The sequence below is a fragment of the Rhodococcus rhodochrous genome (genome assembly GCF_014854695.1).
Classification (GTDB): domain Bacteria; phylum Actinomycetota; class Actinomycetes; order Mycobacteriales; family Mycobacteriaceae; genus Rhodococcus.
In genome coordinates, this window is the sequence record NZ_CP027557.1 from 1 (window position 1) to 57,671 (window position 57,671).

52 protein-coding genes and 3 tRNA genes (1 of these 55 running past the window's edge) are annotated in these 57,671 nt (G+C 68.0%); 35 read left to right on the top strand and 20 right to left on the bottom strand.

Annotation, left to right across the window (positions count from 1 at the left end):
- Positions 1-46 precede the first annotated feature (46 nt).
- The 17 genes from dnaA (at position 47) to C6Y44_RS00085 (ending at position 20,400) form a co-directional block, all read left to right on the top strand.
- Positions 47-1,822, top strand: a complete 1,776-nt coding sequence (gene dnaA / locus C6Y44_RS00005; protein ID WP_159417111.1) for a chromosomal replication initiator protein DnaA — start codon at positions 47-49, stop codon at positions 1,820-1,822.
- Positions 1,823-2,323: 501 nt separating this feature from the next.
- On the top strand, positions 2,324-3,508 hold the full coding sequence (gene dnaN / locus C6Y44_RS00010; RefSeq protein ID WP_159417110.1) for a DNA polymerase III subunit beta: 1,185 nt from the start codon (positions 2,324-2,326) through the stop codon (positions 3,506-3,508).
- 22 nt (positions 3,509-3,530) lie between these two features.
- Positions 3,531-4,763, top strand: coding sequence for a DNA replication/repair protein RecF (gene recF / locus C6Y44_RS00015; protein WP_159417109.1), 1,233 nt, complete (start codon positions 3,531-3,533; stop codon positions 4,761-4,763).
- Positions 4,760-5,332 carry a DUF721 family protein gene (locus C6Y44_RS00020; protein WP_120280944.1) on the top strand — a complete coding sequence of 191 codons (573 nt, stop codon included), beginning with the start codon at positions 4,760-4,762 and terminating at the stop codon, positions 5,330-5,332. The genes recF and C6Y44_RS00020 overlap by 4 nt, the downstream gene beginning before the upstream one ends.
- Positions 5,333-5,547: 215 nt before the next feature.
- Positions 5,548-7,584: a DNA topoisomerase (ATP-hydrolyzing) subunit B gene (gyrB, locus tag C6Y44_RS00025; RefSeq protein ID WP_159417108.1), complete on the top strand. Its 2,037-nt coding sequence runs from the start codon at positions 5,548-5,550 to the stop codon at positions 7,582-7,584.
- Positions 7,585-7,945: 361 nt separating this feature from the next.
- Positions 7,946-11,470, top strand: a complete 3,525-nt coding sequence (locus C6Y44_RS00030; RefSeq protein ID WP_159417107.1) for a sensor histidine kinase — start codon at positions 7,946-7,948, stop codon at positions 11,468-11,470.
- Positions 11,467-11,883: a roadblock/LC7 domain-containing protein gene (locus tag C6Y44_RS00035; protein ID WP_006550917.1), complete on the top strand. Its 417-nt coding sequence runs from the start codon at positions 11,467-11,469 to the stop codon at positions 11,881-11,883. Before C6Y44_RS00030 ends, C6Y44_RS00035 begins: the two co-directional genes overlap by 4 nt.
- A gap of 13 nt (positions 11,884-11,896) precedes the next feature.
- On the top strand, positions 11,897-12,271 hold the full coding sequence (locus C6Y44_RS00040; RefSeq protein WP_006550918.1) for a DUF742 domain-containing protein: 375 nt from the start codon (positions 11,897-11,899) through the stop codon (positions 12,269-12,271).
- A 13-nt stretch (positions 12,272-12,284) separates the two neighbouring features.
- A complete protein-coding gene (locus C6Y44_RS00045; protein ID WP_016691076.1) occupies positions 12,285-12,839 on the top strand; it encodes a GTP-binding protein in 555 nt (184 codons plus the stop codon).
- Positions 12,839-13,651: an MHYT domain-containing protein gene (locus C6Y44_RS00050; RefSeq protein WP_192378600.1), complete on the top strand. Its 813-nt coding sequence runs from the start codon at positions 12,839-12,841 to the stop codon at positions 13,649-13,651. Before C6Y44_RS00045 ends, C6Y44_RS00050 begins: the two co-directional genes overlap by 1 nt.
- A 173-nt stretch (positions 13,652-13,824) precedes the next feature.
- Positions 13,825-14,619, top strand: a complete 795-nt coding sequence (locus C6Y44_RS00055; protein WP_225623679.1) for an MHYT domain-containing protein — start codon at positions 13,825-13,827, stop codon at positions 14,617-14,619.
- A 168-nt stretch (positions 14,620-14,787) separates the two neighbouring features.
- Entirely contained in the window at positions 14,788-15,594 is an 807-nt protein-coding gene (locus tag C6Y44_RS00060) for an MHYT domain-containing protein (protein WP_225623680.1), read from the top strand.
- A 148-nt stretch (positions 15,595-15,742) separates the two neighbouring features.
- Complete coding sequence (gene gyrA, locus C6Y44_RS00065; protein ID WP_120280950.1) at positions 15,743-18,247, top strand: DNA gyrase subunit A; 2,505 nt, start codon at positions 15,743-15,745, stop codon at positions 18,245-18,247.
- On the top strand, positions 18,248-19,510 hold the full coding sequence (locus C6Y44_RS00070) for a DUF3566 domain-containing protein (protein ID WP_159417105.1): 1,263 nt from the start codon (positions 18,248-18,250) through the stop codon (positions 19,508-19,510).
- 75 nt (positions 19,511-19,585) lie between these two features.
- Positions 19,586-19,659, top strand: a tRNA-Ile gene (locus C6Y44_RS00075).
- A 137-nt stretch (positions 19,660-19,796) separates the two neighbouring features.
- Positions 19,797-19,869: transfer RNA gene (locus C6Y44_RS00080), tRNA-Ala, on the top strand.
- A gap of 99 nt (positions 19,870-19,968) precedes the next feature.
- Complete coding sequence (locus C6Y44_RS00085; RefSeq protein ID WP_159417104.1) at positions 19,969-20,400, top strand: SAM-dependent methyltransferase; 432 nt, start codon at positions 19,969-19,971, stop codon at positions 20,398-20,400.
- Positions 20,401-20,442: 42 nt separating this feature from the next.
- On the opposite strand, the gene C6Y44_RS00090 is transcribed toward C6Y44_RS00085, so the two are convergent.
- Genes C6Y44_RS00090 through C6Y44_RS00100 form a run of 3 tightly spaced genes read right to left on the bottom strand, consistent with a single transcriptional unit; the run spans position 20,443 to position 22,851 of the window.
- On the bottom strand, positions 20,443-21,015 hold the full coding sequence (locus C6Y44_RS00090; RefSeq protein ID WP_159417103.1) for a TetR/AcrR family transcriptional regulator: 573 nt from the start codon (positions 21,013-21,015) through the stop codon (positions 20,443-20,445).
- A 31-nt stretch (positions 21,016-21,046) separates the two neighbouring features.
- A complete protein-coding gene (locus C6Y44_RS00095) occupies positions 21,047-21,724 on the bottom strand; it encodes an ABC transporter ATP-binding protein (protein ID WP_120280954.1) in 678 nt (225 codons plus the stop codon).
- On the bottom strand, positions 21,721-22,851 hold the full coding sequence (locus tag C6Y44_RS00100) for an ABC transporter permease (protein ID WP_174246959.1): 1,131 nt from the start codon (positions 22,849-22,851) through the stop codon (positions 21,721-21,723). The genes C6Y44_RS00095 and C6Y44_RS00100 overlap by 4 nt, the downstream gene beginning before the upstream one ends.
- Positions 22,852-22,996: 145 nt before the next feature.
- Between C6Y44_RS00100 and C6Y44_RS00105 the strand changes: the two genes are divergently transcribed.
- The 4 genes from C6Y44_RS00105 to C6Y44_RS00120 all read left to right on the top strand — a co-directional run bounded on the left by C6Y44_RS00105 (position 22,997) and on the right by C6Y44_RS00120 (position 26,284).
- The gene (locus tag C6Y44_RS00105; protein WP_120280955.1) at positions 22,997-23,500 is read left to right on the top strand and encodes a hypothetical protein; all 504 of its coding nucleotides are present in this window, start codon (positions 22,997-22,999) and stop codon (positions 23,498-23,500) included.
- Positions 23,501-23,574: 74 nt separating this feature from the next.
- The gene (locus C6Y44_RS00110) at positions 23,575-24,081 is read left to right on the top strand and encodes a copper chaperone PCu(A)C (RefSeq protein WP_159417102.1); all 507 of its coding nucleotides are present in this window, start codon (positions 23,575-23,577) and stop codon (positions 24,079-24,081) included.
- Positions 24,074-25,249, top strand: coding sequence for a Dyp-type peroxidase (locus C6Y44_RS00115; RefSeq protein WP_159417101.1), 1,176 nt, complete (start codon positions 24,074-24,076; stop codon positions 25,247-25,249). Before C6Y44_RS00110 ends, C6Y44_RS00115 begins: the two co-directional genes overlap by 8 nt.
- Positions 25,250-25,294: 45 nt before the next feature.
- Positions 25,295-26,284, top strand: coding sequence for a R2-like ligand-binding oxidase (locus C6Y44_RS00120; protein WP_059381966.1), 990 nt, complete (start codon positions 25,295-25,297; stop codon positions 26,282-26,284).
- On the opposite strand, the gene C6Y44_RS00125 is transcribed toward C6Y44_RS00120, so the two are convergent.
- Positions 26,285-27,388: a hypothetical protein gene (locus C6Y44_RS00125; RefSeq protein ID WP_059381967.1), complete on the bottom strand. Its 1,104-nt coding sequence runs from the start codon at positions 27,386-27,388 to the stop codon at positions 26,285-26,287.
- Between the two features lie 218 nt (positions 27,389-27,606).
- On the opposite strand from C6Y44_RS00125, the gene C6Y44_RS00130 reads away from it, so the two are divergent.
- On the top strand, positions 27,607-28,896 hold the full coding sequence (locus C6Y44_RS00130; protein WP_059381968.1) for a lipase family protein: 1,290 nt from the start codon (positions 27,607-27,609) through the stop codon (positions 28,894-28,896).
- A 72-nt stretch (positions 28,897-28,968) separates the two neighbouring features.
- Here C6Y44_RS00130 and C6Y44_RS00135 read toward each other — a convergent pair whose 3' ends face one another.
- Together C6Y44_RS00135 and C6Y44_RS00140 are read right to left on the bottom strand one after the other, a co-directional pair.
- Positions 28,969-30,948 carry an acyl-CoA dehydrogenase family protein gene (locus C6Y44_RS00135; protein ID WP_159417100.1) on the bottom strand — a complete coding sequence of 660 codons (1,980 nt, stop codon included), beginning with the start codon at positions 30,946-30,948 and terminating at the stop codon, positions 28,969-28,971.
- Positions 30,949-31,303: 355 nt separating this feature from the next.
- Entirely contained in the window at positions 31,304-31,768 is a 465-nt protein-coding gene (locus tag C6Y44_RS00140) for a hypothetical protein (protein ID WP_159417099.1), read from the bottom strand.
- A 101-nt stretch (positions 31,769-31,869) separates the two neighbouring features.
- Here C6Y44_RS00140 and C6Y44_RS00145 point away from each other — a divergent pair, with 101 nt between their 5' ends.
- Positions 31,870-32,397, top strand: a complete 528-nt coding sequence (locus tag C6Y44_RS00145) for a peptidylprolyl isomerase (RefSeq protein ID WP_016691095.1) — start codon at positions 31,870-31,872, stop codon at positions 32,395-32,397.
- A gap of 10 nt (positions 32,398-32,407) precedes the next feature.
- Entirely contained in the window at positions 32,408-33,334 is a 927-nt protein-coding gene (locus tag C6Y44_RS00150; protein WP_120280963.1) for a rhomboid family intramembrane serine protease, read from the top strand.
- Here the strand turns inward: C6Y44_RS00150 and C6Y44_RS00155 are convergent.
- The gene (locus tag C6Y44_RS00155) at positions 33,319-33,777 is read right to left on the bottom strand and encodes a PH domain-containing protein (RefSeq protein WP_120280964.1); all 459 of its coding nucleotides are present in this window, start codon (positions 33,775-33,777) and stop codon (positions 33,319-33,321) included. The two genes, C6Y44_RS00150 and C6Y44_RS00155, sit on opposite strands and share 16 nt — an antisense overlap.
- A gap of 107 nt (positions 33,778-33,884) precedes the next feature.
- Positions 33,885-34,148, bottom strand: coding sequence for a cell division protein CrgA (gene crgA, locus C6Y44_RS00160; protein ID WP_006550938.1), 264 nt, complete (start codon positions 34,146-34,148; stop codon positions 33,885-33,887).
- A gap of 103 nt (positions 34,149-34,251) precedes the next feature.
- On the opposite strand from crgA, the gene C6Y44_RS00165 reads away from it, so the two are divergent.
- Together C6Y44_RS00165 and C6Y44_RS00170 are read left to right on the top strand one after the other, a co-directional pair.
- Positions 34,252-34,977 (top strand): DUF881 domain-containing protein, encoded by a 726-nt coding sequence (locus C6Y44_RS00165; protein ID WP_159417098.1) that lies wholly within the window; start codon positions 34,252-34,254, stop codon positions 34,975-34,977.
- Positions 34,978-35,091: 114 nt separating this feature from the next.
- Positions 35,092-35,754, top strand: a complete 663-nt coding sequence (locus C6Y44_RS00170; RefSeq protein WP_159417097.1) for an aminodeoxychorismate/anthranilate synthase component II — start codon at positions 35,092-35,094, stop codon at positions 35,752-35,754.
- A gap of 68 nt (positions 35,755-35,822) precedes the next feature.
- Here C6Y44_RS00170 and pknB read toward each other — a convergent pair whose 3' ends face one another.
- The 7 genes from pknB to C6Y44_RS00205 all read right to left on the bottom strand — a co-directional run bounded on the left by pknB (position 35,823) and on the right by C6Y44_RS00205 (position 45,744).
- Positions 35,823-37,727: a Stk1 family PASTA domain-containing Ser/Thr kinase gene (pknB, locus tag C6Y44_RS00175; protein ID WP_159417096.1), complete on the bottom strand. Its 1,905-nt coding sequence runs from the start codon at positions 37,725-37,727 to the stop codon at positions 35,823-35,825.
- Positions 37,724-39,292 (bottom strand): serine/threonine-protein kinase, encoded by a 1,569-nt coding sequence (locus C6Y44_RS00180; protein WP_159417095.1) that lies wholly within the window; start codon positions 39,290-39,292, stop codon positions 37,724-37,726. The genes pknB and C6Y44_RS00180 overlap by 4 nt, the downstream gene beginning before the upstream one ends.
- A gap of 1 nt (position 39,293) precedes the next feature.
- The gene (locus tag C6Y44_RS00185; RefSeq protein WP_106200896.1) at positions 39,294-40,778 is read right to left on the bottom strand and encodes a peptidoglycan D,D-transpeptidase FtsI family protein; all 1,485 of its coding nucleotides are present in this window, start codon (positions 40,776-40,778) and stop codon (positions 39,294-39,296) included.
- Positions 40,775-42,223: an FtsW/RodA/SpoVE family cell cycle protein gene (locus C6Y44_RS00190; RefSeq protein ID WP_159417094.1), complete on the bottom strand. Its 1,449-nt coding sequence runs from the start codon at positions 42,221-42,223 to the stop codon at positions 40,775-40,777. The genes C6Y44_RS00185 and C6Y44_RS00190 overlap by 4 nt, the downstream gene beginning before the upstream one ends.
- A complete protein-coding gene (locus C6Y44_RS00195) occupies positions 42,223-43,815 on the bottom strand; it encodes a PP2C family protein-serine/threonine phosphatase (protein WP_159417093.1) in 1,593 nt (530 codons plus the stop codon). The genes C6Y44_RS00190 and C6Y44_RS00195 overlap by 1 nt, the downstream gene beginning before the upstream one ends.
- Positions 43,812-44,273 carry an FHA domain-containing protein FhaB/FipA gene (locus C6Y44_RS00200; protein ID WP_006550946.1) on the bottom strand — a complete coding sequence of 154 codons (462 nt, stop codon included), beginning with the start codon at positions 44,271-44,273 and terminating at the stop codon, positions 43,812-43,814. The genes C6Y44_RS00195 and C6Y44_RS00200 overlap by 4 nt, the downstream gene beginning before the upstream one ends.
- A gap of 154 nt (positions 44,274-44,427) precedes the next feature.
- Positions 44,428-45,744, bottom strand: a complete 1,317-nt coding sequence (locus C6Y44_RS00205; protein ID WP_159417092.1) for a DUF3662 and FHA domain-containing protein — start codon at positions 45,742-45,744, stop codon at positions 44,428-44,430.
- 202 nt (positions 45,745-45,946) lie between these two features.
- Between C6Y44_RS00205 and C6Y44_RS00210 the strand changes: the two genes are divergently transcribed.
- A tRNA-Leu gene (locus C6Y44_RS00210) sits at positions 45,947-46,029 on the top strand.
- A 106-nt stretch (positions 46,030-46,135) separates the two neighbouring features.
- Here the strand turns inward: C6Y44_RS00210 and C6Y44_RS00215 are convergent.
- Positions 46,136-47,023, bottom strand: coding sequence for a pentapeptide repeat-containing protein (locus C6Y44_RS00215; RefSeq protein WP_174246958.1), 888 nt, complete (start codon positions 47,021-47,023; stop codon positions 46,136-46,138).
- 228 nt (positions 47,024-47,251) lie between these two features.
- A complete protein-coding gene (locus C6Y44_RS00220; protein ID WP_159417091.1) occupies positions 47,252-47,635 on the bottom strand; it encodes a MerR family transcriptional regulator in 384 nt (127 codons plus the stop codon).
- Positions 47,636-47,692: 57 nt separating this feature from the next.
- On the opposite strand from C6Y44_RS00220, the gene C6Y44_RS00225 reads away from it, so the two are divergent.
- From C6Y44_RS00225 to C6Y44_RS00260, 8 genes are all read left to right on the top strand, one after another.
- Entirely contained in the window at positions 47,693-48,955 is a 1,263-nt protein-coding gene (locus tag C6Y44_RS00225; RefSeq protein WP_192378601.1) for an MFS transporter, read from the top strand.
- An 81-nt stretch (positions 48,956-49,036) separates the two neighbouring features.
- A complete protein-coding gene (locus C6Y44_RS00230) occupies positions 49,037-49,678 on the top strand; it encodes a dihydrofolate reductase family protein (RefSeq protein WP_159417089.1) in 642 nt (213 codons plus the stop codon).
- A 47-nt stretch (positions 49,679-49,725) separates the two neighbouring features.
- Positions 49,726-49,932, top strand: coding sequence for a hypothetical protein (locus tag C6Y44_RS00235; RefSeq protein ID WP_006553307.1), 207 nt, complete (start codon positions 49,726-49,728; stop codon positions 49,930-49,932).
- A 236-nt stretch (positions 49,933-50,168) separates the two neighbouring features.
- On the top strand, positions 50,169-50,516 hold the full coding sequence (locus C6Y44_RS00240) for a metal-sensitive transcriptional regulator (protein ID WP_033098102.1): 348 nt from the start codon (positions 50,169-50,171) through the stop codon (positions 50,514-50,516).
- 39 nt (positions 50,517-50,555) lie between these two features.
- On the top strand, positions 50,556-50,762 hold the full coding sequence (locus tag C6Y44_RS00245) for a heavy-metal-associated domain-containing protein (protein WP_159417088.1): 207 nt from the start codon (positions 50,556-50,558) through the stop codon (positions 50,760-50,762).
- A complete protein-coding gene (locus C6Y44_RS00250; RefSeq protein ID WP_159417087.1) occupies positions 50,759-51,736 on the top strand; it encodes a hypothetical protein in 978 nt (325 codons plus the stop codon). Before C6Y44_RS00245 ends, C6Y44_RS00250 begins: the two co-directional genes overlap by 4 nt.
- A 26-nt stretch (positions 51,737-51,762) precedes the next feature.
- A complete protein-coding gene (locus C6Y44_RS00255; protein WP_192378602.1) occupies positions 51,763-54,045 on the top strand; it encodes a heavy metal translocating P-type ATPase in 2,283 nt (760 codons plus the stop codon).
- 46 nt (positions 54,046-54,091) lie between these two features.
- Complete coding sequence (locus C6Y44_RS00260; protein ID WP_159417085.1) at positions 54,092-55,090, top strand: MDR family oxidoreductase; 999 nt, start codon at positions 54,092-54,094, stop codon at positions 55,088-55,090.
- Positions 55,091-55,106: 16 nt separating this feature from the next.
- Here the strand turns inward: C6Y44_RS00260 and C6Y44_RS00265 are convergent, their stop codons facing one another.
- From C6Y44_RS00265 to C6Y44_RS00275, 3 genes are all read right to left on the bottom strand, one after another.
- Positions 55,107-56,366, bottom strand: coding sequence for a glycosyltransferase 87 family protein (locus C6Y44_RS00265; RefSeq protein WP_159417084.1), 1,260 nt, complete (start codon positions 56,364-56,366; stop codon positions 55,107-55,109).
- A gap of 67 nt (positions 56,367-56,433) precedes the next feature.
- Positions 56,434-57,150 (bottom strand): SOS response-associated peptidase, encoded by a 717-nt coding sequence (locus C6Y44_RS00270; protein ID WP_159417083.1) that lies wholly within the window; start codon positions 57,148-57,150, stop codon positions 56,434-56,436.
- Positions 57,151-57,231: 81 nt separating this feature from the next.
- A protein-coding gene (locus tag C6Y44_RS00275) for an ABC transporter ATP-binding protein (protein ID WP_085468680.1) crosses the window boundary here: on the bottom strand, positions 57,232-57,671 show its 3' portion. 283 nt of this gene lie beyond the right edge of the window; only the last 440 of its 723 coding nucleotides appear in the window; its start codon lies beyond the right edge, outside the window; the stop codon is at positions 57,232-57,234.

The following is a 57,671-nucleotide window of genomic DNA, read 5'->3' on the forward strand; positions in this document are numbered from 1 at the left end:
GTGGATAATCGTGTGGAAAACCGGTGATCAAAGGGAGGGAAGCTGCGTGAGCGACGAGCCGAACGCGCTGGCCGATGTGTGGACGGACGTCGTATCCGAGCTGACCATCGACGACGGAATGCTGACGAAGAGCCAGAAAGCATGGCTCGCGCTGGTCAAACCGATCACGCTCGCACAGGGATTCGCCCTGCTCTCGGTGCCGTCCACCCTCGCCCAGCAATCGATCGAACGCGATCTGCGCGAACCCATCCTTCGCACCCTCAACCGGCACCTCGGTCACCGGGTCGAGGGTCTCGGTGTGCGCGTCGAACCGCGGGAACGCGTGGACGACCCCGCCGAGGATCCCTACGCCGAACCCCGTGACACGCTGCCTCTCGAGGGTCTGCCGGAAGATGCACAGCCTGTGAACCCGCGCACGGCAGAGCCTCGCAGCCGTGACCCGCGCACGGTAGAGCCTCGCAGCCGTGACCCGCGCACGGTAGAGCCTCGCAGCCGCGATCTGCGTCGCGACCCTCCGATGCCCCGGGATGCCGCCGGCCCGCGGGACGGGGCTGAGGCCAGGGACGGCGTCGGGCCGATGGACGGGGGATTCACCCGGGACGGCATGCTTCCCGGTGAGGGTGCGGCCTATCGGCGACGCCTGATCTCCTCGCGCGAGCACGACATGCTCGAGGCCGACCACGGCGAACTCGAGGAGGTCGACGACGACCGGGAGGCCATGACCGCCGTCCGCGAGTCGTGGCCGTCCTATTTCACCCAGCCCCCGCCGCCCGAGACGCCGCCCATCGGCAGCAGCAGCCTCAACGCGAAGTACACCTTCGACACCTTCGTGATCGGGGCGTCGAACCGGTTCGCGCACGCCGCGGCGGTGGCGATCGCCGAGGCACCGGCACGGGCCTACAACCCGCTGTTCATCTGGGGTGCCTCGGGCCTGGGGAAGACCCATCTGCTGCACGCCGCCGGCCACTATGCACAGCGACTCTTCCCGGGCATGCGGGTGAAGTACGTCTCCACCGAGGAGTTCACGAACGACTTCATCAACAGCCTCCGCGACGACCGCAAGGTCGCGTTCAAGCGGCGTTACCGCGAGACCGACATCCTCCTCGTCGACGACATCCAGTTCATCGAGGGCAAGGAAGGTATCCAGGAGGAGTTCTTCCACACGTTCAACACTCTCCACAACGCCAACAAACAGATCGTCGTCTCGTCCGACCGGCCGCCCAAGCAGCTCGCGACGCTCGAGGAACGACTGCGGACCCGGTTCGAGTGGGGACTGATCACCGACGTCCAGCCTCCCGAACTCGAGACGCGCATCGCGATCCTGTCGAAGAAGGCACGCATGGACGGCCTGAACGTGCCGCACGACGTGCTCGAGCTGATCGCGAGCCGGATCGAACGCAACATCCGCGAACTCGAGGGTGCCCTGATCCGTGTGACGGCCTTCGCGTCGCTCAACAGGCAGCCGCTCGATCTCACCCTCGCCGAGGTCGTGCTGCGTGATCTGATGCCGGACTCCTCGGCTCTCGAGATCAATGCCGCCACGATCATGGCCGTGACCGCGGAGTACTTCGGAACGTCGATCGACGACCTGTGCGGGCCCGGAAAGGCACGGCCGCTGGCCCAGGCCCGCCAGATCGCGATGTATCTGTGCCGCGAGCTCACCGACCTGTCGCTGCCGAAGATCGGGCAGACCTTCGGTCGCGACCACACCACAGTCATGTACGCGGACAAGAAGATTCGCAAGGAGATGACCGAGCGTCGCAAGGTCTACGACCAGGTGCAGGAGCTCACCGCGCGTATCAAGCAACGGTCCAAGCGCTGATTCCTCGAGCCTCGAGTTTTCATCCACAGGGAGCGTCCACAGGGCGCTCCCTGTCTCGTATCTCGAGAAATTTCCGGTCCCCACACCTGTGGACAAGGGTGTGCAGAACGTGGGATCTTTGTGGACGAACGGTGGACAAAGAATGAACAGTCTCGAGGAATCCACATTCGTCCTCGAGAACTCCTCGAGTTCATCCTCGAGTTCGACCCCCTCGAGAACGTCGCCCCACCAGCCTAGACGGTCGTTCGTCCACAGATTCCACAGGCCCTATTACTACTTCTGTGAGTTCTCTTCAGAAATCTTCTTTCAAAACAGGTGTGTGGAGAGCGTCGGTCCACAGGCCCTCGAGTGAGGCTCACGCCTCGAGCCTCCCGGCTTTCCAAGCAGCGAGGGAAGGCATAACGTGGACCCGCATCCCCCGGCTCCGCCTCATCGGTGTCGGGGTTCTGTGACAGACTTCGTAGACTTGTCGAGACCACGATCGAAGGGATCCACCGGGCGATGGAGCTGGGAAGTATGAAGTTTCGTGTGCCTCGCGAGGACTTCGCTGATTCCGTTGCATGGGTTGCCCGAAGCCTTCCGTCGCGACCCCCCGTTCCCGTCCTGGGCGGTGTCCTGCTCGGAGCCGACGAACGCGGGCTGACGGTCTCGGGCTTCGACTACGAGGTATCTGCGCAGGTCCACGTCTCGGCCGAGGTCATCACCCCCGGTCAGGTGCTGGTGTCCGGCAAGCTGCTCGCCGACATCACTCGCGCGTTGCCCCACAAGCCTGTGGATGTCGTGCTCGACGGCACCCGCGTGCTCATCACGTGCGGTAGCGCCAAGTTCTCGCTCCCCACCATGCCTGTGGAGGACTACCCGCAGCTGCCCGCGCTCCCGCAGCAGACCGGTGCGCTCTCCGGCGATCTGTTCGCCGAGGCCATCAGCCAGGTCGCCGTCGCCGCCGGCAAGGACGACACGCTCCCCATGCTCACGGGCATCCGAGTGGAGATCGAGGGCACCGACATGGTGCTCGCGGCCACCGACCGTTTCCGTCTCGCAGTGCGCAAGCTCGAGTGGATGCCCACCGCGGAGTCCACCAGCTCGGCCGTGCTCGTGCCCGCAAAGACCCTCTCCGAGGCCGCGAAAACTGTTGGCGGGTCGTCCAACTCCCCGGTCCAGCTCGCTCTCGGCAGCGGGTCGTCGGTGGGCTCCGAGGGCCTGCTCGGCATCGTCGCCGAAGGTCGCCGCACCACCACGCGCCTGCTCGACGCCGAATTCCCCAAGTTCCGCCAGTTGCTCCCCAACGAGCACACCGCGATGGCGACCGTCGAGATCGCACCGCTGGTCGACGCGATCAAGCGTGTCGCGCTGGTCGCCGAGCGCGGTGCACAGGTCCGACTCGAGTTCACCGAGGGCAGCGTGATGCTGTCGGCCGGTGGCGACGACGCCGGCCGCGCCGAGGAATCGCATCCCGCGGAGTTCTTCGGTGAACCGCTGATCATCGCGTTCAACCCCGGCTACCTGCTCGACGGCCTGACGTCGCTGCACACCGACAAGGTCTCGTTCGGGTTCACCACCTCGAGTCGTCCGGCCGTGCTGCGGCCGGCGCTCGACGAGGAGCCCGTGCCGGATTCCTCGGGTACGTTCGCCGCTCCGGACAGCGATTACACCTATCTGCTGATGCCGGTGCGCCTGCCGGGCTGACCGGCCCCGAGACTGGAAAGCCGTGTACGTTCGCACCTTCTCGCTGCGCGACTTCCGTTCGTGGAGAACGGTTTCCGCCGACCTCACTCCGGGGGCGACGGTCTTCGTCGGGCGCAACGGACACGGGAAGACCAACCTGCTCGAGGCCCTCGGATATCTGTCGACGCTCTCGTCGCACCGGGTGTCCTCCGACGGCCCGCTGCTGCGGGCCGGCACGTCGCGGGCGTTCGCCGGGGCGCTGGTCGTCAACAACGGTCGTGAGCTCGGTATCGACATCGAGATCAACGAGGGCAAGCAGAACCGGGCGCGGATCAACCAGTCGCCGGCCCGGCGTCCTCGAGAGATCCTCGGCATCCTCCGCACGGTGCTCTTCGCCCCGGAGGATCTGTCGCTCGTGCGCGGCGACCCGGGCGATCGCCGGCGGTTCCTCGACGAACTGCTCAGCACGCGTTTCCCGCGGATGAGCGGGGTTCGGGCCGACTACGACAAGGTGCTGCGCCAGCGATCCGCCCTGCTCAAGACCGCGGGGGGAGCGCTGCGGCGCGGGAGTCGCTCGAGCGACGGGGCGAGTGCTCTGGCGACCCTCGACGTGTGGGACGGCCATCTCGCGGCCCACGGAGCCGAGCTGCTCGCCGCGCGCATCGCGTTGCTGCACGAACTGGCCCCGCACGTGTCCGAGGCGTACCGGTCGATCGCGCCCGAGTCCCGTCCGGCGAGCCTGCGCTATCGCAGCAGCCTGGCCGACGCACTGCCGCCCGAGTTCTCCGACCCGGCCCGGACGCCGGCGCCGGACGATCGGGAGTTTCTCGAGACCGTCTTCCTCCACCGCCTCGCGGACGTGCGGTCGAAGGAGATCGAACGCGGCGTCTGCCTCGTCGGACCCCACCGTGACGATCTCGACCTGATGCTCGGTGCCGAACCCGCGAAAGGCTATGCGAGCCACGGCGAGTCGTGGTCGTTCGCGCTCGCGCTGCGGCTCGGCGCGTTCGCCCTGTTGCGCACCGACGGCACCGATCCCGTTCTCATGCTCGACGACGTCTTCGCCGAACTCGACCGACGGCGCCGCTCCGCCCTCGCCGAGGTCGCCACGACGGCCGAACAGGTGCTGATCACGGCGGCCGTGCCGGAGGACGTGCCGGCCGAACTGAACGGCGCCCGATTCCCCGTGCATGCCGAGGACACCGAAGAAGGTCGTATCTCTGTGCTGGGATCGGTGCAACGGGAGACGGACCCGATCACCGGGGAGGTCGGATGAACGACGAACACGCAGGTCCCGAACGCGGTGCCGGGCCGGAGCGCAGCGCGGACGAGCCGGAGCTGAAGGGCATCGATCTGGCCCGCCGCGCGCTCGAGGAGGCTCGAGCTGCCGCCAAGGCGAGTGGTAAGGCCGTCGGCCAGGGACGCGCGTCGCGCGGCCCGCTGCGTCCGAAACGACGACGTCGCGGCTGGTCGGGGCCCGGTCCGGACGACCGCGATCCCCAGACACTCGGTTCGCTCGCGCAGTCGCTGTCCAAGCAGCGGGGCTGGTCGGCGCACGTGTCCGAGGGCACCGTCATGGGGAGTTGGGCGCGGGTCGTCGGCGACGACATCGCGAGTCATGCCCAGCCGACCACGCTGCGCGACGGGATCCTGCACGTCTCGGCCGAGTCGACGGCCTGGGCGACGCAGCTGCGGATGATGCAGTCGCAGATCCTCGCCAAGATCGCCGCGGCCGTGGGGCACGGGGTGGTCAAGGAACTGCGGATCACCGGCCCGACGGCTCCGAGCTGGCGGAAGGGCGAACGCCACATCCGCGGCCGCGGACCGCGCGACACCTACGGGTGATCCCGAGCTCGCTCCCGGGCCGTACGAGGCGCGAAAATCGGAGCGCGTAGGAAATCACGCTGTCCGGGTCGCAAAGGGGCCGCTACGGGGACGTCAGCGGTGCGGAACGCCCGCTTTCGTGTCCACCCCGGCACAAGGCTCGCGGGCACGTAGGATGGACAGGAATGCGTCGCGCGCGTGCGCGGGGCCGATCGGAGAAGGAGAGCTACCCACCCGTGGCTGCCCAGAAGTCGAACAACAACAAGAACGAGTACGGTGCGTCGTCCATCACCGTCCTCGAGGGTCTCGAGGCGGTGCGCAAGCGCCCCGGTATGTACATCGGTTCCACCGGAGAACGTGGCCTGCACCACCTGATCTGGGAGGTCGTCGACAACTCCGTCGACGAGGCCATGGCCGGTTACGCGTCGAAGGTCGAGGTCACCCTCCTCGCCGACGGCGGTGTCCAGGTCGTCGACGACGGTCGCGGTATCCCCGTCGCCATGCACGCCTCGGGTGTGCCCACCGTCGAGGTCGTCCTCACCCAGCTCCACGCCGGTGGCAAGTTCGACTCCGATGCGTACGCCGTCTCGGGCGGTCTGCACGGTGTCGGTATCTCCGTGGTGAACGCGCTGTCCACAACTCTCGAGGTCGCGATCGACCGCGACGGATACCACTGGGAACAGACGTACACGAACTCCAAGCCCGGTGAACTGGTCAAGGGTGAGCCGACCAAGCGCACCGGAACCACCGTTCGGTTCTGGCCGGACCCGGAGATCTTCGAGACCACGACGTTCAACTTCGAGACCGTTGCGCGTCGATTGCAGGAGATGGCGTTCCTCAACAAGGGACTGACCATCACCCTCACCGACGAGCGGGTCGCGCCCGAGGAGGTCACCGACGAGGACGTCCCGGAGACCGCCGAGGCTCCCAAGACCGCCGAGGACGAGGCCGTCGAGGCCGCCGAGCCCGAGGTCCACAAGGTCAAGGTCCGCACCTACCACTACCCCGGTGGTCTCGAGGACTACGTGCGTCACATCAACCGCACGAAGTCGCCCATCCACAACTCTGTCGTGGGGTTCACCGCCAAGGGCACGGGCCACGAACTCGAGGTCGCGATGCAGTGGAACTCGGGTTACTCCGAATCCGTCCACACCTTCGCCAACACCATCAACACCCACGAGGGTGGTACGCACGAGGAAGGCTTCCGTGCGGCGCTGACCACGGTCGTCAACCGGTACGCGAAGGACAAGAAGCTCCTCAAGGACAAGGACCCGAACCTCACGGGCGACGACATCCGCGAGGGTCTCGCGGCCATCATCTCCGTCAAGGTCGCCGAGCCGCAGTTCGAGGGCCAGACGAAGACCAAGCTCGGCAACACCGAGGTGAAATCCTTCGTGCAGAAGGCGTGCAACGAGCACATCTCGCACTGGTTCGAGGCGAACCCGGCCGATGCGAAGACGATCGTCACCAAGGCCGTGTCGTCGGCGCACGCGCGTGTCGCTGCCCGTAAGGCGCGCGAGCTCGTCCGCCGCAAGAGCGCGACCGACATCGGTGGTCTGCCCGGCAAGCTCGCCGACTGCCGGTCGAAGGATCCGAGCAAGTGCGAGATCTACATCGTGGAGGGCGACTCCGCAGGTGGCTCCGCCAAGTCGGGTCGCGACTCGATGTACCAGGCGATCCTTCCGTTGCGCGGCAAGATCATCAACGTCGAGAAGGCCCGCATCGACAAGGTCCTCAAGAACGCCGAGGTCCAGTCGATCATCACGGCGTTCGGTACCGGCATCCACGAGGAATTCGACATCTCGAAGCTGCGGTACCACAAGATCGTCCTGATGGCCGACGCCGACGTCGACGGTCAGCACATCGCGACGCTGCTGCTCACGCTGCTCTTCCGCTTCATGCGGCCGCTGGTCGAGGAAGGCCACGTCTTCCTGGCGCAGCCGCCGCTGTACAAGCTCAAGTGGCAGCGCAGCGAGCCGGAGTTCGCGTACTCCGACCGCGAACGCGACGCCCTGCTCGAGGCAGGTCTGAAGTCCGGCAAGAAGATCAACAAGGACGACGGCATCCAGCGTTACAAGGGCCTCGGTGAGATGAACGCCAAGGAGCTGTGGGAGACCACCATGGATCCGAGCGTCCGCATCCTGCGTCAGGTGACCCTCGACGACGCCGCTGCCGCCGACGAGCTGTTCAGCGTCCTGATGGGTGAGGACGTCGCGGCACGACGCAGCTTCATCACACGCAACGCGAAGGACGTCCGCTTCCTCGACGTCTGATCGTCATCGGTTCCGCTCGACTCGGAGACCGAATTTTCATCCGAACCCCCGCTGTGCCGTAAATCACAGCGGGGGTTTGCATGTCGTGCACCGGAAACATGGAAGGGCCGTTAGCCTTCTTCGTTACTCGTGAGTACACTCCAGTCGGCCATTTGTACGTGTGGCTGCCGAAGAGGGGGCCGGGGGCCGCGCAGGGTGCGGGAAGGACTCACACTTCCGTATCCGCTGTATGTCCCGATATGGTGCCCTCACCCGAAACGTCTCGTTCGACTGCACTCGATCGAAAACGCGCTCATCGGAGTGCAGTGCCGACTGGTGCTCGTCGCCCGGCGCGGACGGGGTGGAAGGAGAGCTGTAATCCATGAGTGACAAGTCGCCGCCCCAGCAGCGGTGGTGGAACATCGAGGGGTGGGGTCTTCGCAGGAAGGTCACCGCCGTTCTCGCTGTCCCCGTGACCGTGGCAATGGTCCTCGGTGGTCTTCGTGTCGAGAACGAGCTCAGCAACGCCGTCCACTTCTCGTCCGCGGCCGATCAGGTCGCGGCCGTGCCGGACATCGTCGAGTTCTCGACGGCGTTCGCGACCGCCACCGCGAGTGCCGCCGCCGGGACGGTGACGCCCGAGGAGATGGCCGCGCTCGGCGACGCCTTCGGCACCATCGCCTCCGTCACGGAGAACCCCGAGCTTGATCCGGCGGTCACCGCCGACCTGAGCCGTACTGCTGCCTCCGCGCAGTCGCTCTACACGAAACTGCAGGCCGGGCCGGTTCCGGTCGAAGAGATCAGTGCTGTCACCAACGAGGTCCGTGACAGCCTGAACCGCGTCGTCGAAGCGATTCTCGACGAGGTCGACGACCGCGAGATCCTCATCTACGGCGACCAGCTGATCAACGCCTGGTACTCGCAGCGCTATCTGTTCGGTCAGGTGCTCGGTGTGCTCCAGCTCCTCGCCGACCCGACCCAGCCGGGCACCGCGCTGGTGTCCGCCTCCGGCGCCGAGCTCGCGATGCTCGACCTGCTCGCCCGCTCCTACCCGATGGCCGATCAGCAGATCGCCGAACTGCGAGCCGGCGTCCAGGAGCGTGCCGACATGGTCGACGCGGCCGGTTCCGGTCCGCTCCCGATCCTCAACATCCGCGCGTCGCTGCTCAACAGTGTCGACATCTACGGCACGATCATCGACGAGGCGTCGACGCAGGTCAGCACCACGATTCAGGACCGCGCCGCGGAAACCCGCTCGGCCGCTCTTCGCGACACCGCGATCGTGCTCGCGGCCCTGCTCGCGGCCCTCGTGCTCGCACTCCTCGTGTCCCGCTCGCTGGTCGGCCCGATCCGCCGCCTGCGCTACGGCACGCTGAAGGTTGCGCGGCAGGAGCTGCCCGAGGCCATCGACCGCATCAAGGTCGGCGACAACATCGAGGACATCGAGTTCACCCGGGTCCCGGTGCACACCACCGAGGAGATCGGTCAGCTCGCCCGCGCCGTCGACGACATGCACGGGCAGGCACTGCGCCTCGCCGGCGAGCAGGCGCACCTGCGCCTGCAGATCAGCGATATGTTCGAGACCCTCGCACGTCGCTCCAAGTCGCTCGTCGAGCAGCAGCTCGGCCTCATCGAACGACTCGAGTACGAGGAGAAGGATCCGGCCCGACTCGAGAGCCTGTTCCGCCTCGACCACCTCGCCGCGCGCATGCGCCGAAACGGCGACAACCTACTGATTCTCTCCGGTACCCGCATGCGCCGCGGTCACTCCGCGCCCGTGCAGCTCGGCGACATCCTGCGCGCCGCGATGTCGGAGGTCGAGGACTACCAGCGCGTGCAGATCGGTTCGACTCCCGACGGTGCCCTCAGCGGCGCGGTCGCGACCGACATCGTGCATCTCCTCGCCGAGCTGGTCGACAATTCGCTGCGCGCGTCGCCGCCCGACAGCAACGTCACCTTCAGCTTCGCGCGTGCCGTCGACGGCGGCCTGCTCGTCGAGATCGCCGACCGCGGTATCGGTATCCCGGCCGACGAACTCGAGTCCATCAACCAGCGTCTCGCCAAGGGCGGCGAGGTCGGTCCCGATACCGCACGTCACATGGGCCTGTTCGTGGTCTCGCGACTGGCCGAGCGGCACGGTCTCACCGTGCGCCTGCGCCCGACCTTCGACACCGCGCGCAACCCGGGTATCACCGCGAGCGTCCACATCCCGGACGTCCTACTGGTCTCGCCGCTGGCGTTGTCGCACACCGGTCCTCAGTCCCGCATCGAGATCGAGGCGGAGGAATACTCGGCACCGCAGGCGCTCTCGGCGCCCGTCGCCCAGCAGGGTCTGCCCGCGGCCGACGACCGGCACGAGTACGCGTCGTCGCAGCCGGTCGACTCCGCCGACGATGTCCGTGCGGACGACTCCGACGATGCCTACGCGAACAACGGCTACGCCACCTATGTCGACGAGACCGCTTCCGCTGCACGGGATGCGGAGCCGTCCTACGAGGACGAACGACGCGGCGAGCCGCAGCGCGAAGCGGGACGGAACGAGTTCACCCCGTCCGCGGCGTCGTTCCAGGCACCGCCGCCCCGTGAGCCGCAGGGACAGCCGCGCGACAATCAGGCACCACAGGCATCCCGCGAGTTCGGCCCGTCTGGTCTTCCGCAGCGTCGCCCCGGTGGAACTCCGGGTCTGCCCACGCGTCAGCCGGGCGAGACGCCGGGTCTCCCGACGCCGCCCCGGTCGCCGCAGCCGCGCCGGATCGAGCCGGATGCCGCAGCAGCCTTCGCGTCGTCGCTGCCTCCGCGCGGTCCTCGGCGCGGGCCGGACGAGACCAACGGTCACTCGTTCGACGGACGCAACGGCGACGCGCGCAACGGCGACGGCCGCAACGGTGCCGGGCCGCGACCCGACGCCGATCAACCTCGCCGGGAAGGGCTTTCGGGTCTTCCTCAGCGTCGTCCCGGTACCACACCGGGTCTGTCGCCGACGGACTCCCAGCAGTCGCAGTCCTTGCCGGTCCGTGAGCCCCAGCAGGGTTCGGCACATCGTGCACCCGCCCCGCCGCAGCGACCCGCGTCCCCCGGTCTTCCGCAGCGTCGGCCGGGCGCGACTCCCGGCCTGCCGGGACGGGCTTCCGGATCGTCCCCGTCCGTTCCGCAGAACCGGCCGGACGCACCGAACCGTCCCGACCTGCCGCAGCGCGCACCCGCGCAGGATGCACAGCGCGCACCCGCGCAGGATGCGGACCGCCGGCAGCAGGAACCCTCGTCGGGTCTTCCGCAGCGCCGTCCGGGCAGCACACCCGGTCTGCCGCGTCGTCAGCCGGGCAGCACGCCGGGGCTTCCTCAGCGGCCCGCTGCGTCGACCAACGGTTCCGAGCCCGATTCGGCTGCAGCGGTCTCCGGTCCGAGCATCGCCGACGGTGGCTCCGTCTCGCCGCACAGCGACGCGCAGCAGGCGGCCCGCCATCGCTACCGGACCAACTCGGCGAAGACGGCATCGTTCTTCCAGCCGCGGCCCGACCTCGCGTCGGCCCGTCCGCAGCCGGCGAACACCCCGATCTTCACCACGATGATGTCGGACTGGCTCGTCGACCCGACGAGCCTTCCGGAGGACCGCAGGAAGCGGGAGTGGCGCTCCGCGGCGGACGCGGGTTGGGAAGCCGCACAGCGTGCTACCGAGGCCCCCGTGGAGGAGCACACCACCGCGGGTCTTCCGCGGCGCGCTCCCGGCGAGCGTCTGGTGCCGGGTGCCGTTCGGGCACCGGCAACGGGTGAGCTGCCGAGGACCATTCGACGTCGAGACCCGGAAGCCATCCGGGCCAACTTGAGCCGCCATCAGCAGGGTGTCCGCAACGGACGCGCCTCGGCGAATTCCAGCAATCGCGAGAACGACGAACAGGGAGTTCGATGAATATTGATCATGGATCCGACGCAGCTCGTCCATTGGACTGGTTGGTTTCCAACTTCGCGCGCGAAGTCCCGGGTGTCTCGCATGCCGTGCTCGTGTCCGCCGACGGTCTGCTCATGGCCGCCAGCGCCCACCTCCCGGTGGATCGTGCCGAGCAGCTCGCTGCGGTGACCTCGGGCCTGGCCAGCCTGTCCAACGGTGTGTCGCAGTTGTTCGACGGTGGTGGTGTGCTGCAGTCCGTCGTGGAGATGCAGCACGGCTACCTGCTGCTGATGAGCGTCGGCGACGGCTCGCACCTGGCGGCTCTGACCGCCTCCGAGTGCGATATCGGACAGGTCGGTTACGAGATGGCGCTCCTGGTCGATCGAGTGGGTGCTTCGGTCGAAGCCACCCCGCGGGTCGGTCTAGGGTCCTGACGTCGAGGTGGCCATGGAATCGCGGAAGCCGGAGTCGGTGCCGGACCAGCCCAGTCTGGTCCGGCCCTACTCCCTGACTTCGGGACGTACGAGTCCTGCGGTCGAACTGGCGTTGGAGGCGCTCATCCAGGCCATTCCGGGAACCGACGATCGGTCCCGGGATCTGGACAACATCAACGCCACGATCCTGGAGCTGTGCAAGGAATCACCCTCCGTCGCGGAGATCGCTGCGCGCGTGGGGGTGCCGATCGGCGTGGCACGCGTGCTCGTCGCCGATCTCGTCGAAGCCGGACACGTACAGATCCTGGCCACGCTGAAAGACGATTCGAGCGACGCGGAGCGTCGTGAGCTGATTGAAAGGGTCCTCAGTGGACTTCGCGAACTCTAACGCCACGAAGCGCGTGACCTCGACCAAGATCGTGATCGCCGGAGGCTTCGGCGTCGGTAAGACGACTCTGGTCGGGGCGGTGTCGGAAATCGTGCCGCTTCGTACCGAGGCGCTCGTGACGAACGCCAGCGACGGCGTCGACAACCTCTCTGCGACACCGCAGAAGGCGACTACCACGGTCGCCATGGACTTCGGTCGTATCAGTCTGGCCGACGACCTCGTCCTCTACCTGTTCGGCACGCCCGGACAGCACCGCTTCTGGTTCATGTGGGACGACCTGATCCGCGGCGCCATCGGTGCGATCGTGCTGATCGATACGCGTCGCCTGGACGAGAGCTTCGCCGCCGTCGACTTCTTCGAAGCGCGCAATCTCCCGTTCATCGTCGCCATCAACGAATTCGACGATGCGCCCCGGTACCCGCTCGAGGACATCCGTCAGGCGATGGCGATCTCGGCGGACGTGCCGATCGTGTCCATCGATGCGCGCGCCCGTGAGTCGGCGAAGCAGGCGCTGGTCACCGTCACCGAATACGCCTTGCGGAAGCTGCACCAGCCGGTGACCCAGTAATGGGGGAGGGCCTCGAAGTCTTCACGATGGGCTCGTGGGTCACGGTCCTCGCCTATCTGACCTCGGCGATCGGGGTGTTCGTCGGGGTCACCGGTGCTCGGCGGGTCCGCACCACCTCCAGTGACCGATTGCGTTCGTACTGGATGATTCTCGCGGCGCTGGTGAGCGGCGGCGTGGGTGTCTGGCTCGCCATGTTCCTGCCGATGGCGGGCTTCAACGTCGAGGACAGCGTGGTGCGGTACGACACCGTCACCATCGTGTTCTCGATGCTCGTCGCCCTGGTGTCGGTGTACGTGGCGTTGCTCGTCGCGATTCCGAACAACGCTCCCGCCACCCTCGTCCGGACGGTCACGGGTGCTCTCGTGCTGGGCGCCGGCCTGGCGGGCGTGCCGTTCTCGGTCCTCGCCTCGGTGCGGATCCAGGGCTCGCTGACCTTCGATCCCCTCTGGGTCGCCGCGGCGACGGGCTTGGCGATCGCGACCGCCGTGGGCTTCCTGGCCCAGGTGAAGACCGCGGACACGTGGCCCAAGCGCCTGTTGAGCAGCGCCTTGGCCGGTGCCGCAGTGATCGCGGTGCACTTCCTCGCCGCCGCGTCGGTCCGTGTGGAGATCGACCCCGCGGTAGTGGTCTCCGGTGGGATCGAGGTCTTCTCGATTCTCTTCCCGCTCTTCGTCGTCGGCCTGCTGTTGCTGGCCGTCCCGATCGTCCTGGTGCTCCAGGCCCCGGATCGTCTTGCGGCGGAACTGGAAGCGGAATCCGAGCGGTGGGCGGCGGACGGCCAGGCAGAGCCCGTCGACGGTCGGATCTTCTGAAGATCGTCCTAATTTGTTGTCACCCAAAACATCTGGTTGAAATCCCGGAAGTGGAGTAGCCTTCTGCGCAGCGTCGGGGGTCGCTGTCGGTCTACTCGGCACGACACGGACCGATGCGCCGTGCGTGCCGCTTCCTTGGGGGCAACATGTCGCACGAGGTTCACCATTTCTCCATGGGCGGTTGGCTTTTCGCTCTCTCCTACATCACGTCCGCGGTCGGGTGCTATGCCGGTCTGTCCTGCGCGCGCAAGGCTGCGAACGCGTGGACGTCGGTCGCCCGGACCCGATGGACACTCATGGCAGCCCTGTCCATCGGGGGCGTCGGAATCTGGTTGATGCACTTCATCGGGATGATGGGCTTCGACGTACCCGGTTCCGCGATCCGTTACGACCTCGGGCTGACGCTGCTGTCGGTCGCGCTCGCCGTGACGGCCACACTGTTCGGATTGCGGATCGTCGACACCGACGTGCAGTGGATCCGCGCCTTGCCGTCGGACGTCCGGCTCCTCGTCGGCGGCGTCATCATGGGCTTCGCCGTCGCCGGAATGCATTACAGCGGCATGGCCGCGGTGCGGATCCAGGGCGAACTCGAGCAGGGGCGGTCGTACGTCGCGGCGTCCGTGGGGATCGGTGTCGTCGCGTCGATCGTCGCGTTGTGGCTGTCGCGGGTCGCGGAACGGCCGGCCGTGCGGATCCCGGCCGCCGCCGTCATGGGATGTGCAGTCGTGGCACTGCACTACACGGGCATGGCCGGGATCGCGGTGACCGTCGATCCTTCCGCTCCGAATCCGGAGGGAATGACCATCATGACCTTGCTGTTCCCCGGATTCATCATCGGTGTCGCGCTGCTCGCGGTGCCGGTCGTGGCTCTGATGGCATCGGCGAGCATCCAGGACCTCGAGCAGGATCGGGAGGTGGCGACCTGGCTCGTCCCGATCCGGTCTCCCGTCCCCACGGACGACATGTGAAACGGTGATGTGATGTGAACCCCCACAGTGCGATAAGGTCGCTTACGCTGCTGGAAAGTCGGGGTGCAGCTCGCATCGGGTAGGTCGTGGCGCGCGCCCTCCGAGCGCGGTGGTGACAGCGCGCCGCTGTGAGGACCTCACGTGTCGCACGACGTACACCATTTCTCCATGGGGATGTGGGTTTTCTTCCTCTCCTACGCCACCGCCGTGATGGGCTCCTTCGTCGGATTGTCCTGCGTCCGGCGGTCGCTCGACGAGCCGCGGCGCAGCGGCAACTGGTGGCTCCTCATGGCGTCGTTGTCCATCGGCGGCGTGGGTATCTGGCTCATGCACTTCATCGGCATGATGGGCTTCTCCGTGCCGGGTACGACCATTCGATACGAACTGGCCCCGACGGTCTTCTCCGTCGTGCTCGCCGTCGTCGCGACCCTCGTGGGTCTGCGGATCGCCGACGTACACGACGTCAGCAAGCACCGCATTCCCGAATCGGTGCGGTTGCTCATCGGCGGTCTGTTGATGGGCGCGGCCGTGAGCATGATGCACTACAGCGGAATGTTCGCCATCCACATCCGCGGCACGATCGAACACGAGACGGGGTACGTCATCGCGTCGGTGATCATCGGCGTCGTCGCCTCCACCGCCGCGCTCGCGCTGGCCCGCCGCGCGCGGCGTCTCGAGGTCCGCGTCGTCGCGGCCTTCGTCATGGGATGCGCGGTCGTGGCGCTGCACTACACCGGCATGGCCGGCGTGCGGGTCACCCTCGATCCGAGCATGCCCGCGCCCGAAGGCATGACCGTGATGTCGCTGCTGTTCCCGGCGTTCGTCCTCGGCATCATCGTCCTGGCCGTGCCGATCACCGCACTGCTGCTCGCCTCCGACCCGGAGGACGCCGTGCGCGACGCCCGGCTCGAACAGTGGGCGTCGGAGGTCGAACGGCAGGTGGACCGCGACCCGGTCACCGGATCCCACATGTGAGAGCTCGGTTCCGGACGGATCTCGGCATGTGAAGTGCCTGTCCTTCTCGGCATTGTCTGACCTGCACCTATAGACTCGTGTGGTTGCGAGACGTCCGTCGGGCCGAAGGCCGGAGCCGGGCGTGCGAGCCGAGTAGAAGAAGGAGCTCATGACCGACACCACGTTGCCTCCGGAGGGGCCGGGGCACGACCGCATCGAGCCCGTCGACATCCAGCAGGAGATGCAGAGCAGCTACATCGATTACGCGATGAGCGTGATCGTGGGCCGTGCTCTGCCCGACGTGCGTGACGGTCTCAAACCGGTGCACCGTCGAGTGCTCTACGCGATGTTCGACAACGGCTTCCGTCCCGATCGCGGGTACGTGAAGTCGGCGCGCGCGGTCGCCGAGACCATGGGCAACTACCACCCGCACGGCGACGCGTCGATCTACGACACGCTCGTGCGTCTGGCGCAGCCGTGGTCGATGCGTTATCCGCTCGTCGACGGCCAGGGCAACTTCGGTTCCCGCGGCAACGACGGCGCTGCCGCCATGCGGTACACCGAGTGCCGGCTCACGCCGCTGGCGATGGAGATGCTGCGGGAGATCGACCACGAGACGGTCGATTTCCAGCCGAACTACGACGGCCGCACGCAGGAACCGACGGTTCTCCCCAGCCGTATCCCCAACCTGTTGATCAACGGTTCGGGCGGTATCGCGGTCGGTATGGCCACCAACATCCCGCCGCACAATCTCGGCGAGGTGGCGGAAGCCATCTACTGGGCGCTCGAGAACTTCGAGGCCGACGAGGAGACCACCCTCGCCGCGGTCATGGAACGGATCAAGGGACCGGACTTCCCGACCGCCGGCCTGATCACCGGCTCGCAGGGCATCCACGATGCCTACACGACCGGTCGCGGATCGGTGAAGATGCGCGGCGTCGTGGAGATCGAAGAGGACTCCAAGGGCCGCACCAGCATCGTCATCACCGAGCTGCCCTACATGGTCAACCCGGACAACCTCATCACGTCGATCGCCGAGCAGGTCCGCGACGGCAAGATCGCGGGCATCTCCGACATCCACGACGAGTCGTCCGACCGCGTGGGCATGCGCATCGTCGTCACCGTCCGCCGCGACGCGGTGGCCAAGGTGGTTCTCAACAACCTCTACAAGCACACGCAGCTGCAGACGAGCTTCGGCTGCAACATGCTGTCGATCGTCGACGGAGTGCCGCGCACGCTGCGCCTCGACCAGATGATCCGGTTGTACGTCAACCACCAGATCGAGGTCATCGTCCGGCGTACGCGGTACCTGCTGCGCAAGGCCGAGGAACGCGCCCACATCCTGCGCGGCCTGGTCAAGGCCCTCGACGCGCTCGACGAGGTCATCGCGCTCATCCGCGCGTCGCAGACCGTCGACATCGCGCGCGCCGGCCTGATCGAGCTGCTCACGGTCGACGAGATCCAGGCCGACGCCATCCTGGCGATGCAGCTGCGTCGCCTCGCTGCCCTCGAGCGTCAGAAGATCGTCGACGACCTCGCCGAGATCGAGCGCGAGATCGAGGACTACAAGGACATCCTGGCCCGTCCGGAGCGGCAGCGCGCCATCGTCCGCGACGAGCTGAAGGAGATCGTCGACAAGTACGGCGACGAGCGTCGCACGCGGCTCGTCGCGGCCGACGGCGATGTCAACGACGAGGACCTCATCGCACGCGAGGACGTCGTCGTCACCATCACCGAGACCGGTTACGCCAAGCGCACGCGCACCGACCTGTACCGCTCGCAGAAGCGCGGCGGCAAGGGCGTCAAGGGTGCCGAGCTCAAGCAGGACGACATCGTCAAGCACTTCTTCGTGACGTCCACGCACGACTGGCTGCTGTTCTTCACGACGAAGGGTCGCGTCTACCGCGCGAAGGCGTACGAGCTGCCCGAGGCGAACCGCACGGCGCGTGGTCAGCACGTCGCGAACCTGCTGGCCTTCCAGCCCGATGAGCGTATCCAGGGCGTCATCCGCCTCAAGACCTACGAGGATGCTCCCTACCTGGTGCTCGCGACCCGCAACGGCCTGGTCAAGAAGTCGCGCCTGTCCGACTTCGACTCCAACCGTTCGGGTGGCATCGTCGCGATCAACCTGCGCGGCGACGACGAGCTCGTCGGCGCGGTGCTGTGCTCCGCCGAGGACGATCTGCTGCTCGTCTCGCAGCAGGGCCAGTCGATCCGTTTCTCCGCCACCGATGAGGCGCTGCGTCCGATGGGCCGCGCGACCTCCGGTGTGCAGGGCATGCGGTTCAACGGCGAGGACAAGCTGCTCTCGCTCAACGTCGTCAAGGAGGGCACCTACCTGCTGGTCGCGACCTCGGGTGGTTACGCCAAGCGCACCCCGATGGAGGACTACCCGGTCCAGGGTCGCGGCGGTAAGGGTGTTCTGACCATCCAGTACGACCGCAAGCGTGGCAACCTGGTCGGGGCGCGCATCGTCGAGGACGACGACGAGTTGTACGCCATCACCTCGAGCGGCGGTGTCATCCGCACTGCGGCGAAGCAGGTGCGCAAGGCAGGCCGTCAGACCAAGGGCGTGCGGCTCATGAACCTGGCCGAGGGCGATACATTGCTCGCGATCGCGCGCAACGCCGACGAGCCGGACGAAGCCGACGCAGCCGGAGCTAAGGAGTCGTAAGTGAGCACTCCCCAGGGACCGAACGGGGCCGATCGCGGGCAACCCGGTCGGAAGCCGGAGGACCGTACAGAGAACGAGGTGAAGCCCGAGAACACGGGCACGCAGCAGGGCCCGGCCTCGGAGCAGAAACCGGCACCGGAGAACCGGTCGTCGCAGTCGTCCCCGGCACAGCCTTCGCAGGCTCCTGGGGCACCGGCGCAGGGTTCGTCCGCTCCCGCAGCGGGAGCAGTGGACCCGGCACCCGTGCAGGGTTCGGCCGACCAGCAGCCGGCAGCAGGCCGGAAGGCCGCCGAGCAGACGGCGAAGGCGGCGCAGGACACGCCTGCTCAGGGCGGCTCCCAGAAGTCCGGTGGTGCCTCCTCGGACGGTAAGAACGGGTCGGCTGCGGCCGATCAGCCGGCCACAGGTCAGCAGCGCACCGCACAGATGCCCCGCTCCGGCGGCCCGACCCCTCCCTGGCAGCGGGGAGCGGCGTCGGCGCAGTCGGGCTCTCCGCAGAACGCTCCGCAGACGAACGTTCCGGGTGTGGGTCCGGGTCTGTCCAAGCAGGGTGGAGCGCCTCAGCGCCCTGCTGCGGCCTCGGCCAAGGGCTCTGCGGCCGGAGGTCCGGCGCCGTCGACGCGTCCCGTCGTGACCGGCACAGCGGCTCCCAAGGCTGCCGGAGGAGCTCGCCCGGCCGGTGGCGGAGACGCCGCGCGCGGGGCGGGCGACCGGGCTGCTGCGGCGAAGGCGAAGTCCGCGGTCATCGACGGCCCGACGCGGCACATCGAACGCAAGGATCTCGCCAAGGACCTGCCGGATCTGTCCGCGGTGAAGCATCCGTCGACCGGTTCGCCGAGCACGGGGGAGACCCCGCAGGTGAACGCTCCCACCGCCACCGCGGTTCCCACGGCGATCCCCGCCGCCGGACCGCTGCGGGCCACCGTGCAGATCCGCCGTATCGACCCCTGGTCGATGTTGAAGATCTCGTCGGTGATCTCGGTGTCGTTGTTCTTCGTGTGGATGATCGCGGTCGGCCTGCTCTACGGCGTGCTGGCCGGCATGGGGGTGTGGGAACGCCTCAACAGTGCATTCACCGACATCGTCTCCGACGCCGGTAGCGGTGCGCTCGTCTCGGCCGGCCAGGTGTTCGGCTACGCGACGATCATCGGCATCGCCAACACGGTGTTGCTGACAGCTCTCGCGACCCTCGGTGCGTTCATCTACAACCTCTGCACCGATCTCGTGGGCGGCGTCCAGGCCACCCTCGCAGACCCGGATTGACCTGCAGGAACGCTGCCCCGCCGAGGCGATTTGTTTCCGGCGGCCCCGGTGGGGTAGTGTTCCATCTCGGTTCGAGGGCCTATAGCTCAGGCGGTTAGAGCGCTTCGCTGATAACGAAGAGGTCGGAGGTTCAAGTCCTCCTAGGCCCACTCCCGTGCCGGAAGGATGATCGGAATGAGGGTTCTCGCACTCGTGGGAACCGGGATTCTGATCGTTCTCGGAATCGCTCGCATGCTTCGGAGCGAAGACGAATGGCACGCGGTTCCCAGTCGCTGACGCGGCGGACGGGGCCTTAGCTCAGTTGGTAGAGCGCTGCCTTTGCAAGGCAGATGTCAGGAGTTCGAATCTCCTAGGCTCCACAATCACATGAATACAGGTAGAGGGCGTTTCCGATCTTTCGGAAGCGCCCTTTCTCTGTTGCTTCCCCGGCCCGTGTGCCCACATTCCACACTCGAAGGGTGACACCCCGCCTCTCTCCGCGACTCGCCGAGATCGTCGCCGCGCTGCCGCTGGAGCCGCACCTGCGGGTGCTGGAGATCGGGTGCGGTCCCGGTGCCGCAGCACGGGCCGTCGCCGAACGGTTGACCACCGGACACATTCTCGCCATCGACCGTTCCCGCACGGCGATCGACCAACTGATCTCCTCGTCCGGCGACCTCGTAGCGTCGGGGCGGTTGAGTGCGCGCTGCGTCACCATCGAGGACTTCGTCGTAGGGGAGGGGGAGGAGCCGTTCGACCTCGTCTTCGCGATCAGGGTCGGTGCACTCGACGGCCGGCATCCCGAAGCCGGCAGGATCGCTCTGGAGCGGATTGCAGCGGCGACACGGCCGGATGCGCGCCTGTTCGTCGACGGTGGTGCCCCCCTCCGGGAGCTTGGCATCCCGAGGTGATCGTGAACGGTCCCGAATCGACGGTCCGTTTCACGTGAAACATCAGGAGAGCGCGGTGGTGAGAACCCTACGGATCGAGGAGCGCACCTCGCCGAGTTCGCGGCCGGATTCGATCAGTTCCGTGCCCTTGTGCACGAGGGCGGTGACGAGTTCGGCGTCGAGTTCGGGATCCGCGACTCCTCGGGCGCGCAGCGCCTCGACGAGGGGGAGGACCAGGTCCTGGTGCATCGCGTGCATGCTCTCGTCGCTGAACGCCTGAGGTGTGAAGGTGGCGAGAGCACCGACGATCGCGTGTTCTCCTTCGGCGACCAGTTGCAGGTTGACGTCGATGTACGTCAGCACCCGCTCGGTCGGATCGGAGACCTTGTCCATCGCCTCGACCACGCGCTCGTTCCAGCGGGGGAACAGGTCGACGACGACTGCGTGCAGCAGGTCGTCGCGAGAATCGAAGTAGTTGTAGACGCTCGACCGTGCCAGACCGGCACGGCGGGCGACGTCGCCGAGGGAAGGTGCCTGTTCCGGCTTCTCGGCGAGGAGTTCGAGCGCTGCGTCGAGGAGGGCACGGCGCTGCGCGGCGCGATGCTCCGCGACCGTCGCTGCGGAAATCTTCGGCACCGCCGGCCCTCCTCGTTCAGCTGTCGATCACTCAGTCGTGTGGTCGAAGTCTTCCGTCGACCATCTCCAGCACGCGGTCGCAGTGCCGCAGGACTTCGTGGTCGTGGGTGACCATGATCGTAGCCACTCCGCTGGTGTGGGTTTCCCGTGCCAGCAGTTCGACGACCTCGTGGCTGCGTGTGCGATCGAGGGCCGCGGTGGGTTCGTCGACGAGCAACAGCGACGGTTCGGCCATCAGAGCACGTGCGATGCCGACCCGCTGACGCTCACCGCCCGAGAGCTGTCCCGGACGACGATCGGCGCGGTGCTCCATGCCCACCGAGGCGAGCAGTTCGGTGGGATTCCGCCCGTGCCGTCCGGTGATCTTCTCGACGAGGAGCAGCTGATCGCGCGCCGTGAGGGCGGGGAGGAGGTTGCCGGACTGGAACACGAAACCGATGCGTTCACGCCGCAGCTTCGTGGTGGCCTTCCGGTCGAGCTCGGTCAGGTCGATCCCGTCGACCTTCACGGTGCCGGAGGTGGGTCGGCTCAGGCCGCCCGCGACCGCCAGCAGGCTCGACTTGCCGGCGCCGGACGGGCCGACGATCGCGACGAGTTCGCCCGGCGCGACATCCAGGTCGACGTGGTCGAGGGCGTGGACCGTGCTGTCACCGTCGCCGAAGGACAGGCAGACGTCGGCCAGGTCCAGACCCGTGGTGGTGACGGTCATCGGTTCTCTCCCAGTGCTGCGAGCGGGTCGACGCGGACGATGCGGGTCACGGCGAGGGCGGCGCCGACGAGGCCGAGGACGACGAGCAGGACGGCGCCCTGCACGATCGGCCCGGTCTCGAGGACGAACGGCATGCCGCTGCCTTCGAGGCCCGATCCGAGACCGAGTCCGATGAGCACGCCGACGGCCACGGAGCCGACGAGCACGATCACGGCCTGCAGGAGCGAGTCGCGTAGGAGGAAGCCGGTGGAGGCACCCATCGCGCGGAGCACGGCGATCTCCCGGCTGCGCTGCACCGTCCAGATCGTGAAGAACGCTCCGACGACGAGGGCGGAGATCGCGTAGAGGAACGCGATGATCATCGACATCGTCATCATCTCGGCGCTGTAGCCGGGGGAGGCGTCGAACGATTCCTCGAGGGTCTTCGCGGCCGTACCGGCCTCGGCGTCGCCGGCGGCGAGGTCGGGCAGTGTTCCGCCGACGCCCTCGATCGCGACCACGCTGGCTTCGGTGTACGCGCTCGGGGGGACCTGTTCACCGAGGCGGACGCCGGCATGGATCTCCTGCCAGGTGTTCAGGGGCAGGTAGGCGACGTCGACGTGGCCGAAGGTGCGCTTGTCGGAGGTGAAGCCGACGACGGTCAGCCGGGTGCCGAGACGATCGACGACGATGGTGTCGCCGAGTTCCACGCCGGTGTCGCGGGCGCTGTCGCTGAGGACGACGTCGGTGTCACCGCCGATCGGTGTCCCCTCGGCGACCGAGGGTTCGAGGAACGATCCCGGCCGGATACCGAAGAGGGTGAGGTCGACGGGGACCCCACTGTCGGTCTTCGCGTTGACGATGGTGTTGCCGAACAGTTCGGCCCGGGCGACGTCCGGGCGGGCACGCCAGGCGTCGGCCTGGTCCTCCGTGACCACGGATCGGGAGAACGCGGAGTCGGTCTTGGTCCCCTCGGCGAAGGCGAACGCCTGGACCGGTGTGCGCTGCAGGGCGGAGACACCGTCGACGACGAGACCGGACGACAGTCCGGACAGGATGACCATGAGGATCGAGATGAGCGCGACGACCGCGCCCATCAACAGGAAGCGGGTACGCGCGAACCACAGTTCGCGCAGGGCAAGAAACATGCGGAGTCCTTCGTGGGCTGGACCGGACAGGTGCCCCCGATCTTCTCGACGGCACGTCGATATCTTACCGACACGCTGTCGGTATCTTTACGTGACAGTTACTACATTAGGTAGTAATTGCAGGTGGGAGAAGTATTCTGATCCCATGGCCGTCGACGTGGAGACCGTGAGGCGCATGCGCGCGGTCTTCGTGTGCGGAATCTCGGCCACTCTGAGCGTCGCGGCGCACGCTGTCGCGGGTGGTGCCGTGCCGCACCAGGACGTGCTGGTGTTCCTCGCCGGTCTCGCCGTCGCCTCCGGGATGCTCGCCGCGGAGACCCGTCTGCCGGTGCCGCTGCTCCTCGTCCTCGGTCAGGTGGCAGGGCACCTCGTGCTCGGACTGCACGACGGTCACCTGCACACCCCGACACCGGAGATGCTCGTCGCGCACGCCGCTGCGGTCGCCGTGGCTGCCCTGCTCGTGCACGGCGCCGAGAAGGGTTGCGAGGTCGCGCTCGCGGCCCTGTGCCGGATACTCCCCGAACTGTTCCGCGCGCTGCCCGTGGCCGCTGCGGAATCCACCCGCATCACCCACCGGCCCCGCGTGGGTCCGGGGATCCGGCACGTCGGCGGGGTGGGAAGTCGCGGGCCACCCGCAGTTCTCCGCTAGGTCCCTCACTCGGTCGTCTCCCGACGACCGTTCGTTCGGCGTGCCCGTATGCCGCCACCGATCCACGGAGAATCATGAAGAAGACCCTGCTCTGCACCGCGAGCGTCGCCGTCGCCGTCGCACTGTTCGCGACCGCCTGCGGATCCGATGCCGCCACGACCTCGGCGGATGCCGTCGTCGTCGCCGATGCCTGGGTGAAGGCCTCCGACACCGGGATGACCGGAGCCTTCGCCGAGATCGAGAACACCGGAAGCAACGACGTGCACATCGTGGGCGCGTCCAGCCCCTCGTCCGCCTCCACCGAACTGCACGAGATGGTGTCCGCGGAGGGCACCTCCATGGTCATGCAGGAGATGGGCGACGGACTCGTCGTCCCCGCCGGGACCACCCACGCCCTCGTTCCCGGCGGTGATCACCTCATGCTCATGAATCTCGTCGAGCCCCTGGGACCCGGCAGCACGGTGAGCTTCACGCTCGAGTTCGCGGACGGTTCCACCGAAGAGTTCACCGCCCAGGTCCGCGACTTCGCCGGAGCACAGGAGGAATACGTGCCGGCCGACGGAGCAGCGCACGATGGCTAGGTTCACTCGTCGCGCGCTGCTCGGGGGCGGTGTCGCCGCGCTGGGTGCAGCAGGACTCGGCGCGGTCGGAGGTGGGACGGCGGTCGCGTCCCGCATCCCCGAACCGATCGGCGCGCGGACCGTGGAGATCCACGGAACCTATCAGGCCGGTATCGACACCCCCGCGCAGTCGTTCGCGTCGTTCGTGGCACTGGACCTCGCCGAGGGCGTCGATCGTGACGGGCTCGTCGGGATCATGCGGGTGTGGGCCGAGGACGCCCGGCGGCTCACCACCGGGACACCGGCGTTGGGCGACACCGAACCCGAACTCGCCGTCGACCCGGCCCGGCTGACGGTCACCGTCGGCTACGGTCCCGCGGTCTTCGACGCCGCGGGCCTGACCGACCGGCGACCCGCGTGGCTGAAGCCGCTGCCGGCCTTCCCGATCGACCGGCTCGAGGAACGATGGTCGGGCGGCGACCTGCTGTTGCAGGTCTGCGCCGACGACCCGGTGACCGTCTCGCACGCGGTCCGCACACTCACCAAGAGTGTGCGATCGGTGGCGACGGTCCGCTGGATCCAGCGAGGGTTCCGGCGCGCGGCCGGCACGCGACCCGACGGGACGACGATGCGCAACCTCATGGGGCAGGTCGACGGCACCGTCAATCCCGCGCCGCACAGCCCGGATTTCGACCGGCAGGTGTGGAATCCGGGCGACCCGCCGTGGATGGCCGGTGGCACCTCGCTCGTGTTACGCCGGATCCGCATGGAACTCGACACCTGGGACGAGCTGGACCGTCCCGCTCGGGAACTCGCCGTCGGCCGGCGACTGTCGAACGGTGCTCCGCTGACGGGCTCGGAGGAGCACGACGATGCCGACTTCGAGGCCATCGACCGGTTCGGCATCCCGGTGATCCCGCCGGAATCGCACGTCGCGCGGGCGCGTCCCCGCACGGGCGACGAGCAGTTCCTGCGACGGGGTTACAACTACGACGACCAGGACGGCGCCGGACTGTTGTTCGCCGCCTACCAGGTGGACGTGGAGCGTCAGTTCGTCCCGGTGCAGCAGCGCCTCGCCGAACACGACGCGCTGAATCCGTGGATCACCCCGATCGGGTCGGCCGTCTTCCTCCTCCCGCCGGGTTTCGGGCCCGACGGCTATCCCGGCGACGTCCTGCTGGGTGTCTGAGACAAGTCCGCGACGGATGTGGAATCGAGGTCTAGCCTCGATTGTGTGACCGAGATTACACAGATACGTCAAGGCTTCGCGTCGTTGCGGGAAGGCGGTCTGAACTGGGACGCCTTCCCGCTGCGTCTCTTCGCGAAGGGCAACGCAGCACATTGGGACCCGATGGACATCGACTTCTCCCACGACGCCGACGACTGGGCCTCGCTCAACTCCGAGCAGCGCCGCAGTTCGACCTATCTGGTCGCGTTGTTCGTCGCGGGTGAGGAGGCCGTCACCCAGGACATCCTCCCGTTCCTCCGCGCGATGGAGGCGGAAGGGCGACTGGGCGACGAGATGTACCTGACGCAGTTCTGCTACGAGGAGGCCAAGCACGTCCAGGTGTTCCGTCGCTGGATGGACACCGTGGGACTCACGTCCGACCTGCATCCCTTCGTCGCCGAGAATCCCTACTACCGGAAGCTGTTCTACGAGGAACTACCGCACAGCCTCCGCGTCCTCGAGAGCGATCCGTCGCCGGCCAACCAGGTCCGCGCGAGCGTCACCTACAACCACGTCATCGAGGGCAGTCTCGCGCTGACCGGGTACTACGCGTGGCAGAAGGTGTGCACGAAGTTCGGGATCCTTCCGGGCATGCAGGAGATCATCCGGCGGATCGGCTCCGACGAGCGCCGACACATGGCCTGGGGCACGTTCACCTGCAGACGGCATGTGGCAGCGGACGATTCGAACTGGAACGTCGTGCTGCAGCGGATGGAGGAACTGATTCCCCTCGCGACCGGCATGATCCAGTGGCAGAACGAGCAGTTCGACGAACAGCCCTACGGCCTCGACAACGACGAGTTCATCTCCTACGCGGCGGACCGGGCCCAGAGACGGCTCGGCGCAATCGAATCCGCGCGCGGGCGTCCCCTCGAGGAGATCGATCTCGATTTTGCTCCCGCGGTGCTCGAGGACCGTTTCGGCGACGAGGACGCTGCCGCTCTCGCCGCAGTGCCCACTCCCGATCGCATCCCGGCGGAGCGAGCGGGGGAGTAGTCAGAGCAGCACGCCCACGACGAGCGCGATCAACACGAGAACGGCAACGGCTGCGATGGCCACCGTTCTCGTGTTGCCGCCGCCGGTCTCCTCCTCGGTGTCGGCGGTGAGAACGGGCACGGGCGCGGACTCCTCCGCGGCGTTGCGCGCGCCCACGAGGTTCTCGGCGTCGATGCGCCGCTCGAGTTCGCGCAGTCGCGCGAGACCACCGGTGAGAACGTCGGTTTCGTCGTAGGAGGGTGGCAGTCCGATCCTGGTCTTGTTGGTCTCGCGTGCCGGGGTGAATCCGGCCGCGAGGATCGCCGCGCCGAGCGCCGCGGTCTGTTCCGGTCCCGGGCCGACGAGACTGCGCACCGTGAGCTTCGTGGCGAGGCTGTTCGCGATCCCCTGGATATGGGTGCGGTCGCGTGCGACGAGACCGTCGCCCATGACGACGACCGCCTCGAGATTGTCCGGAATCCAGCCGAACGATCCGAGGGCCGTGGCGAGTTGGGCTGCCGGGGACGGAGCGCCCTGGGCGGGAGTGCGGTAGGCCTTGCCGGCGGGCACGCCCGAACGCACGAGGGTGACGGTCGAGCCGCCGTCGTCGAGGTGGAAGACCCCGACGAGCTGGCCCGGGGTCTCGGATATCTCGGAGGCGTACCAGGCGGCGGCCGCCTGCGCGTCGGACACGAGGTCGACGTGTCGCAGATCCGCATAGTCCAGGGCCGCGCGCAAGGTCGCGATGGTGTCCGGATCCCAGTGCGACGGGTAGGTCGCGGCGTAGCCGGGGTCGCTGTCGCGGTCCATGCCGCCGAAGGTGGGCAGCGGGTGGCACTCCCGCAGCAGGCAGTGGATGGCGGTGGCCATCGCGTCCTCGGCGCGGTACATGCGACCGTCGCTCGCGGTGATGCCCGATGCGTCGCCGACCCGCGTGAGGAAGCCCGCGATCGTGCGCGCTTCGTCGCCGTGCGCCACGCTGCCGAGTGACGTGTTGCCGTCGTGGTCGACGTGCAGGACGGAGTCGCGGGCGAGGACGACAGGGTCGGGAGTGCCGGGTTCGTTGGACGCGATGACCGCCGTGGACACGACTCGCCCGATCCGGAGGCCGACACCGATTGCCATGTCTTCCCTTCCCTCGAGAGGCTGCTCGTCCGTCTTGCCGGCGAGACCCGACTCGCTCCGGGTGCGCCGGACAAATGCACCGCTTCGGGCGCGAAGAACGATTGTGGCAGACAGGGTGGGAAGTGCCGACCTTACTTTCCGGTAAGTACGTGTTACAGTCCGTACCGCCGTGACGAGGGACACACGGCTCCGGTGGATCCAGGTGGAGGAACAACACAATGGGGCGTGCTCGGAAGTGGATGGCCGCGGCGGTGACCACGACGGTCCTCGCGGGTGGACTTCTCGGAACCGCGACGACAGCGGGAGCCGAGACGGACTTCTATCTCCCGCCGGATCCGCTGCCGACGAGTGCTCCCGGCGACGTCCTGCGCACGGCACCGTCCGATCTGGCGTTGCGCGCACCCGTCGCCGACGGTGTCTTCCCCGGTCAGGGCACCAAACTGCTGTACCGCAGCAACGACGCCAAGGGTGCGCCCAACGCGGTGAGCGGCACCTACATCGAACCGTCGACGCCGTGGGACGGTCCCGGCGACCGGCCGCTCGTCGCACTGGCCATCGGCACCCACGGTCAGGGTGACCAGTGCGCGCCGTCGCGCAATCTCGGGGCGCTCGTGAACTACAACCCGCCCCTCGACTTCTTCACCGAGTACGAGGTGCTGTCGATCAACGCGCTACTGCTGCGCGGCATCGCCGTGGTCGTCACCGACTACGACGGTCTCGGTACGCCGGGGCACCACACCTACGTGAACCGCGCCGCCGAGGCCCACGCTGTCCTCGACTCGGTGCGTGCGGCGCTGAAGCTCGAGAACGCGTCGGTGACGGAGAACAGCCCGGTCGGCCTGTTCGGTTACTCGCAGGGCGGCGGCGCGTCGGGCGCTGCGGCCGAGCTCGCACCCGAGTACGCCCCCGAACTGAACCTCGTCGGCGCCTACGTGGGTGCTCCGCCCGCCGACCTGGTGGCCACGCTGAAGCAGATCGACGGCACACTGCTCACCGGTGCCATCGGATACACGATCAACGGCCTGGCCGACGCCTACCCGGAGATCCGCGACGAGATCGACGCCGAGGTCAGCGATCACGGTCGCGAGATGCTCGCCGCGGTGGCGAACCAGTGCGTCCCGGAGACGATCGCGAACTTCGCGTTCCAGCGCACCGGCGACTACACCCGCACGGGTGAGCCCCTCGACGTCGTGCTCGAGCGCCTTCCCCAGGTCCAGAAGATCCTCGCGGAGCAGCGCATCGGCAACCGCACCCCGGCCGTGCCCGTCCTGCTCCAGCACGGCACGCAGGACGACACCGTCCCTTACGGTCAGGGCCGTCAGCTGGCGCTGGACTGGTGCGACAAGGGCGCGACGGTGCAGTTCCTGCCCAACACGACCCCGCCGATCCTGCCCGGCTTCATCATCAACCATGCGGTGCCGATGATCGGCGGACTGCCCGAGTCCGTCTCGTACATCGAAGCGCGACTGCGCGGTGAGCCCGCACCGTCGAACTGCGGAGCCTTCTGACGCTCCGACCGATCCACAACGGAGCCGGCCCGCACTCCCTTTCGGGATGCGGGCCGGCTCCGTGTGCGGGGACTACACCGAGTGTCGGGTGTCGATGATCCGGCGCGCGACGTTCGTCTCGGTCGACGGACCCGGTTCCCAGCGGGAGATCCACGGGCCGGTGCCCTCGCTCGGATCGAGCACGCCGCGCTCGAGCCACTCGTATCTACCCTCGAGAACGCCGGCCGCGGTGCGACGGTCCTCGGCGTCGGTGTTCGTCCACAGGGCGTCGAACAACTTCTCCACACGCAGCCGCGACTGCTTGCAGAAGGCGTCGGCCAGTTCGAAGGCCGCGTCGGCTTCCGGATGCCCGTCCACGCGTTGCCGTTCGGCGCGCACGCACACGGCGGTCGCGGCGAACAGTTCGCCTCCGATGTCGACGATCCGGCCGAGGAAGTTCTCCCGCTTCTCGAGTCCGGCCTGCCAGCGGGCCATCCCGTAGAAGGTCGAGCGGGCGAGCTTGCGCGAGCTGCGTTCGATGTACCTCAGATGCGGTGCCAGGGAACCGAATTCGTTGTAAGTCCGCGGTAGTTGCCCCTTGCCGGCGACGAGCTTCGGGAGCCACCGGGCGTAGAACCCGCTCGCCCGCACCGCGGCCTGCGCCTTCTCCTTACCGGTCGAATCGGGGTCGGCGAGTTCGCCGGCTGCGCGCAGGTGGGCGTCGACCGCCTCGCGGGCGACGAGCAGACGCATGATCTCGCTCGACCCCTCGAAGATCCGGTTGATCCGCAGGTCGCGGACGAGTTGCTCTGCGGGAACAGCCCGTTCGCCGCGCGCCGCGAGCGACTCGGCGGTCTCGTAGCCGCGCCCGCCGCGGATCTGCACCAGCTCGTCGGCGATGAGGCATCCCATCTCGCTCGCCCACAACTTCGCCAGTGCCGCCTCGATGCGGATGTCGTTGCGCTGCTCGTCGTTCATCTGGCCCGACAGCTCCACGACGGACTCGAGTGCGTAGGTGGTCGCGGCGATGAACGAGATCTTCGCGGCGACGGCCTCGTGCTCACCGACCGGCTTGCCCCACTGCACCCGCTCCGACGACCATTCGCGAGCGATCTTCAACGCCCACTTCCCGGCACCCGAACACATCGCGGGGATGGCGAGGCGACCGGCGTTGAGCGTCGTCAACGCGATCTTCAGCCCGTCGCCCTCACGCCCGATCAGGTTCTCCTTCGGAACCCGCACCTTGTGCAGCCGGGTCACGCCGTTCTCGATGCCGCGCAGACCCATGAAGGAGTTCCGGCGTTCGACGGTGATGCCGGGCGAATCCGCTTCCACGACGAAGGCGGAGATCCCGCCGCGATGGCCCTCGCTCTTCGGTACGCGGGCCATGACGACGAGCAGTTCGGCCACCACCCCGTTGGTCGTCCACAGCTTGACGCCCTCGAGTTCGTAGGCACTGCTGTCCTCGACGGGGGTGGCGGTGGACGCGAGTCGCGCGGGGTCGGACCCGACGTCGGGTTCGGTGAGCAGGAAGGCCGAGATGGCGCCGCGCGCGCATCGCGGCAGGAAACGCTGCTTCTGCTCGGGGGTGCCGGCGAGCTTCAACGGTTCCGGCACACCGATCGACTGATGGGCCGACAACAGCGCCCCGATGCTGGGGTGCACGCAGGCGACGACCGTCAGGGCCCGGTTGTAGGCGACCTGCGACAGCCCGAGACCGCCGTACTCCTGCGGGATCTTCATGCCGAAACAGCCGAGCTCGGCCAGTTCACGGACGTATTCGTCGGGTATCCGCGCGTCGCGTTCGATGCGGCCGCCGTCCATCGAACTGCATGCCGCGCGCAAGCGCGCGAGGAACTCCTCGGTGCGGGAATCCTCGTCGGGAGTCGGTCGCGGGAAGGGGTGAACGAGGTCGAGGGTGAGCCGTCCGAGGAACAGTTCCTTCGCGAAGGACGGCTTGTTCCACTCGGATTCGCGGGCCTGCTCCGCTACTTCGCGAGCCTGCCGCTCGGTTACTTCGTGAGCCTGCCGCTCGGTGACCTGTGGGGTTCGATCATCGGCGCTGTCTGCCATGACTGCCTCCGGGTCGCGTGCCTACTGGTGAGTATGCACCCGGATGTGTCGCTTATCACAGCTTCGGACATGTCGATCATGAAGCGGTCGAGATGTGAAGGAGATCACTGACGCGGAGGTTGTCGGGGACGTGCCGGTACTCCCGGATACGCCTACGCTCGAATCGTCACCGACGACGCGCCCCGCCCGTCACTCGCCGATCCCCACCGCGGATCGGAACGGAGGTGGCCATGGAATTCCTGGCCTTCGTCCCCGTCCTGCTCACCTTCCTCGGCGCGCTCTACTTCGCGGCGTGCCTCATCGTCGACCATGAGATCCGATCCGCGGAACGAGAATTCGGCACCGCGACCGGCGATCAGGCCTCCGAGGTGTCGGTGGACTCGGGGGAGACCGGCGTCGACGCGGCCTCTCCGGTCGTCGTCGCGGCGGATTCCGCCGGCCGCACGCGCGGCGGTTCCGGAGCGATCGGCGGGTGAGCCGGACGGCGTCGCCGGTAGAACACGACCCCGCCTGCGGCCACGACGGCAACCGCGCCGGCGACGACGAGACTGACCCGCCTGCCCGTGCGCTCCGGACGCGAGGACGACTTCGCGGCACACCGCTCGGCCGCGGCACGCCGGGCCACCGAGAACAGTCCGCCCGCGACGTCCAGACCCTTGCGTGCTGCGAACAGTCCGGCCGCACTCGAGCCCTGCGCGAGCGCTACCGCGCCCTCGCCGGCCACGCGGAGAGCACCCGCGAGATTGCCGGATTCGTCGTGGCGTCGCACGAATGCCGGAAGCCACACGGCGTCGGTCTCGGCATGAATCAGCTTGCTCATGCGTCCACTCTTCCATACCGCCCGGACCTGCAGTCGTGACCGGAGAGCGTGTCCCGCGCCGCCTGTCCTGCCCGGGCAGCGGGCAATGGCACCATGGTGGGGTGACTTCACCGCATCAGACAGCAACGGCCACGCTCCACACGAACCGCGGCGACATCGCGATTGCTCTTTTCGGCAACCACGCGCCGAAGACGGTCGAGAACTTCGTCGGCCTGGCTCAGGGCACCAAGGAGTACAAGACCCAGAACGCCAAGGGCGAGACCAGCGGTCCGTTCTACGACGGCGCGGTCTTCCACCGCGTCATCGACGGCTTCATGATCCAGGGTGGCGACCCCACCGGCACCGGCCGTGGCGGTCCGGGCTACCAGTTCGGCGACGAGTTCCACCCCGAGCTGCAGTTCGACCGCGGCTACCTGCTCGCGATGGCGAACGCCGGCCCGGGCACCAACGGCTCGCAGTTCTTCATCACCGTCGGCCCGACCCCGCACCTCAACCGTCGCCACACCATCTTCGGTGAGGTCGTCGACGCCGAGTCGAAGAAGGTCGTCGACGCGATCGCGACCACCGCCACCGACCGCGCCGATCGCCCGGTCGACGACGTCGTAATCAACAGCATCACCATCTCCTGAGAGAGTTCCCATGACGAACCCCGGCTGGGGCTCCGCGGCCGAGGGTGGTGGCCCGCAGCCCCAGCCGCGGTGCGTTCGCCATCCCGACCGCCCGACCCTTCTCGCCTGCTCCCGATGCGGCCGGCCCGCGTGCCCCGAGTGCCTGCGTCCCGCCTCGGTCGGTCAGCACTGCGTCGACTGCGTCGCCGCGGCCGAACGGTCGACACCGCAGGCCCGCACCATCGCCGGCGCACCCGTCCGCTCCGATCGGCCCTCGCCGATCGTGACGTACGTGCTCATCGCGCTGAACGTGCTCGTCTTCGGCATCACCGCCGCGCAGTCGGGCAGCGTGATGACCAACGAGCAGGGCTCGGAGCTGTTCCTCGACTGGGCGCTGTGGCCGCCCATCATCGCCGCGCACGACGAGTACATCCGGATCCTCGGCAGCGGCTTCCTGCACTTCGGCCTGCTCCACCTGGCCGTCAACATGTTCGCCCTGTGGGTGATCGGCCGCGACACCGAACTCGTGCTCGGACGCGCCCGGTACCTCTCGGTCTATCTCGTGTCGATCCTCGGCGGATCCGCCGCGGTGATGTTCATGGAGACCGGTGCGGTCACCGCCGGAGCGTCGGGAGCAGTCTTCGGTCTGCTCGGCGCGCAGGCCGTCATCCTGCTGCGCCTGCGTCGCAGCCCGGCACCCGTGCTGACCATCGTCGGCCTCAACGTGATCATCAGCATCACCATCCCGGGCATCTCTCTGTGGGGTCACCTGGGCGGTCTCGTCGCCGGTGCCGCCGCGACCGCGGCCCTGCTCTACGCCCCGCAGTATCTCGGTGCCGGCACCGACCGGGACCGCATCGTGCGCACCGGGTGGATCGCGCTGGTCGCGGTCGTCGTGGTGACGCTGGTCGCGATCGTGCTGGCCGTCGTGCGGCTACGCGATCAACTGGGCGTCTGATCGGGCGCGAGATCGCGCACCGCCAGCGCGGCGTGCACGTTCCGCGGGTCGGTGCCCAGATCCCACCGGCCGAAGATCATCAGGTTCTCCGTGCCGGTCGCGGGGTCGATCGTGTCGATCTCGAGCATCGGCACCCGCCGCCCGAAGCGCGGGTACTCGACGATCCGCACGCGGTGCAGTGCCACCCGCGGGAACTCGCGACGACCCGTCAACCGCATCGTCGCGATCCCCGTTCCTCCGGGGAGCACTTCGAGACGCGGACGCTGTCGCAGCGCGAGCGCGACCATCACGAGGACGAGCACCGCCGCGAAACCCACCAGCACGCGACCGGCCGCGTCGGGAACCGCGACGGCGGCCGTCACGGCAAGGGCGATACCGGCGGCCGCCAACGCCGCTATCGCGGCGGGCGGCGTCGCCCACCGCAGCGGTGTCTCGTCGGGCATCTGCGTCCTCTTCCGATTCGTTCCCCGGAGACCTCTCACCGGGTTGTGCACAGTGTTATCCCCAGGTGGGGATGAATAACATCGGTGTAACCCGAGCGAGGTGGGGGTCAGCGCCAGTTCATCGTCATGATCAGACCGACCACCATGAACCCGAAACCGATCAGGAAGTTCCAGGCACCGAGATCGTTCATCCACGTGATCTGCTCGGCCGCGAGGTAGTAGACGATCAGCCACAGCAGCCCGATGACCATCAGGGCGAGCATCACCGTCACGTACAACGTGCTCGACGGCGTGCCCTTGACCTTCACGGGTGTGCGGCTCACCGTCCGGGTCGCGGAGACGTCCTTCTTGCGAACCTTCGACTTGGGCATGGTGTCCTCGTTCTCACGACTCCACCCGTCGTACACGGGTGGAGTGGTCGGTCAACTACCTGTTGAGATCACGCTAACGTAAGGCCAGGATCGGAGGTACGACGTGTCGGAACGACGGCTGCGCGCGCCCGTGTGGGGTGTCGCGACCCTCGTCGTGTGCCTCGTGGCCGGTCTGCTCGTGGGCACCACCCGCGGAGTGTCCGAGGGCGACGAACTGCGCGCCGGCGACTCCCCGCGACTGTCCGATCTGGTACGTGCCGCGCAGGAGAAGGCCGACGAACTGGCGGCCACCCGAGACGATCTCACCGCGCGCATCGACGAACTACAGGACCGTGCCGCGGTGAACGACGAGGACGTCGCCGCAGTGCTCGACGACCTGTCCGCGATCGAGGACCCGGCCGGCCTCGTGGCCCGCCGCGGTCCGGGCGTGACCGTCACCCTCACCGACGCACCCCGCGACGCCAACGGGCGCTATCCGTCCGGTGCCTCACCCGACGATCTCGTCGTGCACCAGCAGGACGTGCAGAGCGTGCTCAACGCGGTGTGGGCCGGTGGTGCCGAGGCCGTGGCCATGCAGGACCAGCGGATCGTCGCGACGTCGGCGCCACGCTGCATCGGTAACACGCTGCTGCTGCACGGGCGCACCTACTCGCCGCCCTACGTCGTCACCGCGCTCGGCGACCCGGCACGGCTGCAGGCCGCGCTCGACGCCGAGCCCGGTATCCGCATCTACAAGCAGTACGCGGCCCGCTATCAACTCGGATACACGCAGCAGGCGTCGGAGGATCTGTCGGTCCCCGCCTACACCGGGAGTTCGTCCGCGCGCTGAGACGTGCCCGATTCGGACACCGGGCGGGTCGCCCTCTACCGAGCACCGGGCGGGTCGCCCTGTAGCGAGCACCGGGCGGGTCGCCCTGTAGCGAGCACTGAGTACCCTCGTCTCATGCGCATTCTCGTCGTCGACAACTACGACAGCTTCGTCTTCAACCTGGTCCAGTATCTGGGGCAGCTCGGAACGACGGCCGACGTGTGGCGCAACGACGACGAGCGGCTCACCGCGCCGGGTGCTCTCGCGCGGGTCGCGAAGGACTACGACGGCATCCTCCTCAGCCCCGGCCCGGGTACACCCGAACGCGCCGGGGCGAGCATCGACCTGGTGAAGGCATGTGCCGACAGCAGCACTCCGCTGCTCGGTGTGTGCCTCGGCCACCAGTCCATCGGTGTCGCGTTCGGCGCGACCGTCGACCGCGCCCCCGAGCTGCTGCACGGCAAGACCAGCCTGGTCCGCCACAACGGTGCCGGTGTGCTCGCGGGCCTGCCCGATCCGTTCACCGCGACCCGCTACCACTCGCTGACCGTGCTGCCCGAGACCATGCCCGCCGAGCTCGAGCCCACCGGCCACACGGAGACCGGCATCGTCATGGCCCTGCGTCACGTCGAGCTGCCGATCCACGGTGTGCAGTTCCATCCCGAGTCGGTGCTCACCCAGGGAGGTCACCGGATGCTCGCGAACTGGCTCGCGGCCTGCGGCGAGGCTCCGGACGAGACGCTCGTCGCGCGCCTCGAGGCGCAGATGGCACGCGCGCTCGACGGCGGAGCCGCCTGACCCCCAATCAACGACGAAAGGCGCCGGTCCCTTCCAGGACCGGCGCCTTTCGTCGTTGATCAGCTCGCTCAGCGGATGCCGAGCACACCGACGCCCACGGTGATGGGCTGGTTCTTCGAGATCTCCGAACCCGGCGGCTGGGCCTGCGTGATCACGGTGCCGACGAGATCGACATCGAGTGTCGCCTCACGCGTCTGCTGGAGCTGGGAGGCGTTGCCCGTCCAGCCGGCGCCGCGCAGGGCAGCGAGTGCGTCCGAGACCGACCGGTTGGTGATGACGGGCATCTCGATGCGGTCGCCGTTCGACACCCGCACCGTCACCGTCGACCCCTGTTCGGTGGAGGCGCCACCGGCGGGGCTCGTCGACACGACGGTGCCCTCGGTCTCGCTGGAGTCGATGTTCTCGACGACGACCTCGAAACCGGCGCCCTCGATGTTGTCGCTCGCCACCTCGACGGTCTGGCCCACCACGTTGGGGACGCGTACCAGTTCGGGACCGGATCCCACAGTGATGGTGATGGGGCTGTCGCGGTCGACACTGGCTCCCGCACCGGGGCTCTGGTCGACGACGAGGTCCTCGTCGTCGGCATCCGACGGAGCGCGTCCGACGTTCGGGTCGAGCCGGAGACCGACGGCGGACAGCTCCTGGGCGGCGCGTTCCTGCGTCATGCCTTCGAGCCGCGGGATCTGCACCTGTTCCGGTCCTGTCGACACCTCGAGGGTGACGGTCGAACCCTCCTCGGCTTGGCTCCCGGGCACGGGACGGGTGTTGATGACGTTGCCGTTCGCGACGACCGGATCGCTCTTCTGCTGGATCGAGACCCGGAAGCCGGCGTTCTGCAGCTGGCTCTCGGCGAGCTCGGCGGAGATGTTGCGGACGTCGGGCACCGCGACCTGGGCGGCCGTCGAACCGGGGCCGAGCGACCACAGGAAGACGCCGACGATACCGACCACAGCGACTGCGGCGATGCCGAGCAGCACCTTCTTGAGAACCGAGCCGCCGCCGGAATCCTCGGCGGGTGCCCCGGCAGCGCCGGCGGCCGCGACGCGGCTGTGCCGGCCCGTGTTGTTGTCGACGGAGTCGATCAGCGTCGTACGGTCCTCGTCGGTCATCACCATCGGCGCACTCGGGCGCTGTCCGCTCAGCACGCGGATCAGGTCGCTACGCATTTCCGCGGCCGACTGGTAGCGGTTCGCGGGGTTCTTCGCCATCGCCTTGAGGATCACCGAGTCGAGCTCGGGCGGCACCGACGAGTTCACCGACGACGGCAGCGGCGGATCCTCCCGCACGTGCTGGTAGGCCACCGCGACGGGCGAGTCGCCCTTGAAGGGGGGCTCGCCGGTGAGGATCTCGAACAGGACGCAGCCCACCGAGTACACGTCGGACCGGGCGTCGACCTGTTCACCGCGTGCCTGCTCCGGGGAGAGGTACTGCGCGGTGCCGATCACCGCGGCGGTCTGCGTCATCGGGCTCGCGGCGTCGGAGATGGCCCGGGCGATGCCGAAGTCCATGACCTTCACCGCGCCGGCCTTGTTGATCATGACGTTGGCCGGTTTCACGTCGCGGTGCACGATCATGTTGCGGTGGCTGAAGTCCAGGGCCGCGCACACGTCGGCAATGATCTCCATCGCCCGCTTGGGGGTCATCGGCCCGTCGGCACGGACGATGTCGCGCAGCGTGTCGCCCTCGACGTACTCCATGACGATGTACGGGAGCGGCCCGGCCTCGGTCTCGGCCTCACCGGTGTCGTAGACGGCGACGATCGCCGGATGGTTCAGCGCAGCGGCGTTCTGCGCTTCGCGCCGGAAGCGCAGGTAGAACGTGGGGTCGCGTGCGAGGTCGGCACGCAACACCTTGATGGCCACATCCCGGCCGAGCCGCAGATCCCGCGCGAGGTGCACCTCGGACATACCGCCGAAGCCGAGGATCTCACCCAGCTCGTAGCGGGAGGAGAGCTTGCGGGGTGTGGTCATGACGTTCCTTGGTTGTTCGTACCGTTGCTGGTTCCGGATGAATTGTCGTCCCCTCCACCGGCGGCCTCGGGGTCGGTCTCGTCGTCGCCGTCACCCTCCGCGCCGCCCGTGCCGCCGTCGCCGCCACCCGTGTCCTCCGCTGTGGTGGTCGTCGCCGTCGTCGTGGTCGGGACCGTCGTGGTGGTGGGCGGTTGCGTCGTGGTCGGCTCGGTCGTCGGCTCCACCGTGGTCGTCGGCGGCTGCGTCGTCGTCGTGGTCGGAGGGGGTGTGAAGGTCTCCGTCTCGACGGGCGGCGGCAGCGGCACGAACGTCGTCGTGGTGGTCAGCGGCGGACGGGTCGTCGTGGTGGTCGCGCGGGTCGTGGTGAGCTGCGTCGTCGGCGACGGAGCGCGCGGGGTCTCCTCGTCGTCGCCGCCCAACAGCACGATTCCCAGAGTGACCAGGGCGAGCACGACTGCCGCACCTGCGGCCCAGGCCAGCGCTGTGGGACTCGGCGACCGTCGTCCGTCGTCGTCGGCGGGCACTCCCGCAGTCGGTGGACCTGCCACCGGCGGACGGCCGGCGGTCGGCGGCTGGGCCGAGCGGGGAACCGACGAATAGGCCGTCTGGTCGTACTGCGTCGGGTGCAGGGCACGGGTCGAGGACGTGTGGGCCGTCGTCCCGGGCACGCCGGGCGGAAGCACCCGGTTGGCGCTGGTCACCGGCGGCACGTTGCCGGGCGGGGGCACGGGCCGTCCGGACCGCACCGCAGCGACGGCGTTGGCGAACTCGCCGCCGTTCGAATAGCGGTAGGCGGGGTCCTTCGACATCGCGATCTCGATGAGTTCGCGCACCTCGGGCGGAAGATCCGTCGGCAGCGGCGCCGGGGTCTCCTGGACGTGCTTCATCGCGACCGTCACGACGCTGTCGCCGAGGAACGGACGTCGGCCCGACAGCACCTCGTAGCCGACGACGGCCAGCGAGTACACATCGCTCGCGGACGTCGCCTCCTGGCCCAGTGCCTGCTCGGGAGCGATGTACTGCGCGGTGCCCATCACCATGCCGGTGCGGGTGACCGGGGAGGCGTCGACCGCCTTCGCGATACCGAAGTCGGTGATCTTCACCTGGCCCGTCGGGGTGATGAGGATGTTGCCCGGCTTGACGTCGCGGTGCACCACGCCGGCGTTGTGGGCGGCCTGCAAGGCGCGTCCGGTCTGCTCGAGCATGTCGAGCGCATGCGGCAGCGACAGGCGTCCGAGCCGCGACAGGACGGCGTTGAGCGGTTCGCCGTGGACGAGTTCCATCACGAGATAGGCGATGGACTGGCCTTCGGCGTCGGTGGTCTCGCCGTAGTCGAACACCCCGGCGATGCCGGGATGGTTGAGCTGGGCGGTGGTGCGGGCCTCGAAGCGAAACCGGGCGAGGAAGTCCTCGTCGCCGGACAACTCGGCCTTGAGGACCTTCACCGCGACCCGCCGGTCGAGCCGGGTGTCGAGTCCTTCCCACACCTGACCCATTCCGCCGGTCGCGATGAGTCGCTGGAGACGGTAACGGTCGGCGATCATGGCGCCGCTGCTCAGAGCCATGTCAGCCTCCCTGTAATCCGGCCGAGATGACGGCCCGTCCGATCGGGGCGGCCACCGAGCCGCCGGTCGCGGCGAGAGCTCGGTCGCCGCCGTCCTCCACGATCACCGCGACGGCGATGCGGGGTTGTTGTGCAGGTGCGAATGCGATGTACCAGGTGTGCGGCGGGGTGTTCCGCGGATCGTTGCCGTGTTCCGCGGTGCCCGTCTTCGACGCGATCTGCACGCCCTGGATGGCACCGCCACCGCCGGCATTGTTCTCGGCACCGATCATCAGGTCGGTGAGGGTCGCCGAGACCTCCGGCGAGATCGCCTGGCCCAGCGATTCGGGCTTGGTCTCCTCGAGCACCGTCAGGTCGGGTCCCTGCCGACGGTCGACGAGATACGGCTTCATGCGCACCCCGCCGTTTGCGATGGTCGCGGCGATCGACGCGTTCTGCAACGGAGTGAGGGCCACATCACGCTGGCCGATGCTCGACTGGCCGAGTGCCGCGCCGTCCGGGATGGGCCCGACGGTGCTCGCCGCGACGGGCAGCGGCACGTCGAGGGTCTCGCCGATGCCGAGCTTCTCGGCCTGCGAGACCAGGGCCTCGCGTCCGTCGTCGATGCCCATCTCGACGAAGGCCGTGTTGCACGACCGCGCGAAGGCCTCCCGCAGCGTCACCGTCGGTGCGTCGCCGCACGCCGCTCCGCCGTAGTTCTCGAGGGTCGTCGCGGTGTCGGGCAGGGTGATCTGCGGTGCCGCGGTGAACTGCGTGTCGGGGGTGACGCCGTTCTCGAGCGCCGCCGCCGTCACGACGACCTTGAAGGTCGAGCCCGGAGGGTAGGTCTGGGAGATCGCACGGTTGAGCATCGGCTTCTCGGGATCGGCGTTGAGCTCGTCCCAGGCCTGTGAGGTCGCGGCACCGTCGTGTCCCGACAACCGGTTGGGGTCGTAGCTCGGAGTGCTCACCATCCCGAGGATCCTGCCGGTGCTCGGTTCGATCGCGACCACCGAGCCCGTGTAACCCTTCGAGGTCAGCTCGTCGTAGGCCACCTGCTGAACGACCGGATCGATCGTGGACACGACGTTTCCGCCGCGCGGGTTGCGGCCCGACACCAGGTCGAACAGGCGACGTCCGAACAGCAGGTTGTCGGAACCGTTGAGCAGCGAATCCTCGGACCGCTCGAGTCCGGTGCTGCCGTACTGCATCGAGTAGAAACCGGTCACCGGCGCGTAGGCCAGCGGGCTCATCGGCTGGGTCGGCGGCGCCGGGTATTCGCGCAGGTACTTGTAGCGGCTGTCGGTGGGCACCGACACCGCGAGAGCCTGACCGGCCGCGACGATCTGTCCGCGCTGACGGGAGTACTCGTCGATCAGCACACGCGAGTTGCGCGGATCGGTGCGGAGATCGTCGGCCTTGATGACCTGCACGTAGGTGGCGTTTGCGAGCAGCGCGACGACCATGAACATCACGGCCATCGCGACCTTGCGGAGCGGACCGTTCATTCGCGCCCCATCATTTCCGTCTTGGCCTCGGCGATCGGCGTGGGCGCCTTCTTACGGGGGATCGCGGGTTGGCGGGCAGCGTGCGAGATCTTCATCAACAGAGCCAGGAGCAGATAGTTTGCGAGCAGCGACGAACCACCGTAGGACACGAACGGTGTGGTCAGGCCGGTCAGGGGGATCAACTTCGTGACACCGCCGACCACCACGAACAGCTGGACGGCGAGGGTGAACGACAGGCCGGCGGCGAGCAGCTTGCCGAAGCTGTCGCGCACCGCCAGCGCCGTGCGCATGCCGCGGACGACGAGGATCAGGAACAACAGCAGGATGGCGGCCAGACCGATCAGGCCGAGTTCCTCACCGATCGCGGCGACGATGAAGTCGGTCTTCGCGAACGGCACCTGCCCCGGCCGTCCGCTGCCCAGGCCGGTGCCGGCGACTCCGCCGGTCGCGAGACCGAACAGCGACTGGGAGATCTGGTAGCCGGTGTTGTTGTAGTCGGCGAGTGGATCGAGCCAGGTCTCCACACGCACCCGCACGTGACCGAACATCTGGTACGCCGCGTAGAAACCGACGGCGAGCAGCGAGAATCCGATGATCAGCCAGCCGACGCGTTCGGTCGCGATGTAGAGCATCACCAGCACGGTGGTGAACAGCAGCAGCGACGTGCCGAGGTCCTTCTCGAAGACCATCACACCGATCGAGATGATCCAGGCCGCCAGGATCGGGCCGAGATCGCGGGCACGGGGGAAATCCATCCCCAGGAAGTGCTTGCCCGCGGTGGTGAACAGATCGCGTTTCGCCACGAGGACCGATGCGAAGAAGATGATCAGCAGGATCTTCGCGAACTCACCGGGCTGGATGCTGAAACCGGGCAGCCGGATCCAGATCTTGGCGCCGTTGACCTCGGAGAACCTGCTCGGCAGCAGGGCCGGGATCGCGAGTGCGATGAGGCCGATGAGACCGAGCGTGTAGCTGAACCGCGCGAGCAGGCGGTAGTCGTGCAGGAACACGAGCACGACGATGAACAGCGCAATGCCGAGCGCCGTCCACAGCACCTGCTGCGTCGCATCGGGCGACGGCGGCGGCAGGCCCATGTAGCGGGCGTTCTCCTGATCGGACAGGTCGAGCCGGTGGATGAGCACGAGTCCGAGACCGTTGAGCAGCGCGACGATCGGCAACAGCAGGGGATCGGCGTACTTCGCGAAGCGCCGGACCGCGAGATGCGCGGCGAGGAACAGCGCCGCGAAGGTCGCCCCGTACTTGAGCAGGTCGAGGGTCAGCGCCTGCTCCATCGAGACCTCGACGAGCATGAGCGACACGGTCGTGACACCGATGGCCGCGATGATCAGAGCCAATTCGGTGTTGCGCCGGGTCGACTGGACGGGAGCCGGGGCGAAACCTCCCGGAGGGCTCGGGAAGGCCCCCACACCATGGGACACCGACATCAGGCGCCCACCCTGCAGTTCTGACCGGGGATCTGGGGCGCGGGCTCGGGAGCCGGCTCCATGTTCGGAGCGGGTTCGCCGGGAGTCGGCTCGCCGGGAGTCGGCTCGCCGGGCTGTGGCTCACCGGGCTGGGGTTCACCGGGCTGGGGTTCACCGGGGAGCGGTTCGCCGGGCTGGGAGGCCGGTGCCGGTTCGCCCGGCTGCGGCTCACCGGGCGCCGGGGGCTGCACCGCGGGTGTCTCGGTGGGCTGGGTGCCGTTCGGTCCGGGAGCCGGCGTCGGCTCTCCCGGACCGGGGGCCGGTGTGCCGGGCGTGGGCTCGGGTTCCTCCGGGGTGCACACCGGCAGCAGGTCCAGTTCGGCGAGCCGCTGCATCTGTTCGCGGGTGTCGTCGAGCGACCCCGACGGAAGACCGGCACGAACCTGTTCGCGGGCGGCGGGCCACAGATCGTCGACGAGCATCACCCGGCACGACGCGCTGGCGGGGTCGACGAGCGTGAGGTCGCCCTCGTCGGTGATGCACCCGACGCGCGCGGGCTCCTGCAGGGAATAGCCGAAGACGTCGCCGGGGATGCCGCGCAGCACGGTCACACGACCGTCGTCGGCGCCGACGTAGTAGTTGTTGCGGATCAACTGACGGCCGACGAACAGACCGCCGACCAGCACTGCGATCACCACTATGGCGGCGACGGGCCACCACAGGCGGCTGCGCTTCTTCTTCGGCTCGGGCTCCGGAGCCTTGTTGATGACCCGCTTGGGGGTGGCGCGCGGCGGTCGCATCGCAGCGGCGCGACCCGCTGCGGTATTCGGCGGGGGAGTGTCCTCGTCGTCGTCCGCCGATGCCGCACCGGCAACGATGGGATGCGACTGGCCGTAGTCGAGATCGATCACGTCGGCGACGACGACAGTGACGTTGTCGGGACCGCCGCTGCGCAGTGCCAGCTCGATGAGCCGGTCGGCGCACTCGTCGTGCGTGCCCTGCCGCATGGTGTCGGCGATCGTCTCGTCGCTGACGACGTCGGACAGGCCGTCGGAGCACACGAGATAACGGTCGCCGGCGCGGGCCTCGCGCACGGTGAGCGTCGGTTCGACCTCGCTGCCCGTCAGCGCGCGCATGATCAACGACCGCTGCGGGTGCGTGTGCGCCTGCTCGGGGGTGATGCGGCCCTCGTCGACGAGCGACTGCACAAAGGTGTCGTCGCGGGTGATCTGGGTGAGCTGACCGTCGCGCAGAAGGTAGGCGCGGGAGTCGCCGATGTGCGCGAGGCCGAGCTTGCTACCGGCGAACAGGATGGCCGTGAGCGTCGTGCCCATACCGTCGAGTTCGGGCTCCTCCTCCACCTGGTCGGCGATCGAGGCGTTGCCTTCGCGGACGGCCGCGGCGAGCTTGCCGAGAAGGTCGCCGCCCGGCTCGTCGTCGTCGAGGTGGGCGAGCGCCGCGATCATCAGTTGCGAGGCGACCTCGCCGGCTGCGTGGCCGCCCATGCCGTCGGCGAGGGCGAGCAGGCGGGCACCGGCGTAGACGGAGTCCTCGTTGTTGGAGCGCACGAGGCCGCGGTCGCTGCGGGCGGCATATCGGAGTACGAGGGTCACGGGCGGAGCTCGATCACGGTCTTGCCCACCCGGACCGGGGTTCCGAGCGGGACACGGACAGCGGTGGTGACCTTCGCGCGGTCGAGATACGTGCCGTTCGTCGACCCCAGGTCTTCGACGTACCAGTCGGAACCTCGCGGCGACAGGCGTGCGTGGCGCGTGGACGCGTAGTCGTCGGTCAGCACGAGTGTGGAGTCGTCGGCACGGCCGATGAGAACCGGTTGGGTGCCGAGCGTGATCCTCGTGCCGGCCAGCGCGCCCTGCGTGACCACCAGATACTTGGCGGTCTTGTTACGGCTCAGCGTCGGCAGCACCGACTGCTTGGGGGAGTAACGCGGGAGCGGTCGCGCGGCACCGGCGTAGATGTCGGACCGGAGCGTGCGCAACACCGCCCATACGAACAACCACAGCAGGAGGAGGAATCCCGCTCGGGTCAGCTGCAGAATCAGCCCCTGCACGGTGCATCCTCCTTCGGGGTAGTCGACCGGTCGTGTTCCTGGTCGTGCGGTCACTCACAATACGGACACCGGACGACTCCATGCAGCGTCCGACGCGCTGTCACACGCGTCGGACGGTATGAACGGGTCCGGTCGGTCCTTCGATACCGGCTGATCAGAGGATGCGCACGAGGATTTCGGAATGCCCGGCGCGAATCACGTCACCATCGGCGAGCTGCCAGTCCTGCACCGAGGCGCCGTTGACCGTCGTGCCGTTCGTCGACCCGAGATCGGAGAGCATCGCGACCTGGCCGTCCCAGCGGATGTCGATGTGGCGACGCGAGACGCCGGTGTCGGGCAGGCGGAACTGTGCGTCCTGGCCGCGGCCGATGATGTTGCTGCCCTCTCGGAGCTGGTAGTAGCGACCGCTGCCGTCCTCGAGCTGGAGCGTCGCGGTCAGCACCCGACCGGCAGTCGGAGACTGGTAGCCGCCCTGCTGGTAGCCCTGATCGTAACCGGGAGCCGCGGCGGCGTAACCCTGGTCGTAGCCGCCCTGCTGCGCGCCGTACTGCTGGTCGTAACCCGGCTTTGCGTAGCTCTGCTGACCGTAGGCCTGCTGATCGTAGCCGCCCTGCTGGTAACCCTGGTCCTGGTAACCCTGGTCGTAACCGGGCTGCGCGTAACCCTGCTGGCCGTACGCCTGCTGGTCGTAGCCACCCTGCTGCGGATAGTCGTGGCCGTAGTCCTGGCTGTACGCCTGCGGCTGGGCGCCCTGGGCACCGTAGGCCTGCTGGTCGTAACCGCTCTGGTCGTAGCCGCCCTGTTGGTAGTCCTGCTCGCTGTAGGCCTGGCCGTACGCCTGCTGGTCGTAACCACCCTGCTGGTCGTAGCCGCCCTGAGCCTGGTCGTAGCCGGCGTTGCCGTAGCCCTGGTTGTAGCGCTGCTCCTGGCCGACGTGCGCGTGACCGTTGCGTGCGTACTGCGGTTCCGCCTCGGCGGGGTCACGGCTGGGGTCGTAGCCGGGGTTCTGCGTCATTGGGCCAGCTCCTGGTTCAGAGGTCACGGGTGGGCGGTTCTGTGGGTTCCGCGGTGACGGAGCACGCGTCGCTGAGCGCCCCGCATCGGGATCTACCGAGCCGCGAGTCCGGAACTGCCCGGTGTGCAGTGCCGACGACGACTCGAAGACGACTTGGATCTCACCGTATGTCTGCCATCCCTGTTCTCGGATGAAGTCCTCAAGGTGACGGGAGAATGCCTTCACAGTCAAGTCCCGATCCGCTGCGAGGGCGTCGTGATCGGTTTCGCTGATCGTGATGACGTAGTGATTGGGGGCGAGCATGTGGCCCCGATCGAGCTGTTGGACGCCGTCCGTTGCCTCCTGCTGCAGCGCCGCCTCGACTTCCTGGGGCACGACGCCGCCCCCGAACACGCGGGCGAAAGCGTCGCCGATCGCGGCCTGGAGTTTGCGCTCGAAGCGCTGGGCAATACCCATGGCGACCCCCTTTCCGTACTCAGCGTGTCGCAATGCAGATCTCGTCACTGCATGGTATCCACTTTTCCCCGGATTCGACCCTGCGGTATTCGGCACGTCTCCGACGGATGTGCTCGGCACTCGAACCGGCGGCGCTGGCAGCCCGCTGACCAGGCGAATAGTTGTTTGACTCCGGTGTGTGTTACTGTTTTCGGCGTTGCTCGGGCGAGTGGCGGAATGGCAGACGCGCTGGCTTCAGGTGCCAGTGTCCTTCGGGACGTGGGGGTTCAAGTCCCCCTTCGCCCACAGTGTGCAGTTCCACGAACTGTGACGGACGAGGTCACGAACTCTTCGGAGATCGTGACCTCGTCCTTTTCGTCGTGGTCTTCCGGGCTGTCGGCCCTCCGGCCGGTCAGTCGCTCGGGTGCCGATCCGCGGTGAGGTCGACACGGATCTGTGGTACGGGCACGCTCGTGGGTACTCGGGTCCGTCGATTGCCGTGCGCGGCGGCGAGTTGTGGCCCGGTGAGATACAGGGCGAGGGACAGATCGGCGTCCTCCACCCACGCACCGCGCAGGTCCGCGCCGAGCAGATCGACGCCGGCGAGGTCGCATCCCCTGAGGTCGGCGCCGATCAGTACCGCGCCCCGCAGGTCGGCGCCGCACAATCGGTGGGCACGTAGATCGGTTCCGGCGAGATCGGCGCCCGGGACCAGGTCCGGATGTATCCGCTCGTCGTCGGCGAAGTACGAAGCCCGTACCTCCGCGCTGACCTCCATGAGGACCGGTCGAACGCGGGCGCGTATCTCGGCAATGTCGAGGGATTCGAGTTCGCCCACGCTCCGGCGGGTCAGGGATACAAGGGATGCGACGAGTTCCCGCGCGGTGTCCGCGGTTTCCGGATCGTAGGTGCGTTCCTGGGCCTCGAGCAGATGCCACATCATCTCGTGCAGCTCTTTCACGACGGCGAATGCCGAGAACATCCGGTCGCAGGTCTCGGATCGATCCTGCCGGCTCACACCGGCGAACAACCGCTGGGAGACGGCCTGGCCGGCACCGAAACAGTCGAAGACCGTGCAGCCGCGGAAGCCGCGGGACGGCAGCGTCTCATGGATGGTGCACGAGAAGCGCGCGTCGAGATGTCGGCACGGTGACCCGGCGAGCTTGTCCTCGGCGAAGTCCGAAGACCTCGTGAATCCGAAAGCCGTGCAACACAGTGCGAAGCAACGGCTGCAATCGCCCCGAAGGTCGGATCGGTGAACGATCGGTGATGGGGACGAGTGACGTGATGGGGTGAGCATGTGAACTCCGAGAGTCGATTCCGATGCATGACGGGATCGGGGAACCCTGGCGCGGGTTCCCTCTCGGGGCACACAGAATCACCGCCGCCTGCAGGCGCGGTTCGCGGATGGCGCGGGACATCCGTCTCACGGATACACGGTGCTGATCACTGGACACGAAAATACCAGCAGGCACGCGCGGTGTCAGCGGGCCGGACGGCTGTCGTCGAACCTGGGAAGACCCCGCGTTCAGACGCTCGCTTCGCGCGACCCCGCTTGCGTCAGGGTGAGGTGCAGCAACTCGCCGAGGGCGTCACGGCTACGCGTCAGGCAGGCGATCCGACCGTCGAGATCTTTGATCTCGCCGACGAGACGAGCAGCGAAATCTCTGTCGCACTTGTTCGTCCACGTTCCCTCGCGGTCGTCACGTTGCTCGAGGACGATCGCGACCAGCCGCGTGGGTACGCCCGAGGTGACGAGGTCGCGGATCAGCTTCGCGCGTGCCACGTCGTGGTCGGTGTAGTCGCGGTAACCGTTCGCACTCCGCTTCGGATGGATCAGGCCTTCCTGTTCGTAGTACCGCAGCATCCGGGTGCTGAGGCCGGTTCGCCGGGACAGCTCGCCGATTCGCATGACTCTCCCCGTTTCGGGCTTGACCTTGACACCGATGTCAACGTTCAGCATGGTGCCATGACCGATACCGACGCACGTGAACCGACGGGAATTCCCACGGCGACGACGATGTCGAACGCTCCTTCGACCGATCACGCACTTCCCCGGGCGACGCTGATCGCCCTGTCCTTCTCGACCTTCGCGACGGTGACCGTGGAGATGCTCCCGTCCGGCCTCCTACCGCAGATCGGACGTGGCCTGGGCGTGGAACCTGCCGTGGTGGGAGGTCTGGTCACCGCGTGGGCGCTCACGATCGCCGTGACGAGCATGCCGCTCGTCCGGGTCACACGGAACGTCCGCCGCACTCGGCTGCTCCCGGCCGCGCTCGCGGTGGTGGCGGCCGCGGTGCTGGCGACGTCGCTCGCGCCGACCTTCGAGATCGCCCTCGCCGGCCGGATCGTCTCCGCGGCCGCACACGGCGTGTTCTGGGCGGTGATCGTCGTGTACGTCTCCGAGATCGTGGCACCCGACCGGATCGGGAGGGCCTTGGCGATCGTGCTTGCGGGTCCGGCGGTCGCGGGACTGGTGGGTCTTCCGATCGGGGCGGCACTGGTCGACGTCGTGGGCTGGCGCGGTGTCTTCGGAGGGGCGTCGGCGATTCTGGCGGTCACCGCGATCGCCCTGACGCTGATTCTCACCGACCCCGGCAGGACCACCGGGAGTGAGGGGAGCTTCGGGGCGGACGAGCGCACCTCGGGCTCGGGCTGGGACCGCAGCGCGATCGCGTCCACGGGCACGGCCCTCGCAGGAACACTCGTGCTCCTGGGACATTTCGTGGTGTTCACCTACATCTCGATGATCGTCACCGACGCGGCCCGGTTCGGATCCGGATCTCTGGCGATTCTCCTGGCGGTGTTCGGAGCGGCCGGCGCTGTCGGTGTCACGGCCTCCGGATGGTTGTCGGACCGTTGGCCGAGAGCAACCGTCCCCGCCACGGTCCTCGTCCTGCTCACCGCGTTCGTCATCGTGACCGTCGCGCCGACGGTGCCGGTGTTGTTCGTGATCGCGATCGTGCTGTGGGGACTCGTCTCCGGGGTGTTCCCGCCTGCGATGCAGGTCCGGGTCCTCCGGTTGGCATCCGCGCGATTCCGCACGACCGCCCGTGGGGTCGTGGTCGCGACCTTCGATCTCGGAGTGGCCGCCGGTGCCGCCTTCGGGGGCGCGGTGGTCGGTTCCGGCGTCGACCGTCTCGCGCCGGTGGCCCTGGTCGTCACCACCGTCGGTGCAGTCGCTCTCGTGCTCCTCGCCCGGGTGGGAACGGCGCCGGTTCCGTCTCCGTGATCCGGGCAGCGTCCGATGACTTCGCGTAGTTCACGGGGTCTTCCTCTTCGTACCGGTCGATCGGGATGTGAGGAGAAGAGAGTGGGCCAGTTGCTGCGAGTACAGAACTTTTCGGTGTCGAGCGACGGCATCGGCGCGAGGGAGGACCAGAGCTTCGAGAGTCCCTTCGGCCTGGATCCGGGTCCGATGTTCGAGTGGGCAGGCGCCACGGCCAGTTGGCACCTGCGCACCGAACCCGGCGGGAGCCGCGGGCTCGACGACTACTTCATTCGGGACTTCTCCTGCAATATCGGTGCGGAGATCATGGGACGCAACAAGTTCGGTCCTCTGCGGGGTCCGTGGCAGGACCACGAATGGCAGGGCTGGTGGGGTGACGAGCCGCCGTTCCACACCCCGGTGTTCGTTCTGACCCACCACGAACGTCCGTCCTTCACACTCTCCGACACCACCTTCCACTTCGTGAACGGCGAACCGGCCGCGGTGCTCGAACAGGCCCGCGCCGCCGCGCAGGGCAAGGACGTCCGACTCGGAGGCGGCGTCTCCATCATCCGCGAGTTCCTCGACGCCGATCTGGTCGACACCATGCACGTCGTGGTGGCGCCGGTGCAATACGGCACCGGTCTGAAGCTCTGGGAATCCCCGGACGAGCTACGGGACCGTTTCCACCTCGAGGCCGTGCCCAGCGCGAGCGGGGTGGTCCATCACCTGTTCTGGAGGAAGTGAACGCCTGCGACCGGCGCATAATGGGGAGCGGGGGGTAGGAGGTCGTCATGCGTGCTCTGAGTGGCCTACTGGATGTCGTGCTCGGACTTCTCACCGCCCTGCTCGGCACCGTCCTGGGGATCGTCGCCGCGGTGGTGATGCTCCTGGGTGCGGTGTTGTGCGTGACGATCCTGCTGATCCCACTGGGCATCCCCGTCATCCGGCTCTCCCGCCGGCTGTTCACCCTCGCCGGGAAGATGATGCACGTGCCGTGACGTCCCGCGACGAATCGACGACGAGGCGCTCGACCGCCTCGTGAGGTCGGGTGTGTCGTCCACCGGCCTGCGGAACCTCTCCGGATCGGCCCCGCATTCTCGAGGAATGCGGGGCCGACTCTTGTCTTCGTCTCGGTGTCGCGCGCCTCGACCTGCGCAGATCCCGTTGGTTGCCGCGCATACCCTAGGGGGGTATGGTATCCGGCAGGACGACCGAAGCGACAAGGACGACTCCGATGCCGAATACCCCGAGCGAGACCGTGCACACCGATGCCGTCGCACACGACGACGCACATCAGCACAGCTACATCGCCAACAACACCAAGGCCGACTACCTCAAGCGGTTGCGTCGCATCGAGGGGCAGGCCCGCGGCCTGCAGCGGATGGTCGAGGAAGAGAAGTACTGTATCGACATCCTCACGCAGATCGCGGCGATGAAGAAGGCCCTCGAAGCCGTCGCGCTCGGCCTGCTCGATGAGCACATGGCCCACTGCGTGGCCGGTGCCGTGCGCGCCGGCGGCGACGAGGCCGACCTCAAGTTGAAGGAAGCCGGCGACGCCATCGCGCGACTCGTCCGCTCCTGATCGTTCCTACCGTTCACGACCCGTATCCGAGGAGTTCCCATGAGCCAGACCAGCACCTACACCGTCACCGGCATGACCTGCCAGCACTGCGTCGCGTCGGTCACCGAGGAGGTCCAGGAGATCCCGGGCGTCGAGAACGTCGAGGTCGATCTGGCCACCGGTGCCGTCACCGTCACGAGCGCCGAGTCCCTCGACGATGCCGCCGTCGCGGCCGCCGTCGAGGAAGCCGGTTACAACCTCGCATGAACACCCCGGCCAAGCTCACCGGCTTCGTCGCCGCCGTAGCCGCGGTCTTCGGTGTCGCGCTGCTCGTCGGCGCGACCGTCGGCCCGGTGGAGGAGCAGACCGCGGACCCGACCGCGAGCGCCCACGACGCCGGTCACGGTGACAACACCGCCACCGGCAGTGCCGCGGAAACACCTGCCGCGGAAATACCTGCTGTGGAAGACATCCCGGGAGGTCTGATGATGTCTCAGAAAGGTTATACCCTCGCGCTCGCCGAGACCGACCTCGAGTCGGGTGAGGACAGGAACCTGACATTCGCGATCAACGGTCCCGACGGCGCGCCGGTGACCGACTTCGACGTCACCCATGACAAAGAGCTGCACCTGATCGTCGTGCGCCGCGACTTCACCGGTTTCCAGCACGTCCATCCCGTGCTCGACGAGAACACCGGCATCTGGTCCGTCGACGTCGACCTCACGCCCGGCACGTGGCGGGTCTTCACCGACTTCACGCCCACCGGGGGAGAGGCGCTCACGTTGGGTACCGACCTCACGGTGGCAGGCGAATTCACGCCTGCCGCAAGGGAAGCCGACAACCGCACCGCGACCGTCGACGGCTACGAGGTCACCCTCGACGGCGACCTGTCGTCGGGTGGCGACGCGATGCTCACCCTCACCGTGAGCAAGGACGGGCAGCCGGTCACCGACCTGCAGCCCTATCTCGGTGCCTACGGACACCTGGTGGCACTGCGCGGCGGCGACCTCGCCTATCTCCACGTCCACCCGGACGGGACACCCGGCGACGGCACCACACGACCCGGCCCCGAGGTCGTCTTCCACACCTCCGTCCCGAGTGCCGGCACCTATCACCTCTATCTCGACTTCCAGCACGACGGAGTGGTTCGCACCGCGGCCTTCACCCTCACCGCCGGCGGCACCGGCGAGGTGCAACCGGAGTCCGGCACACACGGTGACCACAGCCATTCCGGCCGCTGACGGCCTATTCTTCCGAGGAGACACACATGACCACGCAGAGTCAGCCGGTCGCCGCCGAATCGATCGAACTCGCCATCACCGGCATGACCTGCGCATCCTGCGCCAATCGCATCGAGCGCAAACTCAACAAGCTCGACGGCGTCACCGCGACCGTCAACTACGCCACCGAGAAGGCGAAGGTCACCTACCCCGACGACGTGACACCCGAGCAACTCGTCACGGTCGTCGAACAGGCCGGCTACGGCGCCGCACTGCCGCCGCCGCCCGCGCAGGCGGCCGACCGGTCCGATGACGTGCCCGAAACCGATTCCGTTGCGGCGCTTCGTCACAGGCTCGTCGTCTCGGCGATTCTGACGGTGCCGGTGATCGCGATGGCGATGATCCCGGCCCTGCAGTTCACCAATTGGCAGTGGCTCTCGCTCACCTTCGCCGCGCCGGTCGTGGTGTGGGGTGCGTGGCCGTTCCACCGGGCGGCGTGGATCAACCTGCGCCACGGCACGTCCACCATGGACACCCTCGTGTCGCTGGGAACCCTTGCTGCCCTGGGATGGTCGGTCTACGCCCTGTTCTGGGGAACGGCGGGTGAACCGGGGATGGTCCACCCGTTCGAGTTCACCATCGCGCGGGGCGACGGCAGCGGCAACATCTATCTCGAGGCCGCGGCCGGTGTCACGACGTTCATCCTCGCCGGACGCTACTTCGAGCAACGATCGAAGCGACGCGCAGGCGCCGCCCTGCGTGCCCTGCTCGAACTCGGTGCCAAGGACGTCGCGGTCCTCGGACCGGACGGGACCACCGAGACCCGGGTTCCGGTGGAGCAGTTGGCGGTCGGGGATCTGTTCGTCGTACGGCCGGGCGAGAAGATCGCCACCGACGGTGTGATCGAACGGGGCACGTCGGCGGTCGACGCGTCGATGCTGACCGGTGAATCCGTTCCCGTCGAGGTCGGTGTGGGAGACAGTGTCGTCGGCGGAACGGTCGACGTGGGTGGACGACTCGTGGTGCGCGCGACCCGCGTCGGCTCCGACACCCAGCTCGCGCAGATGGCGAAGCTGGTGGAGGACGCCCAGAACGGCAAGGCCCAGGTGCAACGCCTGGCCGACCGGATCTCCGGCATCTTCGTGCCGATCGTCCTGCTGATCGCCGCCGGCACACTCGGTTTCTGGCTCGGCACCGGCAACGGCCCCGCGGCGGCGTTCACCGCGGCGGTCGCGGTGCTGATCATCGCCTGTCCGTGTGCCCTCGGCCTGGCCACCCCGACCGCGCTGATGGTCGGTACCGGTCGCGGCGCCCAGCTCGGCATCCTCATCAAGGGACCCGAGGTCCTCGAGTCGACCCGCTCGGTCGACACCGTGGTCCTCGACAAGACCGGCACGGTCACCACCGGCCGGATGACGCTGCGCGAGGTCGTCGCCGACGACGGTGAGAACGCCGACGACGTGCTGCGGTACGCCGGGGCACTCGAGTCGGCGTCGGAACACCCGATCGCACGTGCCATCAGCGACGCGGCCGCGGACAGGTTCGGCGGCCTGCCCCAGGTCGAGGACTTCACGAACATCGAGGGGCTCGGTGTCCAGGGAGTGCTCGTCGACGGCGACACGAGCCGCGCCGTGCTGGTGGGACGCCCGAAGCTGCTGGCCGACTGGTCGCAGCATCTCTCCGAGACCCTGCAGCAGGCGTTCGAGCAGGCCCAGAAGTCCGGTGGCACGGCCATCGCCGTCGGCTGGGACGGAAAGGCCCGCGGCATCGTCGTCGTGGCGGACGCGGTCAAGCCGACCTCCGCGAAGGCCGTCGCCGAACTGCGGGGACTCGGCCTGCGTCCGATCCTGCTCACCGGCGACAATGCCGCCGTCGCGCATACCGTGTCGGCCGAGGTCGGCATCGACGAGGCCGACGTGATCGCCGACGTGCTGCCCACCGACAAGGTCGACGTGGTCGAGCGACTCCAGCGCGAGGGCGCGGTGGTCGCGATGGTCGGCGACGGTGTCAACGACGCCGCGGCGCTCGCCCGGGCCGACCTGGGTCTGGCGATGGGCACCGGCACCGATGTCGCGATCGAGGCGAGCGACCTGACGTTGGTCCGCGGCGACCTGATGGTCGCGGTCGACGCCATCCGGTTGTCGCGCCGCACGCTGACGACGATCAAGGGCAACCTGTTCTGGGCGTTCGCGTACAACGTCGCGGCACTGCCGCTGGCGGCCGCGGGCCTGCTCAACCCGATGCTCGCCGGTGCCGCGATGGCGTTCTCGTCGGTGTTCGTGGTCTCCAACAGCCTGCGACTGCGACGGTTCCGCGCGCACGCGGCCTGACCGCTTTCGGCTGCAGCGAGGAGGACGGCCTGTTAGGATCGGATCCATGACACAGCCGTCCTCCTTCCGTGCCCTGGTCGTCGACGACACCGACGACGGCCAGGTGGCACAGTTCCGCGAACTGACCGACACCGACCTTCCCGACCACGACGTCCTCGTCGAAGTCGAATACTCCTCGCTGAACTACAAGGACGGTCTCGTGATCGCGGGACCGCAGAAGATGGCGCGACGCACCCCGCTGGTCGCCGGCGCCGACCTCGCCGGGACCGTTCTCGAGAGCAGCAACCCCGACTGGAAGGCCGGCGACCGCGTCGTCGTCAACGGCTGGGGTCTGTCCGAGACCCAGTCGGGTGGGTACACCCGGCGCCAGCGTGTGAAGCCCGAGTGGCTCGTGCGCATCCCCGACGCCTTCTCCACCCGCGACGCCATGGCCATCGGCACCGCCGGTTACACGTCCGCCCTGTGCCTCGACGCGCTCGAGCGGTACGGGATCGCATCCGATGCGGAACTGCTCGTCACCGGCGCGGGCGGTGGCGTCGGCTCGATCGCCGTCGCGCTCGCCGCTGCCGCGGGACACACGGTCGTCGCCGCGACCGGACGTCCCGAGACCCACGACTTCCTGAGCGAACTCGGTGCGTCGTCGTTCGTCGACCGCGCCGAACTGCAGGGCAAGGGCCGGCCCCTGGGCAAGGAACGCTGGGATGCCGCGGTGGACGCGGTGGGCGGTTCGACGCTCGTGAACGTGTTGTCGCAGATCCGCTACGGCGGTGCGGTCGCCGCGTGCGGTCTCACGGAGTCGCCGTCGATGCCCGATGCCACGGTGATGCCGCACATCCTGCGCGGCGTCGCCCTGCTGGGTGTCGACTCGGTGATGGCGCCGGCTCTGCTGCGCCGCTCGGCGTGGGATCGTCTCGCCCGCGATCTGCCTGCGAGCACCCTGGATTCGCTGTCGCGGGTCGAACCGCTCTCGGACGTCCCGCGACTCGCCGAGGAGATCCTGGCGGGCAAGGTGCGTGGCCGGGTGGTCGTCGACGTCACCGCCTGACGGTCGAAGAAAGCGACTACCTCGACGTCTCCGCGTCCGGAAGCGGTTCCGGCGACACGGCTTCCGGGCGCGGGAGACGACCGAAGGCGAGCCAGAGCAGGAATCCGAATCCGGCCGTGACGTAGAGCGTGCCGAGCAGGTGCTGCCATGCGGCCCAGCCGAGTTCGAGATCGCCACCCGTGGGGAACAGATGGTGCGGGCCGATCAGGAAGACGAGCGCGACGCCGGCGGCGATCGCCGTGAGCCTCTGCGCATCGTTTGCGCGCCACGCCGCTAGTGCGAGGGCCAGTAGTGCCGGTGCGACCCACACCCAGTGGTGCGACCACGACACCGGCGACGCCAGCAGCACGGCCGTCGCGTTCGCAAGCAGGGCGAGCACGAGATCGCCCTGCTCGAGGGCACGCCGGATGGCCACCACCGCGACCATCAGCATCACCGCGACGGCGAGCAGCCACAGCACGGAACCCATGAGTTCGGGCGGCCCGAAGCGGGAGATCACGGCCTTGAAGGACTGGTTGGTGGCGAAGTACGCCGCGCCGATCCGGCCGGTGTCGGGCAGGGTGTCCAGCCAGTACTTCGTGGAGGTCGCGGGCATCACGGCGAACGCGAGGGCGGTGAACCCGAAGGTCGACGCGATGATGGTGGCGCTTGTCCGCCGGTCGCGCCGCAGCAGGAACAGCAGCAGGAATGCGATGGGCGTGAGCTTGACGGCGGCGGCCAGCCCGATCAGCATTCCGCGCGGCCACTTCGGGGTCTTCACCAGGACGTCGAGGGCGACGAGCGCCATCAGGACGAGGTTGATCTGCCCGAACGAGATCGTCTCGCGCACAGGTTCGAGCAACAGTGCGCCGGCCACCGCGATCACCGTGACGATCCACGCCGTCCGCGTCTCGAAGTCCGGGCGGAGCCGGTCCAGCACGACCCGCAGGGTGACGACGAGCGCGGCGACCGAGACGAGGGTGAAGACGATCTTGCCGAACGTCACGGGGATCAGCGCCAGGGGAGCGAAGAGCATCGCCGACAGCGGCGGGTAGGTGAACGGCAACGCGAAGTCGTCGGTCACCGGAGGCATCTGCCCGTAGATGTCGGTGCCGTCGAGCAGGACCCGCGCGCCCATCCGGTAGACCAGGAAGTCGATGAGTTCGCTCCTGACGAGGATCGCGACGAGCACACCCACGGAGACGAGCGACGCGATCACCGCGACGGCGGTACCGCGAGGTCCGGTGAGGAACGGAGGCGTCGTCGAACCGATCGGAGTCTGCCGTGATTGTCGCACCCGGCAACTTTAGTCAATTCCGATAATCGTTCCGGTCCGACGTGGGGAACGCCATACGGCCGGAATGTCACGAATCGACAGGTCGCAGCAGGTCGGGGTTGTTGTTCCGAGGTGAATTGACCGCCGTGCTCACCTCGTACGGTTCGAGCGTCGGTTCGGGAATCGAATTCAGCAGGGCGTCGACGTCGTCGCGGTCGTTCAGCTCGGGATCGAGCCACGGACCGACGAAGGTGTCGGGCAGGATCACCGGCGACCGTTCGTGGATGTGCCCGGCGGCGTCGGTCGCGGGACGGGTGAGCACGGTGCACGTCCACAACCAGCGGTCGGGATGGTCTTCCGGCAGCTCCGGGTTCGGCCACAGCTCGTAGAGCCCGGCCATCGAGATCGGTCCGTCTGCGTGCAGGAAGAACGGGATCTTCTTCCCGTCCTCACCCTTCATCCACTCGTAGTACCCGTCGGCCGGCAGCACGCACCGACGCTTCGCTGCCGCCGCCTTGAAGGCGGGCTTCTGGGTGATGGTCTCGGAGCGGGCGTTGATCATCCGCGACCCGATCTTCGGGTCCTTCGCCCAGAACGGCACGAGCCCCCACTTGATCTGTGAGGACACCATGCGGATCGGTTCGGCGTCCGGTTCCTCGCGCGGCGCTCGCTCGAGCACGACGTTCACGCGCTGGGTGGGCGCGATGTTGTACGACGGGGGCAGTTCCTCACCCACGGCCTCGACGGCGTCGTAGGCCGCGAGCAGATCCCCGCGGGTACTGGTGCTGGCATAGCGTCCACACACGATGCATCTCCCGTCGGCGACTCCGGAGCGACGATTCGATTCTCTCGCATCGGTCGCTCCAGCGGAGACAGTGCGGGTCGCTCAGACGGAGACCTCGACTCCCAGTGCCTCGAGCAGGGTGCGGCGGTACTCCGCGATCTCGACGACGTGATCGGCGCGCGGGTGGGGCAGGTCGATGGTCAGTTCGACGGCGAACGAGCCGTGGTCGAGCACGAGCACTCGGTCGGCGAGGGCGATGGCTTCGTCGACGTCGTGGGTGACGAGCAGGACTGCGGGCCGGTGCTTGGCGCACAGTTCCTGCAGCAGTCCGTGCATCCTGATCTTCGTCAGTGCGTCGAGGGCACCGAACGGCTCGTCGGCGAGCAGCAGTTCGGGTTCGCGCACGAGCGACCGCGCCAGCGACACCCGTTGCTGCTCACCGCCGGACAGCTCGGTGGGCCAGGCCTTCTCGCGTCCGGCGAGCCCGACCTCCGCCAGGGCGGTGCGGCCGCGCTCGGCGGCGTCGTCGCCGTCGAGACCGA

Excerpts from the sequence above, each read along its gene's own strand:
- dnaN (WP_159417110.1), top strand. The coding sequence starts at position 2,324 with ATGGAGCTGGGAAGTATGAAGTTTCGTGTGCCTCGCGAGGACTTCGCT.
- C6Y44_RS00020 (WP_120280944.1), top strand. The coding sequence starts at position 4,760 with ATGAACGACGAACACGCAGGTCCCGAACGCGGTGCCGGGCCGGAGCGC.
- C6Y44_RS00030 (WP_159417107.1), top strand. The coding sequence starts at position 7,946 with ATGAGTGACAAGTCGCCGCCCCAGCAGCGGTGGTGGAACATCGAGGGG.
- C6Y44_RS00035 (WP_006550917.1), top strand. The coding sequence starts at position 11,467 with ATGAATATTGATCATGGATCCGACGCAGCTCGTCCATTGGACTGGTTG.
- C6Y44_RS00040 (WP_006550918.1), top strand. The coding sequence starts at position 11,897 with ATGGAATCGCGGAAGCCGGAGTCGGTGCCGGACCAGCCCAGTCTGGTC.
- C6Y44_RS00050 (WP_192378600.1), top strand. The coding sequence starts at position 12,839 with ATGGGGGAGGGCCTCGAAGTCTTCACGATGGGCTCGTGGGTCACGGTC.
- C6Y44_RS00055 (WP_225623679.1), top strand. The coding sequence starts at position 13,825 with ATGGGCGGTTGGCTTTTCGCTCTCTCCTACATCACGTCCGCGGTCGGG.
- C6Y44_RS00060 (WP_225623680.1), top strand. The coding sequence starts at position 14,788 with ATGGGGATGTGGGTTTTCTTCCTCTCCTACGCCACCGCCGTGATGGGC.
- gyrA (WP_120280950.1), top strand. The coding sequence starts at position 15,743 with ATGACCGACACCACGTTGCCTCCGGAGGGGCCGGGGCACGACCGCATC.
- C6Y44_RS00095 (WP_120280954.1), bottom strand. The coding sequence starts at position 21,724 with ATGACCGTCACCACCACGGGTCTGGACCTGGCCGACGTCTGCCTGTCC.
- C6Y44_RS00100 (WP_174246959.1), bottom strand. The coding sequence starts at position 22,851 with ATGTTTCTTGCCCTGCGCGAACTGTGGTTCGCGCGTACCCGCTTCCTG.
- C6Y44_RS00105 (WP_120280955.1), top strand. The coding sequence starts at position 22,997 with ATGGCCGTCGACGTGGAGACCGTGAGGCGCATGCGCGCGGTCTTCGTG.
- C6Y44_RS00110 (WP_159417102.1), top strand. The coding sequence starts at position 23,575 with ATGAAGAAGACCCTGCTCTGCACCGCGAGCGTCGCCGTCGCCGTCGCA.
- C6Y44_RS00115 (WP_159417101.1), top strand. The coding sequence starts at position 24,074 with ATGGCTAGGTTCACTCGTCGCGCGCTGCTCGGGGGCGGTGTCGCCGCG.
- C6Y44_RS00125 (WP_059381967.1), bottom strand. The coding sequence starts at position 27,388 with ATGGCAATCGGTGTCGGCCTCCGGATCGGGCGAGTCGTGTCCACGGCG.
- C6Y44_RS00130 (WP_059381968.1), top strand. The coding sequence starts at position 27,607 with ATGGGGCGTGCTCGGAAGTGGATGGCCGCGGCGGTGACCACGACGGTC.
- C6Y44_RS00135 (WP_159417100.1), bottom strand. The coding sequence starts at position 30,948 with ATGGCAGACAGCGCCGATGATCGAACCCCACAGGTCACCGAGCGGCAG.
- C6Y44_RS00140 (WP_159417099.1), bottom strand. The coding sequence starts at position 31,768 with ATGAGCAAGCTGATTCATGCCGAGACCGACGCCGTGTGGCTTCCGGCA.
- C6Y44_RS00150 (WP_120280963.1), top strand. The coding sequence starts at position 32,408 with ATGACGAACCCCGGCTGGGGCTCCGCGGCCGAGGGTGGTGGCCCGCAG.
- C6Y44_RS00155 (WP_120280964.1), bottom strand. The coding sequence starts at position 33,777 with ATGCCCGACGAGACACCGCTGCGGTGGGCGACGCCGCCCGCCGCGATA.
- crgA (WP_006550938.1), bottom strand. The coding sequence starts at position 34,148 with ATGCCCAAGTCGAAGGTTCGCAAGAAGGACGTCTCCGCGACCCGGACG.
- C6Y44_RS00170 (WP_159417097.1), top strand. The coding sequence starts at position 35,092 with ATGCGCATTCTCGTCGTCGACAACTACGACAGCTTCGTCTTCAACCTG.
- pknB (WP_159417096.1), bottom strand. The coding sequence starts at position 37,727 with ATGACCACACCCCGCAAGCTCTCCTCCCGCTACGAGCTGGGTGAGATC.
- C6Y44_RS00180 (WP_159417095.1), bottom strand. The coding sequence starts at position 39,292 with ATGGCTCTGAGCAGCGGCGCCATGATCGCCGACCGTTACCGTCTCCAG.
- C6Y44_RS00185 (WP_106200896.1), bottom strand. The coding sequence starts at position 40,778 with ATGAACGGTCCGCTCCGCAAGGTCGCGATGGCCGTGATGTTCATGGTC.
- C6Y44_RS00190 (WP_159417094.1), bottom strand. The coding sequence starts at position 42,223 with ATGTCGGTGTCCCATGGTGTGGGGGCCTTCCCGAGCCCTCCGGGAGGT.
- C6Y44_RS00205 (WP_159417092.1), bottom strand. The coding sequence starts at position 45,744 with ATGGGTATTGCCCAGCGCTTCGAGCGCAAACTCCAGGCCGCGATCGGC.
- C6Y44_RS00215 (WP_174246958.1), bottom strand. The coding sequence starts at position 47,023 with ATGCTCACCCCATCACGTCACTCGTCCCCATCACCGATCGTTCACCGA.
- C6Y44_RS00220 (WP_159417091.1), bottom strand. The coding sequence starts at position 47,635 with ATGCGAATCGGCGAGCTGTCCCGGCGAACCGGCCTCAGCACCCGGATG.
- C6Y44_RS00225 (WP_192378601.1), top strand. The coding sequence starts at position 47,693 with ATGACCGATACCGACGCACGTGAACCGACGGGAATTCCCACGGCGACG.
- C6Y44_RS00235 (WP_006553307.1), top strand. The coding sequence starts at position 49,726 with ATGCGTGCTCTGAGTGGCCTACTGGATGTCGTGCTCGGACTTCTCACC.
- C6Y44_RS00240 (WP_033098102.1), top strand. The coding sequence starts at position 50,169 with ATGCCGAATACCCCGAGCGAGACCGTGCACACCGATGCCGTCGCACAC.
- C6Y44_RS00245 (WP_159417088.1), top strand. The coding sequence starts at position 50,556 with ATGAGCCAGACCAGCACCTACACCGTCACCGGCATGACCTGCCAGCAC.
- C6Y44_RS00250 (WP_159417087.1), top strand. The coding sequence starts at position 50,759 with ATGAACACCCCGGCCAAGCTCACCGGCTTCGTCGCCGCCGTAGCCGCG.
- C6Y44_RS00255 (WP_192378602.1), top strand. The coding sequence starts at position 51,763 with ATGACCACGCAGAGTCAGCCGGTCGCCGCCGAATCGATCGAACTCGCC.
- C6Y44_RS00260 (WP_159417085.1), top strand. The coding sequence starts at position 54,092 with ATGACACAGCCGTCCTCCTTCCGTGCCCTGGTCGTCGACGACACCGAC.